Annotated in this window: 58 protein-coding genes (1 of these 58 running past the window's edge); 13 read left to right on the top strand and 45 right to left on the bottom strand. The window is 34.6% G+C overall.

Annotated elements, in window-relative coordinates:
- The 3 genes from pyc to B5V89_RS16405 all read right to left on the bottom strand — a co-directional run.
- Window positions 1-2,183, bottom strand: partial view of a pyruvate carboxylase gene (gene pyc / locus B5V89_RS16415; RefSeq protein ID WP_108073016.1) — the 5' portion only. Its footprint begins 1,258 nt before the window's first position; only the first 2,183 of its 3,441 coding nucleotides appear in the window; the start codon lies at window positions 2,181-2,183; the stop codon falls past the left edge of the window.
- Between the two features lie 54 nt (window positions 2,184-2,237).
- The gene (locus B5V89_RS16410) at window positions 2,238-3,449 is read right to left on the bottom strand and encodes an FtsW/RodA/SpoVE family cell cycle protein (protein WP_108073014.1); all 1,212 of its coding nucleotides are present in this window, start codon (window positions 3,447-3,449) and stop codon (window positions 2,238-2,240) included.
- A 160-nt stretch (window positions 3,450-3,609) separates the two neighbouring features.
- Window positions 3,610-3,894, bottom strand: a complete 285-nt coding sequence (locus tag B5V89_RS16405; RefSeq protein WP_066232108.1) for an Fpa/YlaN family protein — start codon at window positions 3,892-3,894, stop codon at window positions 3,610-3,612.
- Window positions 3,895-4,109: 215 nt separating this feature from the next.
- Between B5V89_RS16405 and B5V89_RS16400 the strand changes: the two genes are divergently transcribed.
- Window positions 4,110-4,601: a hypothetical protein gene (locus tag B5V89_RS16400; protein ID WP_066232111.1), complete on the top strand. Its 492-nt coding sequence runs from the start codon at window positions 4,110-4,112 to the stop codon at window positions 4,599-4,601.
- A gap of 91 nt (window positions 4,602-4,692) precedes the next feature.
- On the opposite strand, the gene B5V89_RS16395 is transcribed toward B5V89_RS16400, so the two are convergent.
- On the bottom strand, window positions 4,693-6,021 hold the full coding sequence (locus tag B5V89_RS16395) for a PhoH family protein (protein ID WP_066232114.1): 1,329 nt from the start codon (window positions 6,019-6,021) through the stop codon (window positions 4,693-4,695).
- A 229-nt stretch (window positions 6,022-6,250) separates the two neighbouring features.
- Between B5V89_RS16395 and B5V89_RS16390 the strand changes: the two genes are divergently transcribed.
- Together B5V89_RS16390 and B5V89_RS16385 are read left to right on the top strand one after the other, a co-directional pair.
- Window positions 6,251-6,850 (top strand): YhcN/YlaJ family sporulation lipoprotein, encoded by a 600-nt coding sequence (locus tag B5V89_RS16390; RefSeq protein WP_108073012.1) that lies wholly within the window; start codon window positions 6,251-6,253, stop codon window positions 6,848-6,850.
- 76 nt (window positions 6,851-6,926) lie between these two features.
- The gene (locus B5V89_RS16385) at window positions 6,927-7,109 is read left to right on the top strand and encodes a YlaI family protein (protein ID WP_066232121.1); all 183 of its coding nucleotides are present in this window, start codon (window positions 6,927-6,929) and stop codon (window positions 7,107-7,109) included.
- A gap of 37 nt (window positions 7,110-7,146) precedes the next feature.
- Here the strand turns inward: B5V89_RS16385 and B5V89_RS16380 are convergent, their stop codons facing one another.
- Both B5V89_RS16380 and typA read right to left on the bottom strand, forming a co-directional pair.
- Window positions 7,147-7,473: a YlaH-like family protein gene (locus B5V89_RS16380; RefSeq protein ID WP_066232124.1), complete on the bottom strand. Its 327-nt coding sequence runs from the start codon at window positions 7,471-7,473 to the stop codon at window positions 7,147-7,149.
- 32 nt (window positions 7,474-7,505) lie between these two features.
- Window positions 7,506-9,341 (bottom strand): translational GTPase TypA, encoded by a 1,836-nt coding sequence (typA, locus tag B5V89_RS16375; protein WP_066232128.1) that lies wholly within the window; start codon window positions 9,339-9,341, stop codon window positions 7,506-7,508.
- 185 nt (window positions 9,342-9,526) lie between these two features.
- On the opposite strand from typA, the gene B5V89_RS16370 reads away from it, so the two are divergent.
- Window positions 9,527-9,712, top strand: coding sequence for a YlaF family protein (locus B5V89_RS16370; RefSeq protein WP_066232131.1), 186 nt, complete (start codon window positions 9,527-9,529; stop codon window positions 9,710-9,712).
- Window positions 9,713-9,759: 47 nt separating this feature from the next.
- On the opposite strand, the gene B5V89_RS16365 is transcribed toward B5V89_RS16370, so the two are convergent.
- A complete protein-coding gene (locus tag B5V89_RS16365; protein WP_066232137.1) occupies window positions 9,760-10,557 on the bottom strand; it encodes an inositol monophosphatase family protein in 798 nt (265 codons plus the stop codon).
- Between the two features lie 160 nt (window positions 10,558-10,717).
- Entirely contained in the window at window positions 10,718-10,912 is a 195-nt protein-coding gene (locus tag B5V89_RS16360) for a hypothetical protein (protein WP_066232139.1), read from the bottom strand.
- 296 nt (window positions 10,913-11,208) lie between these two features.
- On the opposite strand from B5V89_RS16360, the gene B5V89_RS16355 reads away from it, so the two are divergent.
- On the top strand, window positions 11,209-11,826 hold the full coding sequence (locus B5V89_RS16355) for a YktB family protein (RefSeq protein ID WP_108073010.1): 618 nt from the start codon (window positions 11,209-11,211) through the stop codon (window positions 11,824-11,826).
- A 66-nt stretch (window positions 11,827-11,892) separates the two neighbouring features.
- Here B5V89_RS16355 and B5V89_RS16350 read toward each other — a convergent pair whose 3' ends face one another.
- Together B5V89_RS16350 and B5V89_RS16345 are read right to left on the bottom strand one after the other, a co-directional pair.
- Window positions 11,893-12,162 carry a UPF0223 family protein gene (locus tag B5V89_RS16350; RefSeq protein WP_066232144.1) on the bottom strand — a complete coding sequence of 90 codons (270 nt, stop codon included), beginning with the start codon at window positions 12,160-12,162 and terminating at the stop codon, window positions 11,893-11,895.
- A 32-nt stretch (window positions 12,163-12,194) separates the two neighbouring features.
- Entirely contained in the window at window positions 12,195-13,154 is a 960-nt protein-coding gene (locus B5V89_RS16345) for an NAD(P)H-dependent flavin oxidoreductase (protein WP_108073008.1), read from the bottom strand.
- A gap of 157 nt (window positions 13,155-13,311) precedes the next feature.
- Here B5V89_RS16345 and B5V89_RS16340 point away from each other — a divergent pair, with 157 nt between their 5' ends.
- A complete protein-coding gene (locus tag B5V89_RS16340; RefSeq protein WP_108073006.1) occupies window positions 13,312-14,781 on the top strand; it encodes an aminotransferase class I/II-fold pyridoxal phosphate-dependent enzyme in 1,470 nt (489 codons plus the stop codon).
- A 34-nt stretch (window positions 14,782-14,815) separates the two neighbouring features.
- Here the strand turns inward: B5V89_RS16340 and B5V89_RS16335 are convergent, their stop codons facing one another.
- The 7 genes from B5V89_RS16335 to B5V89_RS16300 form a co-directional block, all read right to left on the bottom strand.
- Window positions 14,816-14,941, bottom strand: a complete 126-nt coding sequence (locus B5V89_RS16335) for a GapA-binding peptide SR1P (protein ID WP_108073004.1) — start codon at window positions 14,939-14,941, stop codon at window positions 14,816-14,818.
- A 581-nt stretch (window positions 14,942-15,522) separates the two neighbouring features.
- Complete coding sequence (lpdA, locus tag B5V89_RS16325) at window positions 15,523-16,935, bottom strand: dihydrolipoyl dehydrogenase (protein WP_066232158.1); 1,413 nt, start codon at window positions 16,933-16,935, stop codon at window positions 15,523-15,525.
- A 4-nt stretch (window positions 16,936-16,939) separates the two neighbouring features.
- Window positions 16,940-18,253 (bottom strand): dihydrolipoamide acetyltransferase family protein, encoded by a 1,314-nt coding sequence (locus tag B5V89_RS16320; RefSeq protein ID WP_108073002.1) that lies wholly within the window; start codon window positions 18,251-18,253, stop codon window positions 16,940-16,942.
- 102 nt (window positions 18,254-18,355) lie between these two features.
- Window positions 18,356-19,333, bottom strand: coding sequence for an alpha-ketoacid dehydrogenase subunit beta (locus tag B5V89_RS16315; RefSeq protein WP_066232165.1), 978 nt, complete (start codon window positions 19,331-19,333; stop codon window positions 18,356-18,358).
- A 3-nt stretch (window positions 19,334-19,336) separates the two neighbouring features.
- Window positions 19,337-20,449 carry a pyruvate dehydrogenase (acetyl-transferring) E1 component subunit alpha gene (pdhA, locus tag B5V89_RS16310; protein ID WP_108073000.1) on the bottom strand — a complete coding sequence of 371 codons (1,113 nt, stop codon included), beginning with the start codon at window positions 20,447-20,449 and terminating at the stop codon, window positions 19,337-19,339.
- A gap of 485 nt (window positions 20,450-20,934) precedes the next feature.
- Window positions 20,935-21,579: a YkyA family protein gene (locus B5V89_RS16305; protein ID WP_108072998.1), complete on the bottom strand. Its 645-nt coding sequence runs from the start codon at window positions 21,577-21,579 to the stop codon at window positions 20,935-20,937.
- Between the two features lie 210 nt (window positions 21,580-21,789).
- On the bottom strand, window positions 21,790-22,563 hold the full coding sequence (locus B5V89_RS16300; protein WP_066232172.1) for a Cof-type HAD-IIB family hydrolase: 774 nt from the start codon (window positions 22,561-22,563) through the stop codon (window positions 21,790-21,792).
- 245 nt (window positions 22,564-22,808) lie between these two features.
- On the opposite strand from B5V89_RS16300, the gene B5V89_RS16295 reads away from it, so the two are divergent.
- Both B5V89_RS16295 and rnjA read left to right on the top strand, forming a co-directional pair.
- Window positions 22,809-23,021, top strand: coding sequence for a DNA-dependent RNA polymerase subunit epsilon (locus tag B5V89_RS16295; protein ID WP_108072996.1), 213 nt, complete (start codon window positions 22,809-22,811; stop codon window positions 23,019-23,021).
- A 5-nt stretch (window positions 23,022-23,026) separates the two neighbouring features.
- On the top strand, window positions 23,027-24,694 hold the full coding sequence (gene rnjA / locus B5V89_RS16290) for a ribonuclease J1 (RefSeq protein WP_066227771.1): 1,668 nt from the start codon (window positions 23,027-23,029) through the stop codon (window positions 24,692-24,694).
- Between the two features lie 76 nt (window positions 24,695-24,770).
- On the opposite strand, the gene B5V89_RS16285 is transcribed toward rnjA, so the two are convergent.
- The 7 genes from B5V89_RS16285 to B5V89_RS16255 all read right to left on the bottom strand — a co-directional run bounded on the left by B5V89_RS16285 (window position 24,771) and on the right by B5V89_RS16255 (window position 32,514).
- Window positions 24,771-25,430, bottom strand: coding sequence for a potassium channel family protein (locus B5V89_RS16285; RefSeq protein ID WP_066227773.1), 660 nt, complete (start codon window positions 25,428-25,430; stop codon window positions 24,771-24,773).
- 138 nt (window positions 25,431-25,568) lie between these two features.
- Window positions 25,569-26,207: a response regulator gene (locus B5V89_RS16280; RefSeq protein WP_066227775.1), complete on the bottom strand. Its 639-nt coding sequence runs from the start codon at window positions 26,205-26,207 to the stop codon at window positions 25,569-25,571.
- Window positions 26,204-27,250, bottom strand: coding sequence for a sensor histidine kinase (locus tag B5V89_RS16275; protein ID WP_066227777.1), 1,047 nt, complete (start codon window positions 27,248-27,250; stop codon window positions 26,204-26,206). Before B5V89_RS16275 ends, B5V89_RS16280 begins: the two co-directional genes overlap by 4 nt.
- Window positions 27,247-27,966: a cell wall-active antibiotics response protein LiaF gene (gene liaF / locus B5V89_RS16270; protein ID WP_066227779.1), complete on the bottom strand. Its 720-nt coding sequence runs from the start codon at window positions 27,964-27,966 to the stop codon at window positions 27,247-27,249. Before liaF ends, B5V89_RS16275 begins: the two co-directional genes overlap by 4 nt.
- A 166-nt stretch (window positions 27,967-28,132) precedes the next feature.
- Window positions 28,133-28,774, bottom strand: a complete 642-nt coding sequence (locus tag B5V89_RS16265; RefSeq protein WP_108072994.1) for a PspA/IM30 family protein — start codon at window positions 28,772-28,774, stop codon at window positions 28,133-28,135.
- Between the two features lie 156 nt (window positions 28,775-28,930).
- Complete coding sequence (locus B5V89_RS16260) at window positions 28,931-30,748, bottom strand: ABC transporter ATP-binding protein (RefSeq protein WP_244913523.1); 1,818 nt, start codon at window positions 30,746-30,748, stop codon at window positions 28,931-28,933.
- Between the two features lie 11 nt (window positions 30,749-30,759).
- Window positions 30,760-32,514, bottom strand: a complete 1,755-nt coding sequence (locus tag B5V89_RS16255) for an ABC transporter ATP-binding protein (RefSeq protein ID WP_108072992.1) — start codon at window positions 32,512-32,514, stop codon at window positions 30,760-30,762.
- A 272-nt stretch (window positions 32,515-32,786) separates the two neighbouring features.
- Between B5V89_RS16255 and B5V89_RS16250 the strand changes: the two genes are divergently transcribed.
- Entirely contained in the window at window positions 32,787-33,608 is an 822-nt protein-coding gene (locus tag B5V89_RS16250; RefSeq protein ID WP_108072990.1) for a mechanosensitive ion channel family protein, read from the top strand.
- Window positions 33,609-33,659: 51 nt separating this feature from the next.
- Here B5V89_RS16250 and B5V89_RS16245 read toward each other — a convergent pair whose 3' ends face one another.
- The 13 genes from B5V89_RS16245 to B5V89_RS16185 form a co-directional block, all read right to left on the bottom strand.
- Window positions 33,660-34,778, bottom strand: coding sequence for an N-acetyldiaminopimelate deacetylase (locus tag B5V89_RS16245; protein WP_108072988.1), 1,119 nt, complete (start codon window positions 34,776-34,778; stop codon window positions 33,660-33,662).
- 59 nt (window positions 34,779-34,837) lie between these two features.
- Complete coding sequence (dapD, locus tag B5V89_RS16240; RefSeq protein ID WP_066227793.1) at window positions 34,838-35,539, bottom strand: 2,3,4,5-tetrahydropyridine-2,6-dicarboxylate N-acetyltransferase; 702 nt, start codon at window positions 35,537-35,539, stop codon at window positions 34,838-34,840.
- Between the two features lie 73 nt (window positions 35,540-35,612).
- Window positions 35,613-36,500, bottom strand: coding sequence for a transcriptional regulator CcpC (locus tag B5V89_RS16235; protein WP_108072986.1), 888 nt, complete (start codon window positions 36,498-36,500; stop codon window positions 35,613-35,615).
- 219 nt (window positions 36,501-36,719) lie between these two features.
- A complete protein-coding gene (cbpB, locus tag B5V89_RS16230) occupies window positions 36,720-37,166 on the bottom strand; it encodes a cyclic-di-AMP-binding protein CbpB (protein ID WP_066227801.1) in 447 nt (148 codons plus the stop codon).
- Window positions 37,167-37,416: 250 nt separating this feature from the next.
- On the bottom strand, window positions 37,417-37,671 hold the full coding sequence (locus B5V89_RS16225) for a YkuJ family protein (protein WP_058002465.1): 255 nt from the start codon (window positions 37,669-37,671) through the stop codon (window positions 37,417-37,419).
- Window positions 37,672-37,929: 258 nt separating this feature from the next.
- The gene (locus B5V89_RS16220) at window positions 37,930-38,565 is read right to left on the bottom strand and encodes a DUF3993 domain-containing protein (protein WP_108072984.1); all 636 of its coding nucleotides are present in this window, start codon (window positions 38,563-38,565) and stop codon (window positions 37,930-37,932) included.
- A 221-nt stretch (window positions 38,566-38,786) separates the two neighbouring features.
- Window positions 38,787-39,671, bottom strand: coding sequence for an acetamidase/formamidase family protein (locus B5V89_RS16215; protein WP_066227806.1), 885 nt, complete (start codon window positions 39,669-39,671; stop codon window positions 38,787-38,789).
- Window positions 39,672-39,693: 22 nt separating this feature from the next.
- Window positions 39,694-40,416, bottom strand: a complete 723-nt coding sequence (locus B5V89_RS16210) for a DsbA family oxidoreductase (protein ID WP_066227809.1) — start codon at window positions 40,414-40,416, stop codon at window positions 39,694-39,696.
- Window positions 40,417-40,511: 95 nt separating this feature from the next.
- On the bottom strand, window positions 40,512-41,276 hold the full coding sequence (fadH, locus tag B5V89_RS16205) for a 2,4-dienoyl-CoA reductase (RefSeq protein WP_066227812.1): 765 nt from the start codon (window positions 41,274-41,276) through the stop codon (window positions 40,512-40,514).
- A 175-nt stretch (window positions 41,277-41,451) separates the two neighbouring features.
- Complete coding sequence (locus tag B5V89_RS16200) at window positions 41,452-41,673, bottom strand: hypothetical protein (protein ID WP_066227815.1); 222 nt, start codon at window positions 41,671-41,673, stop codon at window positions 41,452-41,454.
- 153 nt (window positions 41,674-41,826) lie between these two features.
- Complete coding sequence (locus B5V89_RS16195) at window positions 41,827-43,923, bottom strand: sensor domain-containing protein (protein WP_181294277.1); 2,097 nt, start codon at window positions 43,921-43,923, stop codon at window positions 41,827-41,829.
- A gap of 172 nt (window positions 43,924-44,095) precedes the next feature.
- The gene (locus B5V89_RS16190) at window positions 44,096-47,221 is read right to left on the bottom strand and encodes an MMPL family transporter (RefSeq protein ID WP_108072982.1); all 3,126 of its coding nucleotides are present in this window, start codon (window positions 47,219-47,221) and stop codon (window positions 44,096-44,098) included.
- Window positions 47,218-47,676 carry a MarR family winged helix-turn-helix transcriptional regulator gene (locus tag B5V89_RS16185; RefSeq protein ID WP_108072980.1) on the bottom strand — a complete coding sequence of 153 codons (459 nt, stop codon included), beginning with the start codon at window positions 47,674-47,676 and terminating at the stop codon, window positions 47,218-47,220. Before B5V89_RS16185 ends, B5V89_RS16190 begins: the two co-directional genes overlap by 4 nt.
- 206 nt (window positions 47,677-47,882) lie before the next feature.
- Between B5V89_RS16185 and B5V89_RS16180 the strand changes: the two genes are divergently transcribed.
- Window positions 47,883-48,335 (top strand): YkyB family protein, encoded by a 453-nt coding sequence (locus B5V89_RS16180; RefSeq protein ID WP_066227826.1) that lies wholly within the window; start codon window positions 47,883-47,885, stop codon window positions 48,333-48,335.
- 89 nt (window positions 48,336-48,424) lie between these two features.
- On the opposite strand, the gene B5V89_RS16175 is transcribed toward B5V89_RS16180, so the two are convergent.
- Window positions 48,425-49,330: a chemotaxis protein gene (locus tag B5V89_RS16175; protein ID WP_108072976.1), complete on the bottom strand. Its 906-nt coding sequence runs from the start codon at window positions 49,328-49,330 to the stop codon at window positions 48,425-48,427.
- Between the two features lie 171 nt (window positions 49,331-49,501).
- On the opposite strand from B5V89_RS16175, the gene B5V89_RS16170 reads away from it, so the two are divergent.
- Entirely contained in the window at window positions 49,502-50,656 is a 1,155-nt protein-coding gene (locus B5V89_RS16170) for an aminotransferase A (protein ID WP_108072974.1), read from the top strand.
- A gap of 51 nt (window positions 50,657-50,707) precedes the next feature.
- On the opposite strand, the gene B5V89_RS16165 is transcribed toward B5V89_RS16170, so the two are convergent.
- From B5V89_RS16165 to B5V89_RS16140, 6 genes are all read right to left on the bottom strand, one after another.
- Window positions 50,708-50,887, bottom strand: coding sequence for a hypothetical protein (locus tag B5V89_RS16165; RefSeq protein WP_066227834.1), 180 nt, complete (start codon window positions 50,885-50,887; stop codon window positions 50,708-50,710).
- A 60-nt stretch (window positions 50,888-50,947) separates the two neighbouring features.
- Complete coding sequence (locus B5V89_RS16160; protein WP_280523960.1) at window positions 50,948-51,820, bottom strand: NAD(P)-dependent oxidoreductase; 873 nt, start codon at window positions 51,818-51,820, stop codon at window positions 50,948-50,950.
- 151 nt (window positions 51,821-51,971) lie between these two features.
- Window positions 51,972-52,757, bottom strand: coding sequence for an SDR family oxidoreductase (locus tag B5V89_RS16155; RefSeq protein ID WP_108072972.1), 786 nt, complete (start codon window positions 52,755-52,757; stop codon window positions 51,972-51,974).
- Between the two features lie 224 nt (window positions 52,758-52,981).
- Window positions 52,982-54,700: a phosphoenolpyruvate--protein phosphotransferase gene (gene ptsP, locus B5V89_RS16150; protein WP_066227840.1), complete on the bottom strand. Its 1,719-nt coding sequence runs from the start codon at window positions 54,698-54,700 to the stop codon at window positions 52,982-52,984.
- A complete protein-coding gene (locus tag B5V89_RS16145) occupies window positions 54,700-54,966 on the bottom strand; it encodes a phosphocarrier protein HPr (RefSeq protein WP_066227842.1) in 267 nt (88 codons plus the stop codon). Before B5V89_RS16145 ends, ptsP begins: the two co-directional genes overlap by 1 nt.
- A gap of 254 nt (window positions 54,967-55,220) precedes the next feature.
- Window positions 55,221-55,415 (bottom strand): hypothetical protein, encoded by a 195-nt coding sequence (locus B5V89_RS16140; RefSeq protein ID WP_066227844.1) that lies wholly within the window; start codon window positions 55,413-55,415, stop codon window positions 55,221-55,223.
- Window positions 55,416-55,592: 177 nt separating this feature from the next.
- Here B5V89_RS16140 and B5V89_RS16135 point away from each other — a divergent pair, with 177 nt between their 5' ends.
- Window positions 55,593-55,784 (top strand): YkvS family protein, encoded by a 192-nt coding sequence (locus B5V89_RS16135; protein WP_066227846.1) that lies wholly within the window; start codon window positions 55,593-55,595, stop codon window positions 55,782-55,784.
- A 160-nt stretch (window positions 55,785-55,944) separates the two neighbouring features.
- Window positions 55,945-56,556, top strand: a complete 612-nt coding sequence (locus tag B5V89_RS16130) for a CPBP family intramembrane glutamic endopeptidase (protein WP_108072970.1) — start codon at window positions 55,945-55,947, stop codon at window positions 56,554-56,556.
- Window positions 56,557-56,582: 26 nt separating this feature from the next.
- On the opposite strand, the gene B5V89_RS16125 is transcribed toward B5V89_RS16130, so the two are convergent.
- Window positions 56,583-57,629, bottom strand: a complete 1,047-nt coding sequence (locus B5V89_RS16125; protein ID WP_108072968.1) for a YkvI family membrane protein — start codon at window positions 57,627-57,629, stop codon at window positions 56,583-56,585.
- Between the last annotated feature and the right edge of the window lie 42 nt (window positions 57,630-57,671).

The raw sequence follows: 57,671 nt of genomic DNA, 5'->3' as shown, positions 1-57,671 counted from the left end.
AATTCAAATATTAGTTGATAAGCTGCTTGCGGTTTTAATAACCCAGCCATATCTTTAATAGCCAGAATATGTGCCCCTTGGTTTTCTAATTCTTTTGCCAAGTCCTTATAATATTGAATATTATATTTAGTTCTAAACGGATCATTAATATCACCAGTATAACAAATTGAAGCTTCCGCAATCTTTCCAGTTTGTCTAACTGCATCAATGGCAACTTCCATTCCTTTTACCCAGTTCAAACTATCAAATATTCGAAAAATATCAATACCTGCATCTGCAGACAGTTTTGCAAATTCGCGGATAATATTATCCGGGTAATTTTTATACCCTACTGCATTAGAACCTCTAAATAGCATTTGGAAAAGGACATTTGGAACTCTTTCTCTTAATTCCTTCAAACGTTGCCAAGGATCTTCCTTTAAAAATCGATAAGCAACATCAAATGTAGCTCCTCCCCACATTTCTAACGAAAATAAATCCGGTAATAATTTAGATGTTGGTTCGGCTATTTTTTTAATGTCTTGTGATCTTACACGTGTTGCAAGTAATGATTGGTGTGCGTCACGGAATGTTGTATCAGTTAGTAACACTTCTTTTTGTGATTTAATCCATCTTACTAAACCTTCAGCCCCATCACGGTCAAGTATTTGCTTTGTACCGGAAGCGGATTCTTCTACAAGACTTACTTTTGGTACTCTATTTTTCGGATAGAACGGCTTTTCCTTCTGTTCAATTCCCGGGAAACCATTAATCGTAACATTGCTAATATAAGAAAGCATTTTCGTTCCACGGTCACGGCTTGCAGGAAAGTCAAATAGTTCCGGTGTAGAGTCAATGAATGATGTATCATACTTTCCGGTAATGAAATTTTTATGCTTCACTACATTTATTAGAAACGGGATATTTGTTTTAATCCCTCTAATTCTAAATTCTTGAAGATTTCGCACCATTTTTGCTGCAGCTTTTTCAAATGAAGTAGCTGATGTAGATAATTTTACTAAAAGAGAATCATAAAATGGCGTAATAACAGCTCCTTGGAAGCCATTTCCCGCATCAAGTCGAACACCAAAACCACCGCCGGATCGGTAGGCCATAATTTTCCCAGTATCAGGCATAAAATTATTTAATGGATCTTCCGTTGTCACCCTAGATTGGATGGCATAGCCATTGATTGTGATTTCATCCTGCTTAGGAATATTGACAATTTCACCATGTAATTGATGCCCCTCCGCAATTAAAATTTGCGACTGAACAATATCAATGCCAGTAATCATTTCTGTAATTGTATGCTCCACTTGTACACGCGGATTTACCTCAATAAAATAAAACTCATTGTCCGCTACTAAAAATTCAACCGTACCAGCGTTTACATAATTGACGTTTTTCATTAAATTAACTGCAGCTTGACAAATTTCCTTTCTCAACTCATCGGAAAGTGATACACATGGAGCTACCTCAACGACTTTTTGATGACGTCTTTGAACTGAGCAATCCCTTTCAAATAAGTGAACAATATTACCGTTCGCATCACCTAATATTTGTACTTCAATATGCTTCGGATTTTTAATAAACTTTTCTACATAAACCTCATCATTGCCAAATGCCGCTTTCGCTTCTGACTTAGCGCGAGTAAACGCTTCAGTCACTTCCTCCGCGTGATTAACAATCCTCATCCCACGGCCGCCACCACCTAGTGATGCTTTAATGATTATTGGATATCCATGTTGCTGACCGAAATCTTGAACTTCGCTAAGGGAAGACACTGGACCATTACTACCCGGAATGACCGGAATATTAGCAAGAATGGCTTGTTCCTTCGCTTTTACTTTATCCCCAAACATATCTAAGTGATTAGTATTTGGTCCGATAAATATAATCCCCTCTTCCACACATCTCTTTGCAAATTGAATGTTTTCGGAAAGAAATCCATATCCCGGATGGATGGCATCGACATTTGAACTTTTCGCAATTTCAATAATTCCTTCAATATCTAAATACGCATCTATAGGTTTTTTTCCTTCACCAACTAAGTATGCTTCATCAGCTTTGTAACGGTGATAAGATCCTGAGTCTTCTTTAGAATAAATGGCTACTGTACGGATATTTAGTTCCGTACACGCTCGAAAAACTCGAATCGCAATTTCTCCTCTATTTGCTACCAATACCTTTTCAATTTTTTTCATACAGTATGTCTCCCCTTTGCATGATCTTCGATGGATTAGTGATTATATTGTAAATTAATGTACCTTAAATCCACGATTATTAAAATTCGAATTCACAAAAGTAGTAGTTTCTTCTTTTTTCTTATACTTATCTTCATATTTTACAAACATTGATACATTGACTAACACACCTAATGAAGCGGATAAAAGAAGCAATGAGGATCCTCCATAACTAATCAATGGTAGTGGAACCCCTGTTATCGGTATTAATCCGGACACCCCTCCCAAATTAATAAAGCTTTGAATACCTATCATACTTGAGATACCTATTGATAATAAACTACCAAATGGATCCCGGCATTTTACCCCTATATATATACCTCGTAGAACGAGGTAGGATAAACCAATAATGACAAAACCGACACCAAAAATTCCGAGCTCTTCTGCAATAATAGCCATAATAAAATCTGTATGGGGCTCGGGAAGATAGCCAAGCTTTTGAACGCTTTGCCCAAGACCTAATCCCTTTACACCGCCGGATCCTAAGGCCAAGTAGGAATTGTATAATTGAAACCCCTCATCCGTATGGTTTTTAAAGGGATCCATATAACCCGTGATCCGTGCAATTTTATTTTTTGTAAATATTTCATCCTTTTTTAATAAAAAGACGGGAGAAAGGAGTAGGACAATAATTAATCCCAAACCCAATAGTTTCATCATCGTTTTCATTTTCATTCCGGAACAAAGCAGTATCGTAAGTCCAATCGCAAAAATTATGGACGCTGTACCAAAATCAGGCTCAATCGCAATCAAAAAACAAACGAAGATTAAAAATAATAAAGGTGGAATGACTCCTTTATTAAATTGATCAATATATGACTGCTTCTTCGCATATACTGCAGAGAGGTAGATGATGACACTTAATTTTACAAACTCTGATGGTTGAATCATGCTTGTCCCAATTTTAAACCAGCTTTGCGCATTATTTGAATTATGACCAAACAGACGGATCCCGATAAGGGCTACAACCGATATAAGCATAATCGTCCCAAGAAATTTATTGCTTTTATATATTTTATACGGAAAAAAAGCGGTAATGATAAAAGCAATTAGCGAAAATATAAAACTTTTTAATTGTTTCATATAAAAGAAATCACTGCTATAACCGTATTTTTGAACAGCAACCACCATGCTTGCACTATATATCATGACTAATCCGAATAAACAAAGAAGTATGTACACGACGACAAGTGAATAGTCATAAGACTTTAAGATTTTTTTTAACATAGTAACCTTCCAATCCTTTAGTCTATAAAAAGATATTCTTCAATAATTTTTTATTTCCTGCTTAGTGAAAGAAATTAATAAAAAGTTTACAAAAGATACTCTTCACTCCTATTTTACAAAAAAACTCAAACAATTTCTGTGAACTGTTTGAGTTTTTTAATTATGATTTTTTTGTGGATGCTTCATGTAAAGCGGTAAGCTCTCGTTCTAATGAATCGAGTAACTCCTTACCATCCTTCTCTTCCACCAAGCCTAGTCTGACTGCAAAATCTATTTCACGGGATAGGCCAAACATTTGAGTATCCAATACTTCTTCGTATAATGGACATTGGGGCATCGTTAAATTATCCATTTGGACTTTAATTAAGCGCAAAATTTTCTCTGCGTCCACCCTTAAAAGAGAATAGGCTTTTTCCCGGTGATCCATTTTAATTTCAGACGCCATATAGATCCCCCCAATTTACGAACAATTAGACAATCCTATCTAAAAATTTTACTCTGAAAAGAAGCAAAATGCAAGGATTAAGAGTATTAATTTTCGTACTTCTATTTTCTCATATAATTTTGGTTTAGGAAACTTTTTTCATTATGAAAAGTTTAGGTAAATGTGACAAGTTCATTTTTTCAGAGTATAATTTTAAAATGTAAGGAGGTTAAAAAATGATTATTCCAATAAAAGGTAATGTTAAGTTCCCAATTACTTTAGACGCCGGAACTTGGATATTTGACGATCGGAAACTAGATTTAACTACATATTTTGATAATAAGAATACCGGTATTGACGAGGATGAAGAATATACAAAAAGTGTTGGTAAATTTTTTGATCGCGAAATTAAAGAAGGTGCAATATCCCCCCCAACATTAAAATCGGAGAAGAAATTTTTGAAACAAAGACTTCTAACCGGTACATTCGGCATTAAGTTCGAACCGTTTTTAAAAAACGCTGAACCTCTTGAAAGTGCGACTACGCTTATTATTGAAACAAAAGATGAAGAAATACAAATTCCGATCAATGAAGCTTACGACCTTATCATCGCTTTTTCAAAAGAAGGGAAAGCGCTCAAAGAGGACGGGCCAGTACACATTTTATTCGAAGACGGCTCAAATAAAGATCAGCCAATAAAATATGTCAAAGGTTTTCGTGTGGAGTAATCTTTAATAAGTTATTGCAGCAACAGAATGGTATACACACCATTCTGTTGTGTTAATAACGACAAATTAAAGATTTTTCTTACTTTCATTTTTATAGAAGATCAGCTGCTAATTGTGCTAATCCCGATCTTTCACCTTTCATTAATTTAATATGCCCGGCCACTGATTGATCCTTAAACTTTTCGAGAACATACGTTAATCCGTTATTATATTCGTCTAAATATGGATGATCAATTTGTTCTGGATCACCCATTAACACAATTTTACTTCTTTCTCCCACTCTCGTTAAAATCGTTTTCACTTCATGCTTCGTTAAATTTTGAGCTTCATCAATAATAATAAATTGGTCCGGAATACTTCTTCCGCGTATATACGTTAATGCCTCCACTTCTATCGATCCCATTCCAGCGAGTATTGCCTCTAATTCACCTGGTTTTTTTGTATTAAACAGATATTCTAAATTATCATAAATCGGCTGCATCCAAGGTCTTAATTTCTCTTGTTTTTCACCTGGTAAATACCCCAAATCCTTTCCTACCGGCACGATTGGACGAGCAACAAGAAGTTTTTTATAGGAATGTAAATCTTCCGTTTGCATCAGCCCCGATGCTAATGCAAGAAGAGTCTTTCCAGTTCCTGCTTTTCCAATCATTGTTACAAGATTAATGTCTTGTCTAAATAATAATTCCATCGCCATTGTTTGCCCTACATTTCTAGGCTTAATTCCCCAAATCGGCTCATGGTTATAAACTAATTTTCGTACGACTTTACCTGTTTGATCTACAATCCCAATAGCGGAAGAAGAACTTCCTAATGCGTCTTTCATGATTAAAAATTGATTGGGGTAAAAAGGGTGATGGGTAATCTCCGATAAAGCTAATTCACCTTTCTCATAAAATAAATTTAATAAGTCGATATTTATATAAATTTCAAGTAAGCCTGTGTATATATGATCAATTTCTACTACTCGATCGTTTAAAAAATCTTCCGCCTGTAATCCGAGTGCATCTGCCTTAACCCTTACTAAAGCATCTTTACTAACTAGAATGACCGGTCTACCATTTTCCTTCGTTTCCTCCTCTAAGAATAAATTCTTAGCGACGGCTAATATTCGATTATCATTCGTTTTTTCAATAAATATATCTTGTAATTGTTGAAATGATCGGTGATTTAATTCAATTCTTAGTACTCCACCATTCTCAAGAGGAATCTTTTCATGGAGCTTCCCTGCTTTTCTAAAGCTGTCAATCAATTTGGATACTTGTCTGGCATTACGTCCAATTTCATCCATATACCTCTTTTTCGAATCAACCTCTTCTAGCACTACAGCTGGAATGACGATTTCATTATCTTCAAAAGAAAATATGGCATTCGGATCCTGTAATAAGACATTTGTATCTAATACATATATTTTCTTCAAATTGATGCCTCCTGCTCCTTATTGGATTATTGTATTATATGAACTTTTTCTACTTCCTGTTCATTTGAAGTGGACGGACATTGCTAAAATATATGAACAAATGAATAAAGATAGAAGAAAATTGCACACTAAATATAGAAATGCGATATCGCACCTTGATTATTGCGATGCAGCTAGACAATTAGAAAAGCGGAATGGATTAAGAATAGATTAAATGAGGTGAGTTTAGTTGAAAAAAATAGGATTACTTCTTTGTACTACTATCTTATTAAGTGCGTGCGCAAACAATGAAGCTGGACAGGGTAAAAACAACAATAATATCACACCAAAAACGATTTCTGTTAAAGATAGCAATATAAAAAATGTTGATAGAAAAACAGGACAGCAAATTTCACAACGTCTTGTAGACCTTGCCGTAAGCGTTCCCAATGTTAAAGATGCAACAGCGGTAGTATTCAGTAATTATGCTCTTGTTGGGATTGATGTTGATGATAATATTGATCGTTCCAGGGTGGGGTCCATTAAGTATTCGGTTGCTGAGAGCTTAAAACATGATCCATATGGAGCTAACGCTATAGTCGTTGCTGACCCTGATTTTACACAACGTCTTCGCGAAATTGGACAAGATATACGCAACGGCAAACCCGGACAAGGGATTATCAATGAACTCGCAGATATTGCAGGTAGGCTTATGCCGGAAATACCGAAAAATATCGTAGAACCAAAAAATCCGCAAAGTGGTACGGAAAAACCTAAACAAGAATTAAATCAATCAAAAGATAAGCAACTTGAAAGAGAACAAGAAAACCAATCAAATGATAAAAAATAAGAATTAAAAGTCCAAAATTTCCACACTTTCATTTCCATGTTATACTAAAAAAAACGGTAACTCGGGGTGTAACTGAATGAAAGTAAAATGTGTATTATGCGAAAAAATAAATGATATAGATGATGATTCCATCATGGCAAAACGACTTCGAAATCGTCCGATTCATACTTATATGTGTGATGAATGTTATGAAAGAATAACAGAAAAAACGACAGCAAGACTTGCATCAAGAGAAGAAAAAGATCTTAACGATATATAAAAAAAAACAAATCCGCCATTTTCGGCGGATTTGTTTTTTATGCATCATTTTGCGCTTGATCTTTTTTGTAATTGTACCTGCGTATTTTATAAATGATTAAAATAAGGGCAGCAACTACGAGTCCTTCTGTAATCGGAAGAAATATTGCTAAAAAGGTTAAAATCGTACATCCCAATGCTAAAAACAAATAGATCAAAATCGATTTTAGCATTGGAAGTTTTTGAGCAAAGCCCAATTTATAAACAAGAATACATAAAGCTACAATGGTTAAATAAAGCATCCACATTCCTAGTTTTGGAAATTCATCAACTCGATACAAGCCTGCGAAAAAGGAAAGATGTTCCTGCACATTTACCTCTGGCACAATAGACTCCCTTTCTAGAAATTAGTTTTTAATTAAATTTCTGCGTATTTCATTTTTTTAGCAGCTTTTTCACGTTCATTTTTGTTTAATATTTTTTTACGCAAACGAATCGATTCAGGTGTAACCTCACAATATTCATCATCGTTTAAGTATTCAAGTGCTTCCTCTAATGACATTATGCGTGGTTTTTTAATAACTGATGTTTGATCTTTCGTCGATGAACGGACATTTGTTGCATGTTTCACTTTCGTAATGTTAACGGTAATATCATTTTCGCGAGTATTTTCGCCAACGATCATACCTTCGTAAATTTCTGTACCTGGTTCAACAAATATTGTCCCTCTATCCTCTATTTGCATGATACCATATGTCGACGCTTTCCCTGTTTCCATGGAAACAAGCACACCTTGGTGGCGGCCGCCAACTCGACCCGGCTGCATCGGTTGATAACTATCGAAAGTATGATTAATAATTCCGTATCCACGGGTTAGTGTCATGAAATCAGTAGAATAACCGATTAGTCCACGGGCCGGCACATTAAAGATTAAACGCACTTGACCGTTTCCGTTATTAACCATATCAAGCATTTCGCCTTTACGAGAACCAAGTGATTCAATAATACTTCCTGTATACTCCTCAGGAATATCAATTTGTACCCTTTCAATCGGTTCACATTTAACACCATCAATTTCCTTTACAATAACAGATGGTTTTGACACTTGCAATTCAAAGCCTTCACGACGCATATTTTCAATTAAGATGGAAAGATGAAGTTCACCGCGGCCTGAAACAATCCAAGCATCAGGAGAATCTGTGTTTTCAACTCTTAAACTTACGTCTGTTTGTAATTGTGCGCGAAGACGTTCTTCAATCTTCCTTGATGTGATATATTTACCTTCACGGCCTGCAAATGGGCTATTATTAACAATAAACGTCATTTGCAATGTTGGCTCATCAATGCGTAATGGTTGTAGAGGTTCTTGATGGTCAATTGGACAAACTGTTTCTCCAACATTAATATCTTCCATACCAGACACTGCTATAAGGTCACCCGCATGTGCTTCTTGAATTTCTTGACGCTTCAATCCGAAGAACCCGAAAATTTTAGATACCCGGAATTGTTTTACCGTTCCATCTAATTTCATTAATGCAACTTGTTGTCCTACATGCATCGTACCACGGAAGACACGTCCAATTCCAATTCTACCTACATAATCATTATAGTCCAGTAAAGCAACTTGGAATTGTAAAGGCTCTTCTTTAGTATCAGCAGGTGCCGGAATATGGTCAATAATTGTATCAAATAATACTTGCATATTGTCATCTTGTTTCGTTGGATCATTGCTAGCAGTTCCGTTAATACCGGATGCATAGATAACCGGAAATTCTAATTGATCTTCATTTGCATCCAGCTCGATAAATAATTCGATCACTTCATCGACAACTTCCTCTGGTCGAGCAAAATCACGGTCAATTTTATTTACAACTACGATCGGAGTTAAATTTTGTTCTAATGCTTTTTTTAGGACGAAGCGTGTTTGGGGCATACATCCTTCATATGCATCAACGACAAGTAGAACCCCATCAACCATTTTCATAATACGTTCTACTTCACCGCCAAAGTCAGCGTGTCCTGGTGTATCCATAATATTAATTTTTATATCTTTATATTGAATAGCGGTATTCTTCGCTAAGATTGTAATGCCTCTCTCACGTTCAATATCATTAGAATCCATTGCTCGTTCAGCTACTTGTTCATTTGAACGAAATGTTCCGGATTGCTTTAATAGCTGATCGACAAGCGTTGTTTTCCCATGGTCAACGTGTGCTATAATCGCTATATTACGTAAATCTTCTCTTATTTTCAAAAGTGGTTCCTCCTGCCTTTATGACCGTCAATGTTAGTATAACTATAACTTACGTATTATATCATAGTTATTTATAAATCACCACTAATGCATTATTTCCATCTTCACTATGCAAAGTGGAGTTTTTCGAGTAAAATGATATTTATACTAGCCTTGATAAAGGAAACAAGTAGGGGGCAATTGATATGAAAGATATAAAATGGATTTTCATTCTGTTCGCTACAATTGCGGCTGCCTCAATGATTGGCATCGGAGTAGCAATCGGGGAAAAAAGTATCCTCGGTATAATTATTTGTATCCTTGTTCTCATTCTCGTGATGGGATATGGGTTCAAAACAAAAGCAAAAATGCGTCAAGAAGGACGATTATAAAAGATGTAAAAATAAATATAGCTACCTCTCATTTGAGGTAGCTATATTTATTCAATGGACAAAAAATAATTATCCAGTATTTCCTTATGGAGTCCACTGTTACTCACAAATACCGTGCCGCTCTCTAAAATGTGTAATGGTTCACCTTTAACCGTAGATAGTTTACCTCCTAACTCTTCTATCAATAGTTTTCCGGCAGCAAAATCCCATGGGGCTAAACGCATGGCAATATAAGCATCTAATCTGCCTGTTGCAACATAGGCTATTTCAAGCGAAGCTGCACCTAGCGATCTTGTTGCACGTGAATCATGGACTAAACGATGTAAGTTGGCGGTTGGGATATGTCGATTGGATATTATCCAAGAAGAATTAATCCCGATAATTGCATCTTCAACTTTCGTATCGGTCAATTTAGGAATCGGAACTTCATTAAAATAGGCTCCTTTACCTGCTTCAACAAAGTAAAGTTCATCTTGAACTACATCATAAATATAACCTAGCTTTCCTTTTCCATTTTCATAAATTCCAATGGAGATGGCAAAATTTCTTTGTTGGTGGACAAAGTTAACTGTGCCATCGATTGGATCGATTATCCATAACACTCCATTTGTTTGATCGATTTTCTGTCCATGCCCTTCCTCACCAATAATATGATGGTCCGGGAAATGTTCTTGAATATTATTGACAAAAAACGATTCTGTCTCCTTATCTATATTTGTAACTAAATCATTCCGATCCGACTTCGTTTCTATGTCTAATGTTTTTTTAAATGAATCAATGATATTAATTCTTGCTTCCTTTAGCCATATTCTTACATATGTATCAATTTGCTCCCAATTCGTCATCGCCCTGTCCTCCATCAAATCTTCGACTTAACTTATTGTATGATTAGCTTAAAGGAAAAAATTATGTAATTCAAGAAATTAACTTAATATTTAACTCCATAAAAACGAACCCCATCTGTGATGAGGAACAGGGAGTTCGTAAACCTACTTGGAAATACTCCTACATTGCTTTCATCCTTAATAATTCTTCTCGTATTTTTTCAAGTTTCTTTTTCGTTAAATCCTTTTTCTTATGGTCATTATTTTGAATTGCCTCATAAAGGACAGCTAGCTCATAGTCCATTTCTAATCTAAGTACTGCTATTCGTTGCTGATCAAATTTTTTCTTTTTCGAAGTGTTCATTACTTGTTTCATGAACTTCACATCCCTTCACTTTTTGCATTTTACAAATAACTAAATTTTCAGATATTACTTACTACATCATATGATGCTTCACTAATCGTGCAACTAAAATGTGTAATTGCCTAAGTAATTTCATTTTAGGAAATTTGTCGATTATGCTAAAATAAAGTCAATTGTAGGAAAGATGTTCAATAGAGGCTCATTTATGAAATTCCCAAGTTTTTCACATTCAGACTTAAAACGGCTTCCATTGCTTTCTTTTACCCAATCTAAAAAATGAATAAACGTTATGAAGGAGATTATCAACAATGCAATTCGAAGGTTTCACGAAGAACGATTTTGACACATTTAATATAGAAGGTCTTGACGCGAGAATGGAAGCTATCGAAGAACGAATTCGACCGAAATTCCGTGAAATCGGTCAATTATTAACGGACGAACTTTCCGTAAATTTAGGGGAAGAAATGTTTTTACATATAGCGAAACATGCCCGTCGCACTGTAAATGCCCCGAAAGATACTTGGTTGGCAATAGCGGGTAACAAACGCGGATATAAACAACACCCTCATTTCCAAGTTGGATTGTTTGACGACCATGTTTTCATTTGGTTAGCGTTTATTTACGAATTACCGAATAAAGCGGAAATGGCAAAGACGTTTTTGAAGAACTTAAAAACGATCAAGTCATCCATTCCTAATGATTTCGTTGTTTCTCAGGACCATATGAAAAAGAATGCAACTTCATTGAAGGAAATCGACTTAAAAAACGCACTTGAACGTTTCCGTGACGTCAAGAAAGCGGAATTCCTTATTGGACGACAAATTGCAGCCAATGACCCGATTTTAACGAATGGCACCGAATTTATCGACGTTGTAAGAAATACGTTTGAAACACTTATCCCATTATATAAATTAGCGTATAAATAGGAAATCAATTCTAAAAAGAGAAAATAGGAAGCGAGCAATGCTCCTTCCCCATTTTATCTTTTATTTTTACATTTTTATTATGTTACCGGGTTCAGATTCTTTTAATCTTTTTACAACTTGATAGGATGAATATCCACTTTCTTTTTCGAATTCATTACAATATTTTTTTTCATCAGCTTTTCCAGGAACGATTTCTTTAAATCGTCGATATTTCTCCATTAATTCTTCACGTTTTATTCCCTTTTCATAGGCCTTCTCAATTGCCTCAAAAAATTGGATTACTTCTATAACCTCAGTTGTTGACCAATCCATTGAGAAAGGATATTGATATTCCATTTCTACACCGTCTTTCTAGTTGTTGTTTACGATTACTTTCCCCATTTTTTACGAATTTCATTAGCATCTTGGATCATTCGTGTGATTAATTCCTCAACACTCGGAATATCATTAATTAACCCCATTACTTGTCCCGCCCACGCAAATCCACTATCTACTTCTCCATTATATATATAATTTTTATTTGCTTGTCCACTAATATAGTTTTTAAGTTTTTCGTATCCTCCATTATTTTTTTCAATCTCTAAAATTTGCTCTGTCCATTTATTCGTAATTGCTCGGCCGGGTGCACCTAAACTACGTTTTATGACGGTTGTATCTGTTTCTTTTCCTTTAATAATTGCTTGCTTATAAAGTTCGTTTGCGTGCACACATTCCTTTGTTGCAATAAAACGTGTCCCCATTTCAATTCCTTCAGCACCTAAGCATAAAGCAGCCATTAATCCTCTTCCATCACCGATTCCTCCTGAGGCGATGACTGGGATTGAAACAGCATCTACAACTTGTGGAATCAATACTAATGAACCTATATCGTCTTTCCCCAAGTGTCCACCACCTTCTTGACCTACTACCATAACTGCATCTGCACCTAGTTCTTCCGCTTTTTGAGCTTGGCGTTTAGCTGCCACAAGTACTAATTTTTTTACATTTGAACCTTCTAAGTACTGAAAAAACGGCGTGGGATTTCCTCCTGTTACAGATACTACCGCTACTTTTTCATCGAGGGCTACATCTAAATAGTCAGTATATGGTCTTCCGTGTTGTCCGATAGCAAAATTAACTCCAAACGGAAAGGTAGTTAATTGTTTAACCTTTTGAATTTCTTTACGGAGTGCCTCCGGGCTTTCTAAAGACATTGCAGTTATTTGGCCAAGCCCCCCTGCATTAGATACAGCCGCTGCCAATTCTGAGTAGGCTAAATAGGCTAATCCTCCTTGAATAATTGGATATTTAATATTAAGTAAGTCGGTAATTCTAGTGTTCCAATTCATATGTATTCACTCCTCAATATCATCAGCATTATATAATACTTCTCCTATTTACTTATATTTTCCTTTCGTTATGAAGAAACTATTTTCAATGGTAAGGTTAAATGATATAATTTCTTTTGTTTTAAAAGATGTAACATTAAAAGAGGTGTGAAGTTCATTGTCACAATTTGATACTCCGTTATTTACTGGATTAGTGGAACACGCGAAAAAGAATCCAGTTCAATTTCATATACCCGGACATAAAAAAGGCTCAGGAATCGATCCGGAATTTCGTCAATTTATCGGGGATAATGCATTATCGATAGATTTAATTAATATTGCACCTTTAGATGATCTCCATCAACCAAAAGGAATGATTCAAAAAGCACAGGAATTAGCTGCACAAGCCTTCGGAGCTGACCACACATTCTTTTCCGTCCAAGGTACGAGCGGTGCTATTATGGCCATGATTATGACGGTCTGCGGACCTAACGATAAAATTATCGTTCCTCGAAATGTTCATAAATCTGTTATGTCCGCCATTGTTTTCTCAGGGGCTATTCCTATATTTATTCATCCCGAAATCGATCCGATTTTAGGAATATCCCACGGAATCACGACTGAATCTGTTTCAAAAGCTTTGCAACAAAACCCTGATGCAAAGGGCGTATTAGTTATTAATCCAACCTATTTCGGGGTTGCCGCTGATTTGAAGAAAATTGTAGAAATCGCCCATTCCTATCAAGTTCCGGTTCTCGTTGATGAAGCGCACGGAGTTCATATCCATTTCCATGAGGAACTACCGATTTCAGCAATGGAAGCGGGAGCGGACATGGCAGCAACAAGTGTTCATAAATTAGGTGGATCAATGACGCAAAGTTCTGTATTAAACGTAAAAGATGGATTAGTGTCTTCAAATCGTGTGTCAACAATATTGAGTATGTTAACGACTACATCCACCTCATACTTATTATTAGCATCACTTGATGTCGCAAGAAGAAGACTTGCTACACATGGAAAGGAATTACTAAATAAAACGATTCAGCTAGCTCAATCCGTTCGTGCTAAAATTAATGAGATTGATCATTTATACTGTGTCGGTAAAGAAATATTGGGAACAAAAGCGACATTTGATTATGACCCAACAAAACTAATCATCTCTGTCAAAGATCTCGGAATAACAGGATATGATGCTGAAAAATGGCTGCGTGAAGTATATAATATCGAAGTAGAACTTTCCGATTTATACAATATTCTCTGCCTTATTACACCTGGCGATACAGAAGTGGAAACAAATCTGCTAGTAAAAGCACTTCAAGAGCTTTCTGATCAATTTTCACATCTGTCTAGCTCGGTAAGTATTCAAGTCATGCTACCGGATATTCCCGTTCTAGCTTTAACACCTCGTGATGCATTTTATGCGGACACAGAAGTCATCCCTTTCGAGGAATCTGCTGGAAGAATTATCGCTGAATTTATTATGGTTTATCCACCGGGAATCCCTATTTTTATACCGGGAGAAATAATAACTGAAGAAAATTTAAAATATGTTCGCAAAAATATTGAAGTTGGCTTACCAGTACAAGGTCCTGAAGATTTCGATCTTAAGTCACTACGTGTTATTAAGGAGCATAAAGCAATAAAATAAGCTTTCTCCCATAGGAGAAAGCTTTTCTTATTGTTTATTCATTTTCTTTTTCAATTTGTTCTTTATGACAATTCGCACAGCTCGAATATAAAACAGATACTTTTTCGTCTTCAAAATGATCAATAATTTTATTACATGCTTGGCAGATTAAAGTTCCCATATGAATGTTCCCTCCCAACGGAATTTGAAAACGTTTTCTATCTAAGATAATAATAATACATCTTAATTGAAATTTAAAGTCTATTTTGTATGACATATTTATGTAATTTTTATATTAAGTATGACAAATATAAAAAACGATAAGACGTTCTTATCGTTTTTTATTAAGAAAAAGGTAATGGTACTACTTGTTTTAGGATAACTTGTAATAAGAGATAAATTGATAAACTGGAAAATGTAATAATAATAGTCGATCGGTTCGATTTTACAATCATTTTTGTTAATAAAAATGATAAATAAAAGAAAACAATAAAAACGATTATCTTATATAGTAAATGATCTCGATGTGAAAGCCAAACCGCTAATGTAAAACAACTCCAAATCATTAATTGAAAAAGAAATGCAACATATTTTTTCATAGCATCACCAAGACTCATAATAATGTTGTTTCTACATGTACCATAATTCTCGTATGTTGATAATATTTATCATATGACCGTATTACCTCATTTTAAAACCTCATTTCAAAAAAAAAGCAAAAAAAATAAACCACAAAGCTGTGGTTTATTTCTTTTTTTGTAATTATTTAACAATGTGAATAGGTGTTCCAAGAGCAACTTCTGCTGCTTCCATTGTAATTTCACCTAATGTTGGATGTGCATGAATAGTCATTGCAATATCTTCAGCAGTCATCCCTGCTTCAATTGCTAAACCAATTTCCGCAATCATATCAGATGCACTTGTACCGGCAATTTGCCCACCGATTACTAAGCCATCCTCTTTACGAGTAACTAGTTTTAAGAAACCATCTGTACTATTTAATGCAAGTGCACGACCGTTTGCAGCAAATGGGAATTTCGCAGCTACAACTTCGATTCCTTCTTCTTTTGCTTGTTTTTCATTATAACCAACAGTTGCAAGTTCAGGTTCAGAGAATACAACTGCAGGAATTCCAAGATAATCAATTTCAGAAGGATGTCCAGAAATCGCCTCTGCAGCAATTTTACCTTCATAAGATGCTTTATGTGCGAGTTGAGGACCTGCAACGATATCACCAATCGCATAAATGTTTGATACATTTGTACGACATTGTTTATCGATATTAACAAGACCACGATCTGTCATTTCAATACCCACTTGTTCTAAACCAAGTTCATCTGTATTCGGACGACGACCAACAGTTACTAAAACATAATCAGCTTCTACGGATGTTTCTTCTCCTTTTACTTCATATGTTACAACAACACCGTCTTCTTTTTCTTCGACACCTTTTGCCATTGCGTTTGTTACAATTTCAGCACCTTTTTTCTTTAAGTTACGAGAAACAAGTGTTGACATTTGTTTTTCAAAGCTTCCGGCAAAAAGTTCGGCGCTTCCTTCAAGGATTGTTACTTCTGTTCCAAAGTTTGCGTAGGCCGTACCAAGTTCAACACCGATAACGCCTCCACCAATGATGACTAATTTCTTTGGAATTTCAGGTAGGCTTAATGCGCCAGTAGAATTAATTACTCGTTTTGAGTATTTAAATGTTGGAATTTCAACAGGGCGTGAACCAGTTGCAAGAATTGCATTTTTAAATGTATATGTTTGTGCGGAATTTTCATCCATTACACGTAAAGTGTTTGCATCAACAAAGTAAGCTTCGCCTTTCACAATATCCACTTTATTGCCTTTTAGAAGACCTTGAACACCGCCAGTTAACTGCTTAACCACTTTCCCTTTCCATTCCTGAACTTTAGAAAAGTCAACTGTAACATTTTCTGCAGAAATACCGATATCGTCAGAATGTTTAGCTGTTTCATAACGATGTGCAGCTGTAATTAATGCTTTTGAAGGGATACAGCCGACGTTTAAGCAAACACCGCCGAGCTCACCTTTCTCAACAATTGTTACTTTTTGTCCTAGTTGGGCAGCACGAATCGCTGCTACATACCCGCCAGGGCCTGCACCGATGACTATAGTATCTGTTTCAATTGGGAAATCTCCTACTACCATTTTATTACGCCTCCATTAATAATAATTCAGGATCGTTCAATAGACGCTTAATATGGTTGAGCGCATATTGAGCGGTAGCTCCATCGATAATACGATGATCAAAGCTCAATGATAATGCTAACACAGGTGCTGCTACAATTTCACCATTTTTTACTACTGGTTTTTCAGAAATTCTTCCGATACCCAAAATTGCTACTTCAGGGTGATTAATTACTGGAGTAAACCATTGACCACCGGCTGATCCAATATTCGTAATTGTACATGAAGCACCTTTCATTTCGTTTGGAGCTAATTTACCATCACGTGCTTTTCCTGCAAGCTCGTTAATTTCTTGAGAAACAGAGAAAACAGATTTGCGATCTGCGTTTTTCACTACAGGAACTAATAATCCTTTATCTGTATCTGCGGCAATCCCGATATTAAAGTAATGCTTATGAACGATTTCACCGGCAGCATCATCAATTGATGTATTAAGCGTCGGAAATTCGCGTAATGCACTTACTAGCGCTTTAACTACATAAGGTAAGAAAGTAAGCTTAATGCCTTTTTCAGCAGCAACTTCTTTGAATTTTTTACGATGTGCAACAAGTTTTGTTACGTCAATTTCGTCCATTAATGTAACGTGTGGAGCTGTGTGTTTAGAATTAACCATTGCTTTAGCAATCGCTTTACGAATTCCACTCATTTTTTCTCGAGTTTCTGGGAATTCTCCTTCAGGGATTGCTACTTTAGCTTGTGCAGCTGTTTCTGTAGTTTCCGCTGCAGTTGTTTGAGTAGAAGCTTCTTCGTTTACTGCTGCACCACCATTTGCATATGCATCAATATCTTCTTTTTGGACGCGGCCATTATTTCCACTACCTTGTACTAAACGAATATCCACGCCTTTTTCGCGAGCATATTTTCTAACTGATGGCATAGCGATTACACGTTTACTAGGATCTGCTTCTTTCGTTTCAGTTGCAGCTTGGGAAGAACTTTCAGTTTTATCTTCTTGTTGAGTGTTTTGCTCAGCTTTTTCTTCAGTCTTTTTCTCTTCTTCCCTTGGACCATGATCCCCTTTAAATTGAAGGTTTTCATATCCTGGCGCATCAAATTTGATTAAAACATCACCTACGATGGCAACTGTACCTTCTTCAACTAATATATCTTCAACAGTACCTGCAACTGGTGATGGAATCTCAACAACTGCCTTATCATTTTGTACTTCACACAGAACATCATCTTCTGCAACTTTATCGCCTGGCTTAACAAACCATTTTACGATTTCACCTTCATGAATTCCTTCACCAATATCTGGTAGTCTAAATTCGAATGACAAGATTGTTCACCATCCTAATTAAAATTTTATTTTGTGTATTGATTGTATCTAAAATTGCATAGCCCTTCGATAGGAAGGGCAAAAATTGAATTTGTTTAATTATTAAAAAGTAAGCACTTTTTTAGCTGTTTCGATAATATCTTTATAGTTTGGTAACCAAACTGATTCTGCTTGTGAGAATGGGTATACAGTGTCAGCAGCAGTTACGCGTAACACCGGTGCTTCCAAGCTCAAAATTGCTCTTTCATTAATTTCAGCAATAACATTTGCAGCAATTCCAGCTTGTTTTTGTGCTTCTTGAACAACAATTGCGCGATTTGTTTTTTCAACAGAAGCAACAATTGTATCGACATCAAGTGGACTGATCGTACGTAAATCTACAACTTCAACAGAGTATCCTTCTTTTTCAAGTTCATCAGCAGCTTTTAATGATTCATGAACCATCGCTCCATAAGTAATAATGGAAAGATCTTTACCTTCACGTTTCACATCTGCTTTCCCAAGAGGAATTGTATACTCTTCTTCAGGAACATCCTGACGGAATGAGCGATACAACTTCATATGCTCTAAAAAGATAACAGGATCATTATCACGAATTGAAGAAATTAATAATCCTTTTGCATCGTATGGCGTAGATGGAATAACGACTTTTAATCCTGGTTGTTGAGCAACAAGACCTTCTAAACTATCAGCATGAAGTTCCGGTGTGTGAACACCTCCACCAAATGGGGAACGAATCGTAATTGGGGCATTTAAGCTTCCGCCTGTACGATAGCGCCAACGTGCCATTTGTCCACTGACAGAGTCCATTACTTCAAATAAGAATCCAAAGAATTGAATTTCCGGTACCGGACGGTAGCCTTCTAATGTCAAACCGATTGCCAATCCACCAATTCCAGATTCTGCAAGTGGTGTATCAAATACGCGCTCTTCACCAAATTCTTTTTGAAGACCTTCAGTCGCACGGAATACGCCGCCGTTAACGCCAACGTCTTCACCGAATACTAAAACATTTTCATCATTACGTAATTCAGTACGTAACGCATCGGTGATTGCTTGAATCATTGTCATTTGCGCCATGGCTTACTTCGACTCCTTTGCTTGATAAATTTCATTTTGTTCTTTTAAGTTATGAGGTAGTTCCTCAAACATAACAGAAATTAAGTCAGTTACTTTTTGTTTTGGCGTATCGTCTGCCTTTTTAATAGCAACTTTAATATCTTCTTTTGCTTGTTCAATGACTTCAGTTTCTTTCTCTTCACTCCAAAGTCCTTTATTTTCTAAATATTTACGGAAGCGGACTAATGGATCTTTTCTTTCCCATTCATTATCTAAATCAGAAGTACGATATTTTGTTGGATCGTCACCTGACATTGTATGTGGTCCATAACGGTAACAAAGTGTTTCAATTAATGATGGACCTTCACCGTTAATAGCGCGTTCACGTGCTTCACGAACAGCGACATAAACAGCTAATGGATCCATTCCGTCAACAAGTTGCCCCGGAATTCCTGCTGCTACAGCTTTTTGTGCAATTGTTTTTGCTGCAGTTTGCTTTTCACGTGGAGTAGATATAGCAAATTGGTTATTTTGAACAACAAATACAGCAGGAGCTTTGTATGCACCAGCAAAGTTTATCCCTTCGTAGAAATCACCTTGAGATGAACCACCATCTCCTGTATATGTAATAGCTACAGCTTTTTTACCGCGTTTCTTTAATCCAAGTGCTACACCTGCAGTTTGTACATATTGTGCACCAATAATAATTTGTGGTGGAAGAATGTTAAGTCCTTCTGGGATTTTCATACCTTCAACATGTCCACGGGACCATAAAAATGCTTGGTGTAATGGTAGGCCATGCCAAATAATTTGTGGTACATCACGATAGCCAGGAAGGATATAATCCTCTTGTTCCAACGCGAAGTGCGAAGCAATTTGTGATGCCTCTTGTCCTGCTGTAGGAGCGACGAACCCTAAACGTCCTTGTCGATTTAATGAAATTGAACGTTGATCCAAAATACGTGAATAAACCATACGGCGCATTAATTCTTGAAGTTCCTCATCTGAAAGATCTGGAACAGCAGATTCATTAACGACTTCGCCTTGTTCATTTAAAATCTGGAACATTTCGAATTGCTCTTCTATTTTTTCGAGCGTTTTCTTTGCATCGAATTGTGCCTTCTTTGTAGAAGCCATAAAAAGTCACCAATCCTTTCTCATAATAAAAAAATAAATGATTTATTACATACAAATATAGGTTACCCAAAAACATACCGGAGAACCAATAAAAAATTCGCGATACCAGTGTTTTTACCATAACCATTTTTTCTAGCTACTAGATAACATTTCATAAATAGAATGTAATAGTTATCTAAAATGACCTGTATTAATTAAATACAAAAAGAAATTAATACAATATTTATTGAATACATTTAATAGATTACATCAATATAATCACCTCGTCAAATAATTAATTCTTGTACATTCATTATTTTCTCGCTATAGTTTTGCGCATCAATTTTGTGTGTTTATTTTCTTCTGTACTAATTCATCAACAGATCTGTATTAGTACAAATTGATCCTTATGTAAGCGTTAGCAAATTGCTGCTCATTGTTTTTTTATCCGCTGTTATATGACAATATGTTTCAGTTAACAACAAAAAAACTAGCCAATTTGTTAGCTAGTCAATTTTAATATGTGCATCTTGATAAAACTCCATCTTACTTTCATTAAACTCTTTAGTCCGGTCATTAAAAAGTTTATTCATTTTTAATACTTCAGAATAAGCTTGATTTGTCAGCGCTATTTGTTTTTCTAAATCGTCCATTGATAAATTTTCTGTTTTTAACATTTTATATAGCTTACTATTTGTATCAATTCCTTGATTATATGCCGTATAAAGTTGATCATGTGCTTTATAGCGTTCCTGCATTAAATGATAAAGTTTAATTGCTTCAGTTTTTACTTTTTTAGCTTCAATTTTATTTATTTGAGGTTTCATTTTAGAAAATTCTTTTTTAGATGAAAGAATTGATTCTTGTTCAACATCCATTCGTTCTTGTCGTTTTGCTAAATTTTCTAAAGCAGAATCGGATAATTTCTCAATTTTATCCATATCATTCATTCCAAGATTGATAATTTTATCAAAAATCTTCTTTTCTTGCGATTCTAATTCCTTCAGCGGTTTTTGCTGCTTATTAAATTCCTTTTCTTTGGATACCGTTTTTTCTAGTATTCGATAAATTTTTTCTTCTGGACTTTCTTGACATCCCGCTAGTATTGCAATAACTGTTACACAAATAAAAATAATGCGAAGTTTAGTCACAAATGCTCCTCCTTACACTGTAACATTTAAACTATATCGATTATTGCGAAATTTAACAATATGTAACGAATATATAATTGTTGGCTTGTCCAAAAGTTATTTTTTATAATTTATTCAAAAATAAGCGTTAATATGCCTTTTTCTCTTATTTCAAACAAAATAATTCTATTAAATAGAAAAGCCAAGAAAAAATTCTCGGCTTTTACTTTTTTACGATATAAAATTGAAATGTTTTAATCCTTGATAGATTCCCGCTTCTGATACATCTGAAGTAATATAATCCGCGTATTGTTTTACCGTTTCGCTAGCATTTCCCATCGCTATTCCGGTTCCAACTGTTTCTAGCATTTCTATATCATTCAACCCGTCTCCAAAAGCATATACATCATCAATTTCAAATCCGATTTTTTCTATCAATATCTTTATTCCTTCGGCTTTCGATCCTCCGCTGGGGATTACATCCATCGAAAATTCATGCCATCTAATGAAATTAAATGGTTGGTAGTTATTCAAATACAAACTTTCTTCTTTTTCCTCGCAAAATAATAGAGCTTGATAAATTTCTTTATCTTTATAAAAATTCGGATCAAATGCGGGTGATGCAACCTTTAAACTTTCTATACTTGTATTAACGAATGGATGATTTTGAGTATTCGTTGTCATTGTTTCCTCGTTTAAGAATACTATAGGATGTTTATGATTGTTGGAGTCATCAATTAACTTTTCTAATTCTTTTTGATTAAGAGGGTTTGTATAAATAACTTCATTTTCGAATACAACGTATTGCCCATTAAAACATACATAGGAATCTATCTCTAACTCTTCTCTTAAATCTTTAAACATAAACGGTGCACGTCCGGTAGCAATTGCTACATACACTCCGTTATTTTTTAATTGGGTAATGGCTTTCTTTGTTGATTCCGGCAACTTCTTCTCATGATCCAATAAAGTTCCATCAATATCAAAAAACACAATTTTCTTCATTTCTCTACTCCTTACATGTTGTAAACTTCCTGAGGTTAAATTAATTTATAATCAAATAATTGTAGCATACTTAACTTTGTTTATGAAATTTGATGGCATAATTCCAATTATACCCTTGAAGAAAAATTGTATTATTGAGTAGAATATTATTAAGTTTAATCTTGGCCGCCTTTACTTTACGAAAAATTACATTAAAATAGAATATAGAAAAGTTACATTTGATAACGGAGTTAGGAGAGAAAAAAATGATTTATAAAGTTTATTATCAAGAAAGTAAAGATGAAATAGCAGTTCGTGAAAATACGAAAACAATGTATATTGAAGCGGACTCAGAAAGAGAAGTACGTTTATCTTTAAAAAACCGTCAAATTAATATCGAATTCGTACAACTCTTAGAAGGTTCTTACCTTGAATACGAAAAAAACCATAAAAATTTCGAGCTATCGGAGACTAGATAACCTATATGAAATTTGTAAAAAATGATCAAGCAGCCGTATTTGCCCTTGGCGGTTTAGGGGAAATCGGAAAAAATACTTATGCTGTACAGTTTCAAGATGAAATTATTTTAATTGATGCCGGGATTAAGTTTCCGGAAGATGAATTATTAGGAATTGACTACGTAATACCGGATTACACTTATTTAGTAAAAAACGAAGAAAAGATTAAAGGCTTGTTTATTACCCATGGACATGAAGACCACATTGGCGGAATTCCCTACTTATTAAGACAAGTAAATATTCCGATTTATGGTGGAAAACTTGCCTTAGGGCTAATTAAAAACAAGTTAGAAGAACATGGTTTATTAAGACAAACTAAATTTCATGAGATTCAGGAAGAAGACGTAATCAAATTCAGAAAAACATCAGTCACGTTTTTCCGAACTACTCATAGTATTCCTGACTCTTACGGAATTGTTGTCAAAACACCACAAGGGAATATCGTTCACACAGGTGATTTTAAATTTGACTTCACACCGGTTGGTGAACCAGCCAACTTAACGAAAATGGCGGAGATAGGTAAAGAAGGTGTACTTTGTCTACTATCAGATAGTACAAATAGTGAAGTCCCTCATTTTACAATGTCTGAACGACGCGTCGGTGAAAGCATTCAGGACGTATTTAGAAAAGTTGATGGAAGGATTATTTTTGCAACATTTGCATCGAATATCCATCGCCTTCAACAAGTAGCGGAAGCGGCTGTAATGAACGGCAGAAAAATAGCTGTGTTCGGACGAAGTATGGAAGCAGCAATAAATATTGGACATGATCTTGGTTATATCCAGTGCCCAAAAGATACATTTATTGATGCACAGCAAATCAATCGATTACCAGCTAATAAAGTAACTATTTTATGTACTGGTAGCCAAGGTGAACCAATGGCTGCACTTTCTAGAATTGCTAATGGAACACATAGACAAATCCAAATTCAACCTGGGGATACGGTAGTCTTTTCTTCTTCACCTATTCCTGGTAATACGATCAGTGTAAATCGTACAATTAATCTACTTTTCCGTGCCGGCGCGGACGTTATTCATGGACCACTTAATGATATTCATACGTCTGGTCACGGTGGACAACAAGAACAAAAATTAATGTTACGATTAATTAAACCTAAATTTTTCATGCCTATACATGGTGAATACAGAATGCAGAAGACACATGCTCAGTTAGCAATTGATTGCGGTGTCCCTGAAGAAAACTGTTTCATTATGGATAACGGCGAGGTTCTTGCATTAAGCAGCGATTCAGCGCAAGTTGCCGGAAAAATCCCATCAGGATCCGTGTATATTGATGGAAATGGAATTGGAGATATCGGTAATATCGTCTTGCGTGATCGACGTATTTTATCGGAAGAAGGTTTAGTTATAGTCGTTGTTTCAATTAATATGAATGACTTTAAAATTGCTTCAGGTCCGGATATTATTTCAAGAGGATTTGTTTATATGCGGGAATCAGGAGATTTAATTAACGAGGCACAAAATCTGATTTCTAAACATCTAAACAAAGTAATGGAAAGAAAAACATCACAGTGGACTGAGATTAAAAATGAAATTACAGATACACTCGCTCCATTCCTTTATGAAAAAACAAAACGCAGACCGATGATAATGCCTATAATAATGGAAGTTTAAATAAGAAAAGCGAAAGGCTAGACGTCGGAACTGGACAATAATAAAAAAGGAACATTCCAATTGGAATGTTCCTTTTTTATTGGGATAGTTTTTTCTCAAATCGATGGATGTCTGTATCTGCTCCAATAATAATTAGAACATCATTTGGTTCAATCGTGTCATATGCTTGAGGTGAAATGATCATCGTTCCACCGCGTTTAATAGCAACAATATTCAAGCCATATTTTGCACGAATATTTAAATCAACAATTGTATTTCCAACTAACCATTCATTAGCCACGATCTCTGCTATACTGTATTCATTTGATAGTTCAATATAATCCAACACATTATTAGAAACGATATGATGGGCGATTCTTCTTCCCATATCCCGTTCAGGATGGACAACATGATCTGCTCCGATTTTATCCAGAACTTTCGCATGATAATCATTTTGTGCTTTAACGGTTACATTTTTCACTCCGATTTCCTTAAGCATTAATGTTGTCAGTATACTTGCCTGGATATCGGCACCAATCGCCACAATCACATGATCAAAATTTCTAATTCCGAGGTTTTTTAATACTGTTTCATCGGTTGTATCGGCAATAACCGCATGTGTGGCGATTGAAGCAAATTCGTTTACCCGATCCTCGTCTTGATCTATTGCCATTACTTCCATACCTTGATCCGCTAATTCTTTACATATACTTCCGCCAAAACGCCCTAAACCAATGACGACAAATTCTTTTTTCATTTTTATTCCTCCACCTAAAGATCACTAATATCTTTGATTTTAGCATATATAACATTAATAGAACAGAACATTTACTTCTTTCCTTCGTAAAGAACAAAAAAAGAGAGGATAAGGGCTTAAATAGTCCTCATCACACTCCTATTCTTTTTTTATTAATTGGTGTTGAAATGCATATATAACAGCTTGCGTACGGTCTTGCACTTCTAGCTTACTTAAAATATTACTAACATGTGTTTTAACCGTTTTTAATGCGATAAACAATTCATCAGCAATCTCTTGATTAGTCATCCCTTCGGCCATAAGTAATAAGATTTCTATCTCTCTATTCGTCAAATCATCATGTAAAGGTCGTTTATTCCCTTGCTTCATTCGCATCATCATTTTACCGGTAACTTGTGGTTCAAGAACAGATTGTCCTTCATATGTAGATCTCACAGCCTCGGCAATATCATTTGCTTTAGAAGTTTTTAACATATAACTTGTCGCACCAGCTTCTAAAGCGGGATATACTTTTTCATCATCTATAAAACTCGTTACGATAATAATTTTTGCTTCCGGCCATTCTTTAATGATCTCCCTCGTTGCTTCTATTCCGTCCATCTCACTCATTACTAGATCCATGAGAATAATATCCGGTCGCAATGATAGGGCAAGCTTCACTCCCTCTTTGCCATTTGCCGCTTCACCGACAATTTCGATATCTTGTTGAATTGAGAGAAAAGCAGAAACACCGATTCGAACCATTTCATGGTCATCTACTAACAAAACTTTTATCATACCACTTCATCCTTTTCTTTTATAATAGGAACCCTCACTTCAATGCTTGTTCCTTTTGTCGGGAGACTAATCATTTTTATCGTTCCACCTATTTCAGCAGCGCGTTCACGAATGTTTTGCAAGCCATAGGAACCGGCTTTTTCCTTCCCCATTTCAAATCCAATCCCGTCATCAATTATTTTTAATAAGACAAATTGTTCAAGCTTAATTAATAATAATTCCATCGTACTAGCCTTCGCATGACGGAGTGTATTTGAAATCGATTCTTGCATAATACGGAATAAATGATCTTCTACCCCTTTATCAAGCTTTACATTTTCAATTTTCCAAGTAACTTTTAGTGGGAGTTTTGCTGTTAATTCATGCAATAGCTCTTCTGCACCCTTTTTCAAACTTTTTCCTTCTAATTGTATAGGTCGTAAATGAAGCAGAAGGGCTCTCATTTCAGATTGTGATTCATTAATAATTTCTTCCACTAACTTCATTTGTTTTACAGTAATGTTAGCATCTGGATTAGGATTTTGATTAATCGCCGATAAAAGCATCGTTGCAGCAAAAAGCTGCTGGCTTACCGAATCGTGGAGCTCCCTTGCTAAACGATTTCGCTCTTGTGATAATACTTCTTGTTTCATGCTTTCATTCCAATCTGCACGTTCATTGGCAAGCTTTTGTGAGGCCTTTACTTGCTCATCAAACCGATTTTGGATACGCTGAAATCGCTCATATAATATGGATACTTCAGGTAATTTTTCTGCAGGAACTTTCGCTAAATCAAATTCACCCTTCTCAAGGTCAATTAAATGACTTTCTACTTCTTCCAGTTTCTTTTTCATCAAATATCCAATGACTAATCCACAAACGATTCCGATAATTATACTTGTAATAATAATAAATACAAAAACTGGGATAAGAAATATTTGCTTAAAGAACAGTGCATTATACCAATCGATTTTAACAGCTTGAATATAAATTGCGGAAACAAAAATCGCTATTACAAGAGAAAAGGAACTAAAATATATTAAAAATGTTTTCTGCATATTCATACGTGTTTCACCTCAAAATCACCAATCGGCAATGAGGTAATGATTTTTATTTTCCTTGAAGATTCTTCATAATTCTCCGAGTAATAGATAATGTTTTGATTAAATACATTCTCTTCCATATCATAAATTTTTACATTTCCAGTAAATGAAGAGTGGTTAACTGTTATCGCTACATCATATGGGATTAACAGCTGAATATTTCCGGCAATCCCTCTAATCATTACAGTTGATTCCCCTAATGGAAGCATTGTCATACTTAAATCAATAACTGTTTTCCCTAGCCCACATTGGATATTAATATCGTCCCATTCATATATATTGTTTTCGATCCGTTGGCTTCCAAAAAGTTTATTTTTAATATATGGTTGTTTTCGATTGATCTTAGCGTGTGTAGAAGGATCCACTGTTTCCACTTTAATAATTTTTGGTTCCTTCTTTTTCTTCCGATAGCGGAATAAAAGATAAATAAGAATTGAAAACATAAGAATTTTGAAGACAACTGTAGTAAGGATCGTTATGATACCTATTGAAATACCAATAATGATAAAAATAATACCGGAGGACCTATTGTTTTTTTTCCATCCAAAATAAATGAGGAGTGCGCTTATTCCAAGCATTATAAGGGACTCTGAATTAAATGAAATTTCAAATAAAATTCCGACAACGGCAACTAAGATTATCCATGTGGGCATGTTTTGATCTGATCTTGTTCTCATGTTGCCTCCTTCTGTCATTTATGACGAATTAAAGTTTTCACATACTTTTGTTAAACATGCGACGAGGGGGTGTCCAAAAGTGTTTGCAATCACTTTTCAGACATCCCCTTATCGCTAAAAACATTTTATTCTACTGTTCGCTTTTAATATTATCATGGATTACCATTTATTTAATAGATGTTTCTTTGTTTTTCAGCCCTTTTTCAAGTTCAGAAATACGAGAATCAAACATACTCATGTTAAAGCCTGAATTTAATTTAGCTTCAAGATGATCTATATACTTTTCAGTTTCCTCAAATCTTCTATTTGATTTTCCCATTACCGAGTCATCCAATATATGATTCATTTTCTTCGTTACCTTTATAACATTTTCCCTGCCCATTAATTCTAATCGTTTAATTTGCATATCCTTTAACTTCATTTTCATTTCACGGTGTTTCTTCTCTAACACTTCCAATTGATTCGATGCTTCGTTAAAAGCCTCTCTAAGGCTAAGTGCTTGCGTCTTATAAACTGCTTCTTCATCAATGGCTATTTGATGTAATTCTAGTTCATTCGCTTCTAATGCAATTTCTGCTTGCTTGCAGCGTTTGTCGGCCATAAATTCTGTTTGTTTTAATTCACGAGCAAATTCTTCCTTAAGTAAATATTGTCTTTCAATTAACTTCTCTATTTTTTTAGCCTCTTTCTCACTGTCCCGTAAATATTGGTTAAGCAAGCCGATAGGATTTTTCTTTTCTTTTGTTTCCATTGCATCATGCAGATCTGCCATTACCGAATGTTTAATCCGATCAAATAATGTTGACATGTTATCTCTCCTTTTTATCAATTCGATATATCTAATCATAAGAAAAAATTGAAAAATCGATAACGATCCCTAGCTTTATTTTTCTATACGACTTAAGGCGTAGATTATATTTGAAGCATATGAAAAAGGATGACTGGGTGTCATCCTCTCTCCTTGCTACATAGCTTCTAACATTTTAAATTGTGCTTTGACTAATCGGTAGTATTCACCTTGATATTTCATTAGTTGATCATGATTTCCTTCTTCAATGATCTTCCCATGATCAAGAACAAAGATTTTATCAGCCTCACGAATAGTTGATAGCCGATGGGCAATGATTACAGACGTTCTTCCCTTTAGCAATGTTCGTAACGCAGTTTGTATTTGTACTTCTGTTTCAGTATCAATACTTGCTGTTGCCTCATCTAAAATAATAATTCGTGGATCTGCAAGCAATGCTCGCGCAAAGGATAATAGTTGTCGTTCACCAACTGACAATATATTTCCTCTTTCTTCAACTTGCGTTTCATAACCGTTTGGTAGCATTTCAATAAACTTATGTGCACCAATCGCTTTAGCAGCAGTAATTGCTTCTATATCCGATGCATCCGGACGGCCGAATTTAATATTTTCCATTATTGTTCCGGAAAAAATAAATGTATCTTGCAAAACAACACTGATTTGGTTTCTTAAACTCTTTAAAGAGATATCTTTTAAATCATAACCATCAATCTTTACTACACCGCCAGTTGGATCGTAAAAACGACTGATCAAATTCGCAATAGTTGTTTTTCCGGAACCTGTATGACCCACTAGTGCAATCGTTTGACCTGCTTTCATTTCAAGATCAATCCCTTTAAGGGCTAAACGATTATCATCATATGAGAATTCTACATTTTCAAACCGTACATGCCCTTTCATTGCCTGCAATTGGATTGCCTTTTCACTTTCGTGTACAATTGGTTTTTCATCTAAATATTCAAATATTCTTTCCGAAGATGCCATTGCCATTAACAATTGATTATAAACCTGACCGATTCGAGAAATAGGCTCCCAGAACATTCCTAAATAAAAGGCGTATGAAACAAATTCGCCAAGATTCATCGCATCCGTACGTATTAGATGGGAGCCATACCAGATGAGGACTGCTGAACCAACGGCATTTGTTAGTTCAATCAACGGTCGAAAGAAAGCATTCTTCTTCGTAGCAATTCTCCAAGCTTCATAGTTTTCCGTATTTACACCATCAAAGAATTTCATATTTTCTTTTTCCTGTGTAAAAGCCTGTGTAACACGTATACCTTGAATACTTTCGTTCAAATGTGAATTTAATTTCGATTGTTTGATTCTCATAAACTGCCATGAGCGACGAATGTTTTGTCTAAGCTTTGTAGAAATGAAAAACATAATTGGCAATATAATAAGAACCGCTAACGTTAATTGAGGGCTTAATGTAAATAGAATGACAATGACCCCAACTAACATAATCATATCCATTAATAAGTTAACGACACCATTTGTAAACAAATCTTGAAGTGAATTTGTATCATTCATGATTCGAACAAGAATTGAACCTGCTGATCGCTGATCAAAAAAACGATGGGATAATTGCTGTACATGTATAAATAAGTTTTTCCGAATATCATATATTACCTTTTGTCCAAGCTCATTCATCCACCGTATTCTGAAAATATTAGCTCCATACGATATCAAATATAACGCAGCAATTAAGACAACGATAATCGTTAAAAAATCTCCATCCTTCTGTCTTATTCCTTTCTCAATCGCAAATACCCCGATTAAAGTAGGAATAATCAATCGGATTGCTGTATTCAAAAGCATTGCCGCAAATGATTTTGGCAGCAAATTTTTAGAATATGGTTTTAAGTAATTCAAAAGTCGAAGCATTTGTTTCCAGTTAAAAGGTTTATCAATAATCTGTTCAGTCGAATAATTAAACCTTTCAACTTGTTTGTCATTCTTTTCCTTAGCCAATGAATGTCACCTCATCCTGTCTGGGATTGCAGTATGGCCTGCTGATCTTTATATTGAATTTTGTATATCCGCTCATATGGTCCGCCATTTGCCAATAGATCGTCGTGTATTCCTCTTTCGACGATTTTTCCGTTTTCTAGCACGAGGATTTCATCAGCATGTTTTAGCGATGATATACGATGAGCGATAATAAATGTTGTTCTATCCTTCATCACTTGTCGTAATCCTTCTTGAATTTTAAATTCAGTATCCATATCAACTGCACTTGTTGCATCGTCTAAAATCAAGATACTAGGATTTAGACATATAGCACGCGCAATCGCGATTCTTTGTTTTTGACCACCGGATAAGCCAAGTCCTCTTTCCCCAAGCATTGTATTGTATCCATCGGGTAATTCCATAATAAAGTCATGTGCTTGTGCTCTCTTTGCTGCTTCAACAATCTCTTCCATCGTTGCATGTGGACGGCCATAAGCAATATTCGCTTTGATTGTTGATGAAAATAAGAAAGATTCCTGTAAAACAATCCCTATATTTGAACGCAATGATTGAATTGAATATTCATTAACCGGTTTTCCATCAATTAATACAGTTCCTGAGACTGGTTCATAAAATCGCGTCATTAATTGGGTAATGCTCGTTTTTCCGGAGCCAGTTGCACCAATTAACCCGATAACTTTTCCCGGTTCTGCTTTAAAATTGATATTTTTTATCGCGGCATTTTCATCTCCAAAATATTGAAGAGTTACATCTTGAAATTCAACTTCACCTTTAAAGCGTTCAGCTTCAAATGCATCCTGTATGTCAACGATTTCATTATCAGCTTCTAAAATTTCTAATAATCGCTCCCCGGATGCTTTTGACTGTGAAAATAAATTAATGGTGAAACCAAGATTGATAATTGGCATGAGGATATAGCCTAATAGACTATAAAAGGCAACAAGTTCACCTGGCTTTAAACTACCGTTTATAACAAGAAATCCACCATAGGCTAATAAAATAATAATTCCTAAGTTACCTATTAACTCCATCAAAGGAAAATACTTCGCCCAAATATTCGCTGTGCTTATTTGCTGGTCTCGATAATCATCATTAGAGAAATTAAACTTTGATGTTTGAAAATCTTCTCGCGATAATGATTTAACCGTATTGATCCCGCTAATATTTTCTTGCACATTCGTATTAAGCTTTCCAAATGATTTTCTAATTCCTCTAAAAGCAGGATGGACAACCTTATCAAACTTATAAACTGATATTGTTAGAAATGGCAGCATAATCATTGTCATCAACGTTAGTGATACAGAATAGTAAAACATGACACTGAAGCTAATCCCTAAAATCAAAATAAAGCGTAATGCCTCAGAGAATCCAAATGATAAGAAAAAGCGAAATCCTTCTACATCTGCTGTTAGGCGCGACATTAAGTCACCGGTTTTCGCATTATCGTAATACCGAAATGGTTGAAATTGAAGTTTTTTATAAAGTTCATTACGGAGACGATAAACAGAGGTTATTCCGAATAGGTCGCCAGTGTATTGTTGAATAAAGGTCGCAACCCCTTTAACGAGCATAAGTATAACAAACCCAATTGATAAGTATGGTATCATTTCATATTTCTTATCATATATGACTTCATCGATTGTTAATTGTAAAATAATTGGATAAATGATTGTTATTGCCGTAACAATAATTAAAAAAAACATGGACGTTATAAACAAGCGTTTATATGGCATATAAAAGTTTTTTAGCTTTTTAAACGTATCCATTTCATTCCCCCCACTTGAAAAAATTAATATAAACGTAATATTAAATATAACGGTTATCGAAATATTTATCCATCATTTTGTTCTAATTTTTACAATTTTTTTTTATTTCCCTATATTCAAAGATATAAAATAAATCAAATGATAATTTGTAAATAAAATGTAAAAGGATTTCAATTTGATTTTGCTTTAATAAGGGTTATCATTTTAAAATAGAGGGAATATATATAAGCGCCTCTTGAACAACAGAGATAAGTATTGAAAGGATGTATTAAATGGATTGGCTTACAAAGAAATTAGTAGATTTTGATTGGGCAGGTTTTCTGCTTGATGTCGGGATGTTTTTATTAAAATTAGTAATTATCTACATTGTTTATAAAATCGTTAAAGTGATTGGAAAGAAAATAATTCACTCTTCTTTTGAAAAGTATCAAAGCAAAATGTCGATTTCTAACGGAAGAACAAAGACCCTGCAAAATTTGGTAGACAATACGTTTTCATATGTTTTAGTTTTTATACTTTTTGTAACATTACTTCAAACGTTAGGGATTAGAACGACAGGAATACTTGCCGGGGCAGGGATTGTCGGCTTAGCTGTAGGTTTTGGGGCTCAAGGACTTGTCAGTGACGTTGTTACGGGATTTTTTCTTTTACTAGAAAAACAAGTAGATGTTGACGACTATGTAACGATCGGAAGTTTTTGCGGAGTTGTAGAACAAGTGGGTTTACGAACAACAAAAATTCGATCTACAGATGGAACAGTGCATTTTCTTCCAAATCGCCAAATTACCACATTAAGTAATCATTCACGCGGAAATATGCAAGCACTGGTTGATTTCTCAATTGGAGACCCTGCTTCAATCGACCATGCGATAAATGTGATTCAACAAGCGTGTGATCAAATAGCAATTGAAGATGATAATATTGTAGAAGGGCCCAATGTTTTAGGCGTTCAATCATTCGAAAGTTCGGATGTAGAGCTACGAGTTATAGCTAGAACAAAGAATGGGAAACAATCAGGTGTTGAGCGAAAGTTGAGAAAAGTGATTAAAGAAACCATTGATTCGCAAATAAAAGTAAAAGAAAATTCTAATTAAGTATAAAAAAGATAGGTGAAAACTTTTTACCTATCTTTTTTATTTACTAATTTATAATGATTGAATATATTCAACGATTGTGTTAATAGAGAAATCAATAGCACCCTCTTTTGGGTTTAATTTGGCATGGTGCAATCCGTACGGTGAATCGACGCCTAGCCAAAACATAAATCCCGGAATTTCCTTAAGCATGTATCCAAAGTCTTCCCCGGTCATTGCCTCCTTACAAATAAATAGATTCACATCATTTTTTTGCTTCAAAAACTCTATGAAATGCTTTGTTGGTCGTTCGTGATTGTAAACTTGATGATACATGCTGCCATAATCAATTTTGGCTTCACATTCGAACCCATTTTCTACTCCTTTAACAAGTGCTTCAATCCTTTTCTTGACCTTTTTCATCGCTTCAACTGAAAGGGTTCGAATGGTCCCTTCCAGCCTTGAATTTTCGGCAATGATGTTTTGAACTGTCCCACCTGTAATTTTACCTACTGTAATAACAGCACTATCAAGCGGATCAACATTTCTTGAAACAATGGATTGGAGCTGGGTAACTAAATAAGAAGCTGCTACAACCATATCGTTCGTTTGGTGAGGATAGGCAGCATGCCCACCTTTTCCTTTTAGATCAATAAACAGTTCGGATGTATTAGCAAATAACAGCCCTTCTTTAACGGCAATTGTGCCAACGGGATACTCTGGTGCAATATGTAAGGCAAAGATAAGATCCGGCTTCCATTCTTTAAATTCTTTACTTTGTAATAGTGGTTCCGCTCCACCAGGACCCTCTTCAGCAGGTTGAAAAATAAAAAGTAAATCGTCTTTAATCGGATGATTAACAAAATAAGTTAAAACACCTAAGGCAATACTCATATGAAAGTCATGACCACATGCATGCATCCTACCTTCGTGCTCTGATTTAAATGGTAAATTTGTTTGTTCTTCAATTGGCAGTCCATCTATATCTGTTCGATAACCAATTGTTTTAGATGGATTGGTTCCGAATATTTTAACTAGCAGACCAGTTCTCCATTTGCGGATTTCATACCGATTTCCGGGTAGTTGTTGAAGATAATTTAGAAGATATTCTTGTGTTTTAAACTCTTTAAACCCAAGTTCAGGGATTTTATGCAGTTCACGGCGAATATGCACAAATTGGCTTTGTTCCATTTTCTATTTCCCCTTTTATAAAAAGCCCGGCACGTTTGCCAGGCTCTAGAAATTGTTTCTTAAAGATTACGAAGTTCTTGTTTAATTTCAATTTTTGATTTTGTTTTTTCATCGATTTCTTTTAATTTTTTAGCTGGAACTCCGGCAACAAGCGTGTTCGGAGGAACATCGCTCACTACTATTGCTCCTGCAGCAACTACAGATCCTTTTCCAACGGTTACACCTTCTAGGATGACTGCATTTGCGCCGATAAGCACATCATCTTCAATAATAACAGGTTTCGCAGATGGCGGTTCAATCACTCCTGCTAACACAGCTCCTGCTCCGATATGGCAGTTCTTTCCAACTGTTGCACGTCCACCTAATACGGCATTCATATCAATCATTGTGCCATCACCAATAACAGCACCAATATTAATTACTGCCCCCATCATAATAACTACATTATTACCAATTTCAACTTGGTCGCGAATAAATGCACCCGGTTCAATACGAGCATTTATATTTTTCATGTCCAGCAATGGGATTGCAGAATTGCGTCGATCATTTTCAACTACATAATCTTCAATTTTATCCCGGTTTGCTTCCAACACTGCGGATATTTCAGACCATTCACCAAACACAACTCCGCTGTTTCCATTAATAAATGTTTTGGCATGATCGCCAAAATTTACACCAGTTAACATTCCTTTTACATAAACCTTTACTGGTGTTGTTTTCTTGCTATTAGATATAAAAGAAATAATTTCATTAGCATCCATTAGGATTAATCCCCCTTCTATTATGTATGAAAATTACTTTATCAAACTAAATGTTGATATACAAGATAAAAGATTAAAATATATGTGGTTGGTTTGCTATAAAATCATTTACCACTTCAACAAAAGCTTGTACTTGTTTCAATTCAAAGGCAGATTCATAGCCAAGTAACCATGTATCACGTTTTAATCTTTGATCATGGTCACCTTTCAATGGAATCTTATACATATCTTTTGCAGATTCATTTAAAGTAATCGCTGGTAATATCGCATATCCGATTCCATTGAAAGTCATTTGCTTACATGTTTCAATTTGATCAACGACAATCGTTCGTTTAGGGGTCGTCTGAAATTGACGATGCCACCAATCTTGAATTTCTTGATAATAATTGGAGTCACTTTTAAATTGGATGAAAGGCCGATCTGTTTTCAACACATCTTCCACATGTTGAATTTCTTTATCTACCAAATATAGAGTGTCTTCAAATAAATGCAATTTATGTCCTTTCCAATCTGTCGAGCCGCGAAGAATACCAATATGGACTTCATCATCATAAAGTGATTTTAATATTTCACTACTCCATCCGGTCATTAATGAAATTTTCGCATGTGGATATCGATTCACAAATGTTTTCAAAACTTTAGGGAGCCAGTTTTGTCCAACAATTGAAGCGCAGGCGATTTTTAATGTACCATGAACTTTAGACTCTAAAGTTTGGATTTGTTCTTTAACCTTCTCCTCTTGATCTAAAACATTATTTGCAAACCGAATCACTAACTCACCCGAAGGAGTTAAGATCAATCCTTTTTGGGTTCGCAGAAATAATTTAGTTCCCCATTGCTTTTCAATATTTTGCAATCTTTGTGATAATGCAGGCTGAGAAACGAAAAGACGTTCTGCAGCTTTTCGCATATTCATTTCTTCCGCAAGAATGGATAGCAGATAAAATTCATTCGTCGACATACACATACCCCAATAAGTTTTACTTATATTATATCAAAAAAGAAAAGNNATCGTAGGGAAAAGCCCTGAAGTTTTCTAGTCGATAGGCGCTGGAGCTAGACAAAGCAGATAATTTTTTTGGAACATTAATCCCAAAAAATTTATATCCTTCTTACTTTTTAAAAAAATAAGCTCCAAGTAATAGGAGCTTATTTTTTTACCAAATCATACTTTTGAAAATTATAAATGATTTAATTTTTGTACATGCTTCTTTAATTCTTTTAGTAATGATCTTCTTGTGAAAATTCCGGCAAAAAATCCTTCCTCATCTTCTACACATAAAAATGGATGATCGATAAGAAGACCTAAAGCTTTTTCAAAGTGATCATCAATTTTTAGCCGTGGAATTTTAGTTGTCATGACATCTTCAACTTTTTTTTCACTAAGTTTTTCAAATTCAATTCTTTCAAGCCCTAAAATAGATTCAGTAATTAAGGATGAACTAATAAGCCCATGTAATTTGTATTTTGGATCTAATACTGGGATCGCTGAATAGCCGCTTTTTGTAAGTACTAATAATGCATGTTCCAGACTATTGCCCACCTGAACATGGGCTACTTTTTCTGAAGCAATCATAAAATCATTGATTTTTGGTTCAAGAAATTCGTTACTCCGTAAGGAAATCATAATAAAACTCCCTTGTTATGTTTTAAGGTTTCCCTACATCATTTTATCATAAGACAAAGAATTAAGTATCGATAAAGCATATAATAAATTATTTCTTTTTTTGAAGTATCGTTTTAATCTCTTGCAATTCTTTTTTCGTACTAATCAACTCAGCTACAATTAGCAACATTAATAACAATTGAATCCCTACTAATAAATAAATCATATTATCCTCCCCTTCTCTATAAAAAAAGAGCCCTAATTGAAGGCTCTAAGATGGATTCTTTTCTTCTTGAACAAGATCGAAAATTTCTATGGCAGTAATATCAATATCATCGAATTGGTATTTATTCACTTTCTTATCTTCATCATATTCTTCAAGTTCAAAAGTATCTGTAGCAGGGAAGAATTTCACTTGACATAAGGTTTTTCCGTTCACTTCAAATCTCCGTTGTTGAATTTCACCGGTATCTTTTGCATCCTGCATTGCCTTTAGTCTTTGGATTATACCTAATAGTTGGGACATAATTAACTCCTTTCCTAATTACGCTTGTTTCACAATTTAAGTCACCGATTTATCATAACCTAAACGAGAAATGATTACCACTCTCAATGTACTTAAACAAACATGATTTAATATTGCCATTATTCATAAACGGAAATCTTGAATTTTAATCCTATTTATTTCTCTATTTTATCATTCCCGAAAGTTGAATTCTAATAACTACAATGGGATTAATTGCGGAGAAAAAAGAATAAAGAAAGCAGACATTCCTGCTTTCTTTCAAATGATTCGTAAAAAGGAGTGATAACTAAAAAAGCGATGATGGAATTCCTTTAAAGGATGGTTTAGGAGCATATTTTCATTTAATGTAGAAAATGAATGGACTATAGAACCATTCGTTCCTGTTGTACCCTTTTGTTTGCTTTCTATTTGTTTTACAATTTTAGGAGGTATTTTATCTAAAACCTCATCAACCTTCCACTTTCCATCTTCATGAATTAATCGTACACCTTTGTAATCTTTTTCATATTTCACAGGCCCTTCTTGATGATGATTAATAGATTCAACAACATAATAACAATTTCCGTCCTTTACCACTTTAGTATATTCATCATAAGAAAAGAAAGGAATATAGTATAATGGAAAATCAGTTCCGAAAGTTTGGTAACCATGGTCAGTTTTAACAAGGTTTTCTTTAAGAAATAAAGGAATAAACTTTTTCGTAAAATATGGTTCCATTAATTCATTAATTTCGTTTAGTGACCGTTCCTTTTCACTTAATTGTACTTGAGCATCGAAAGCTCTTTTTACGATTGGTTTAATCGAAGAATCATCTGTACTTGCATACACATTAATTGCTTGTCCACCACAAATAATGATTAAAATAAAAATACTTACTGCAGTAAAAACTCGCATTATTATTCCTCCTTCTATTGTGAAGCATAAAAACTGTTTCCACACATGTTACCTGCAAACTAATTGTAGCAATAGAAAATTGTCGATATACCCAAAATGTTTCGTAAAAATCAAACAAGAACTGACAAAGATTATATTACATTATATTCCCTCATAAAAAGTATTTTATCTAGTTCAATAGCACTAAAAAAACCATCCTAAACGGATGGATCTCACTAGATTTAGAAAATATTCGATAATACTGTTTTTGGTATAACTATTCTAACCGTAACTAACGGATTGACAATTTGACTTATTTGAAGATCACAAACCGCGCTGAGTAGCCTATAGGCATCATTAAATGATAATGCAAGCTTTTTTTCAAATAAATGGACGACTGCTTCCATTCCTTTGCTTGATGCTTGTTCCAAGTTTTCGGCAGAAGAAATATACATAAATGATTCTTCTGTTTCTACGATTGGCATAGGAATTGCTTCATGAATTTTTGACAAAGTCATTGTAACTTTCCCACCAATTTCTACACCAGAACCATTCAGTTCTCCATCGCCCATCGTTGCATGTAAATCTCCTAAAGCTAACATCCCCCCATCATGAAAGACCGGAAGATATACTTTGTTTCCGGTAGTAATATATTTAGTATCCATATTACCACCGTGATCACCGGGTGACTCACACAAAACATCCCCTTCAAGCGGAGCCGTACCAATCACACCAATCATCGGCTTAATAGGAAGTTCAATTGCATCATTAAATGAAATTTTCCCATTATTAACGTCGAAAATTCTCGTATCTGTCTCTTTCACCAATTCCCCAAGGGGCCCCATTCCAGGATATAAGACCATTACACCCTTTTTATCTAACTGAATATCTTCGATGTCAACAACAAGTGTTTCTCCCGATTTTAGATTATTTATAAAAATTGGACCTGTTGCCGGATTAATATAATCAATTTGCATATTTGGTCGCAACTGCTCAGCGCTTGTAATGGCCCCTCCATAGCAATCAAATGTTTCAACAGAAAAAGTTTCACCTAAATCAACTGTATATGCAGGTTGATGCCTAGAAGAAAAACTTAATATAGATTTCCCTTTTTGAAGTGTTTTCAAAAGTTCCCCCACCTTTTATCCTTTAGTCTTCTGAAACAAAACAACCTTCATCCGTACAGTATTCACTTTTTGCTTTATTAGGATTGATCATTTTCAAAGGTGTTTTCCCTTGTTCCTCTTCCCATACCATGTTTAATGCATTTACAAATGCTTCAACAGGTTGTGCACCGGAAATAGCGTATTTTTGATTTAATACAAAAAATGGGACGCCTGTAATTCCTATTTGTTTAGCCTCATCCTCATCATCTCGCACAGCATCTGAGTATTTTGACCCATTTAGCATTTCAATTGTTTCTTCACGATTTAAGCCGATTTCCTCTGCCAAATCTGCTAAAGTATTTAAATCACTTATTTTTTTTGAGTCTGTAAAATATGCTTTTAGTAATCGTTCAGTCATTGCCGCACCAAACGATTTTTCTGCAGCAAACTTCGCCAATCGATGGGCATCGAATGTATTTGTCGGGATCATCGAATCAAATTTATAAGTTAATCCTATTTCTGCCGCTTGTTCCCCTATATTTTCATTTGCTTCTTTCGCTTGCTCTATGCTCATACCATATTTCTTTGCCAATGCCTCATGTATATTCAATTTATTATTCTTACTCGCATTTGGATCTAATTCATAGCTTCGATAAGCGATTTCCACTTGATCCCTTTCCGGAAACTGTTCTAATGCCATTTCGAGTCTTCTTTTACCTATATAACAAAATGGGCAAACAAAATCAGACCATATTTCTATTTTCATCTATAACACATCTCCTTAGCTTAGACCTTTTCATATTATAATAACACTCTCGTATAGAGGTTATCACGAAAAGTGCTTCACTATAACAGTTTGTGTTAAAAAGGATATTGATTTAACCATTGACCTCCATCCATTGTGATACATTCACCATTTATATATGCTGCCTGTTCAGAAAAAAGATAATAAGCCAAGCCCGCAATTTCTTCAGGTGTTCCTAATCGTCCTAGTGGTACACTATGTAGTGTTCTTTTTGCAGCCTCCTCTGATTCCCAAAGTTTATCCGCTCCACCGGTTCTTTCAATTGGTCCAGGTGCAATGGCATTCACCCGTATTCCATATTTTCTTCCCCATTCAACCGCAAGTGTGCGGGTCAAAGACAATACTCCAGCTTTAGCTGCAGCGGAATGTACGACACCAGGACCAGCATCCCAAGCATATGTTGCTACCATATTGATTATGCTTCCTTTAATCTTATTCTCAATCCAATAGTTTCCTACTGCTCTTGAACAATAAAAAGTTCCATTTAAAACAATATTTATGACAGAATTCCAGCCATTTACCGATAACTTTTCCGCGTGAGTAATAAAGTTTCCTGCTGCATTATTTACCAGAAAATCAATTCTGCCAAACTTATCATTTACTTCCTGCACCATTCGTTCAACATCTTCCGGATTTCTTACATCCATCTGTACAGTCAAAATATTAGAATGAAATTGAAGTAACTCCTTTTTCACATTTTCGAGGCGTTCTTCATTTCTTCCAGTAACAACAACACTTGCTCCTTCTTTAGCAAATCGATACGCCATATGCATTCCCATTCCACTAGAACCACCAGTAATAATAACAACTTTATCTTTCAATTACGTCTCCTCCTTCATGAATGAATACTCACTCATATTGTAACATGAAGTGATTTGAAATATTACAAATTATTTTCATAAAAACAATGCAAAAATAAAAGGACCGAAAAACAGTACCTGTAGAGTAGATTTTTTCACTGTCTACTCTACAGGTACTGTTTATAAAAGGGCCATTCTATTTATCTTCCATCTTATTTAATAGAGACTCATTTAATTTCGTTAACGAGCGGATAATTGATTTTTTTCGATTATACCCTTTAACCGTCACCGTAATATCATTATATTCTGTATAAACCTGTCCCCAAGCACCGGAAGGGGAAAAACCATATGAAAATATTTTTAATACCCCTTTTTCAGAAGGAAAATATAGTATATCCAAATGCTCATGTGGTGTCATAATTGAAACCTCCCTTTTTAGAAACATCAAATGGAAACTTCATATTCTTTAAGTCTCTAAATTAATTATATTATAAAATAGTATGATTTTCGTTAACAACTTTAACAACAAATTTATCCATATTTCCTAAACAGCAATAGACGATTGAAATCACTATATATATAAAACTTTTTGCTCAATTTCTTTCGCGCTGACCGGGCGGCTAAAATAGTACCCTTGAGCCTTCTGACATTGAGCGGATACAAGAAATTGAACTTGATCTTCTTCTTCTACACCCTCTGCAATCACTTCCATCCCTAAATTATGGGCAAGATGTATGATTGTTTTTGTAATTGCTGCATCTTTTTCATTTACTTGAATTTCACGAACAAAAGACTGATCAATTTTCAAAATATCGATAGGAAATCTTTTTAAATAATTTAACGAAGAATACCCCGTACCGAAATCATCAACAGAAATGATAATTCCTATCTTCTTTAAACGATGCAACATTGAAAGTGCAGCGATTGTATCTTCCATCGCACCTTCAGTAATTTCAATTTCCAATGCAGATGCAGGTAATTGATTCATGAATAATGCTTTTTGAATGATTTCCGGTAAGTTCGTTTGCAGAAATTGCTTTGGAGATATATTAATTGCAACACGTATATCCTTATAACCTTTGTTACGCCAATCCGCTAATTGGGAACAAACACTATGAATTACCCACTCTCCAATCGGAATAATTAATCCTGTTTCTTCAGCCAATGGAATAAACTGTGATGGCGGAACATTTCCAAATTTCCTGTTTTGCCAACGTAATAATGCTTCAAATGTTTTTATTTTTCCTGTTTTTAAATTGACTTGGGGCTGATAATGCATTACAAATTCATTCATCTCAATCGCTTTACGTAAATGAGCCTCCATTAGAATATAGTTTGGAAAGGCATCTTTCATATCAGAACGATAAAATCGAAAATGACCTTTGCCCTTTTCTTTCACCTGAAGAAGTGCACCATCAGCATTTTTTATTAATGTTTCCGAATCTTGACCGTCTGCGGGAAACATACTTATTCCTATAGATGGTGTGACATAATAGTCCTGTCCATTAATATCAAAAGGGATATTAAATAAAGCTAATATATTTTGTGAAAATCGATTGACTTCTCTTTTTTCATGACCCGGTAACAAAATAACAAACTCATCTCCGCCTAAACGGTAAACACGATAATTAGCTAGTTTTAAAGTACCTAATCTTTCTGCTGTTTGTTTTAACAAAACATCTCCAGCTTGGTGGCCAAGTGTATCATTGAAATATTTAAAACGATCTATATCCATATATAATAAAGCAAATTCACGCTTTTTCTGCTTTGAATTAGCAATTTCCATTTGCAAATGTTCCATAAGCGCACGACGATTCCATAATCCAGTTAAATGATCGTGCATCGCCATAAAATTCATTTTTTCATGATTCTCCCATTGCTCTGTTAAATCACGAATAATAATATATATACCAATAATTTTTTCGTTCACTATTATCGGTACTGTTTTTAGTTGAACATTTATCTTCCTTTCTTCATTGCCGATAAAGATACAATCACTTGTTTGGGGTTCACCTAATAATGTATTAGTCATCACCCGAAAAATATCTGATACACTTTTTCTATCGACAAAATCGTAAATCGAACGATCAAGCATTTCATTTTCCGAATACCCAAACATTTCTTGACTTGCAGGATTTACATTTAATATTCGTCCCTTTTCATTTACAGAAAATATTGCATCTAAATTATGTATAATAAGAGATTGGTATATTTCTGTACTCTCCATTAATTGTTTTTTTTCAAATGCAGTATACGAAATATCTCTTGTAACCGAAACAATATAATTAATCGTATTATTTTTATCGGTAATCCCAGTAAGGCGAGATTCAAAAATTCTTTTTTCCCCATTTTCGATTTCTATTTCATCCAAAAAAACTACGGTATCGTTTGTTTCTATTACCTCTTTATAATAATGGATTAAATGTTTAGCATGCTCTTTCGGTAAAGCCTCTGTTAATAACTTCCCCATATCATTCTTATGAAGATTAGCATGTTCTAATCCTTTTTCATTTGCATAGACATAGCGAAATTTCCCACCTTGTTCCACTTTCAAAATTATAATTTTGTCCGAAAGCTGCGTAAAAAAAATGTCTTTAACCATTTTTTCTTCAAAAAGATTTTCAGGATGCTTCATATCATTTATTTGTCTATTATTTTTCTGATTCATAATCTCATCCTTTTTTTACCCTTGTTATCCAATTAACCCATAAAAAATCTGTTGTTTTTTCTCTATTATTGTCTATTTTACAAGGAATTAAGAAAAAAGAATAGGCATTTAAAAAATAATTAAAAATGTCTATTCTAAAGTTTGGCCAGGTTTTTAAACCCGGCCCGTTAAATTATTTGTTAGAAATGAAGGGCCACCAATTTCCTTTTCCAAGAGATCTTACCATAACGGGTACAAACAACGGTAAGATGATAAAGGCATAGAATAATAGACCTGACAACACGATTGTAGCAATTTGCAGCAATGACATCACGCCTGAAGGAAGCATCGCAGCAAAGGTACCCGCTAATATAATGGCAGCAGATATGATAACCGTACCCATGTTTTTCATTGCAAGTAACATACCTTCTTTAACATTTATGTGGCGATATTCTGAAAATCGATCCATTAAGAAAATAGAATAGTCTACACCTAATGCCATGATAATAACAAAACCGAAAAAAGGTACCGCCCAACTTATCCCGGAATGACCAAGTAGATTAACAAAGATCAGCTCAGTAATCGCCATTGAAGAGTAATAGGTTAGTAGTAACGATGCGATTAGATAAATTGGCATAATTAAGGATCGTAAGAGAATGACTAAAATTAGTGCGATCCCTGCGAGCATAAACATCACCGTTCGATTATAATCAGCATTTGACATATTTTGAAGATCATGATTCATACTCGTAATTCCTGAAATACCAATATGGGCATTTTCTAATTTTGTTCCTTTTATTGATGTTTTTACTGTATTTTCAATATCATTAATCGTTTTCATTGCTTGATTAGAATATGGATTTTCATCTAGTACTAAATCGAATGTTGTTACTTTCCCATCTTTAGATAAATAGACGTTAAATACTTGTTGAAACTCCTTATTACTTATTAATTCATCAGGAATATATATACCGGACTGTTGGATTGGTGTTTCTTTAGACATTTTATTTAAAAATGAATTGGCGTCGGAAAGTCCATTTTTAATTTCTCCAAGACCATCAGCACTTTGAGTCAATCCATCTGATAACTGATTCATCTGACCATTAAGCGGACTAAAACCTTTTTGAAGTTTAATTTGACCTTCAGCAATCTGATTCAGTCCATTCGAAAATTCGGGTAGCTTATTTACTACTTTATTTTGACCATTTGCAAGCAATGTAAGGCCATTTTCAATTTTCTCTAAACCTGAAATAATTTGATCGAATCCGGATGCAAAACTGTTTAACCCAAACGTAATTTTTGATAAACCTTGATTTGCTTGAGATAGTCCATTAGTTACTTTAGCTAAGTTTGCATTCAGCGCACTCATTCCTGGTGTTAATTCCGTTTTTAATTTTTGTGAGATTCCTTGAACTGTTAATTTTATTTCCATATAATTTTGATTTATTTGCAAACTAGGATTCTCTTTTTCTATAGCAGTGAAATTACCATTTAGATTTGCCAGCGCTTTTTGAACTTCTTTCAACCCGGCATTTACTTCAATATATTTCGGAGTAAGTTGATCCAATCCGGAATAAATGGTTTGGTAGCTTTTCAGCAATTCATTGGCACCATTTTTAAGCTTAATTGCTTCCTTTTTTGCTTCCTTCACTCCAGATTTAATCTCTTTTGTTCCTGTACCGCTTTTTCTAATATTCTCTTCAATTTTGGAAAGGGTATTTTGCAAATCACCAAATCCTGATTGGAGTTTAACCGTCCCATTTTGTAGGGCTCCAATCCCTTCTGTCGCCTCTTTTAATTTAGGGGTTGATTCTGAAAGTGATTTTGCAGCATCACTTAATCCATCTTTAATCGTTCCGATTCCTTTATTTCCTTTTTTGATGCCATCGCTTACCGTATCAACTTGATTTTTCACATACAATTCTTCCAATATTTTTCCGACAGGTCTTGTTGCACTGCGTACCTTTTCTATATCTTTTGTATGTGATAAATCATTACTAATTTTTTCGATTAACCCTAAATATTCTTTTGATTTCATTGATTCGTCATTTTCCATGACAATTTTAACTGGCATAATTTCACCCGGACCAAAGCTATCAGATACTAAATTAAATGCCTTTACAGATTCATATTCTTCACCTATTTCGTCTAATGAATTATATGATAAATCACCGTCATAGGAAATGAGTAAAGGGACTGTAAAAATTGCTACTATACATAGTGCAATGAGCGGACGAGTAATGGCTAAGTTTCCCATCCAGCCCCAAAGTTTGCTTTGTGAATGTGAAATGTCACCTTTAATCGGCCAGAATAGCTTATTTTTCAATGTCGCCATAAAAAATGGTACAATCGTCAGCAATGAAATTAGTAAAAAAATGACCCCAATAGCAACTGCAGAAGCGGATTGGTATAGTTTAAAACTGGCAAAGCCAATCGATGCAAAACCAATCATTACTGCTAAACCACTAAATACAACTGTCTTACCGGCACTTTTATATGTAGCTAAAATTGCACCGAAAGTGTCATTTCCTTTTGAAAGTTCTTCCTTATAACGGCTCAGAAGTAATATACAATAATCTGTTCCGATCCCAAAAAGGACAGCAACTAAAAAGATTTGTGTAAAATTCGATAAAGGAAAATTCAGTTTATCGACTAAAAAGGCAACAACCGATTGACTAACGAGATACGTTAAACCTACCGTAACAAGTGGAATAATCGGCGCTACGACTGAACGGAAAACTAAAATTAATACGATTAAAATAAATATGACTGTGATGATCTCTGTTTTTTTCAAACCGTTTTGTGAACTTATAACAACATCTTCATTAATTAGCCCATTACCCGTCATCATCGTTTCAACGTTTGGTGTTTGGATGGCTTTGTTAAGTGTTGCTCGAACGTCTTTTACTTCCTTGTTTTCCATATCTACATCCAACATAGCGAGGATAGTTTTACCGTCTTTCGCTACAAGCTGATCTTTTAAATCGCTTTGACCAAAATGGGTAGTAATTTCATTAATTCCTAGTTTATCCTTGTTATCTTTTAATTGATTAATCGTTTTTTCTATATTTTCCGTCTGTTCTTTAGTCAATTTCTTTTGATTATGGAATATAACAATAAATGGTTCTGAATGGGATTTATTAGTTGCGTGTTTATCAATTATTTCTTGTGCCAAGGTTGATGGGTATCCATCAGGAACGGTAATTTGGCCTTTTTCTCGGACTAGTTGTTCCATATTTGGTGCTTTCCATATTAATAAAGCAGCGGCTAAAATCCATAGCGCTAATACGATCCATCGGAAACGGACAATCGCCTTCATACATTAGTTTCCTCCTTATGATCTTGTATGATTGAAAGAATTTTCTCGTACAGATCGATGAATGCCTCAAAATCTTTAGGATCTAACTTCTCTAAATACTTAGAAACAAAGCTCTCGATCTTTGCTTCGCCTTGTTCATAAATTATCTGACCTTTTTCTGTTAGAGAAAGATAGATATTTCTACGGTCGTCTTTGTCTCTTTGACGTAAAATGAATCCTTTTGCCTCCAATTTCTCTATTTTCACTGTAATTGCGCTCTTATTCACACAAAGTTCTTCAGCTAATTCCGATGCTCTTATGTATTTTCGATTATATAACTTTCTTAAAATCGCAAATTGTTCAATAGAAAAACCGTCCAGTACTTGTTCAGACATTATTGACGATATTCTTTTTGTAGCGAATAGATAAACATCTTCATATCGTTTTATTAATAATTTTATTTTATCGTTTTCCAAATAGTTCACCCCTTAAACAGTTGATAACCTTAACTATATTCCGTGCTATATTTTTTGTCAATTAGGATAATAAGAGGTTTAATAAAATCGTTAATTTTCAGACAAGCTTTGCAATACGGGACATAAGTAGTATAATATGGTTAATATTTTATTTTGAATGGACAAACGAAAGAATTATTTCGAAAAATATGAAAGGAGATCTTTTTTTGAATTCGCACGAATCCACTCCATTAAAGCCTACAATTTTAAACCTTTCTCAAGCAATCTTTACAGTGAATCGTCATGCAAAGACGGCTACAAATCCAAAGTATTTGTATAAGCTAAAAAAAGCGACAATTGAAAAAATGATTATTGAAAAAAAGGCTAGTAAAGTAGGACTACACTTTTCAGAAAATCCAAAGTATAGTAAACAACAATCTGATGTCCTTGTAAAATGTGGAGATTATACTTTCCATATTCCACCTTCAAAACAAGACTTTCAAGAACTACCACATCTAGGAAAACTTGATCACTCTTCAAAAAACCCAAAATGTCGCGTATCGCTTAATCAAGCTAAACAATTGTTGGAACGATATACAGGTATCTGTGAGCTTCAACATACACAGCATCGGCCAAAAGCAACAAGACCCATTTTCAAAAAACTTGGTGAACGATATTAAAAATAATAAAATGGACTACTATGAAAATAGAGTCCATTTTATTATTATTTAGTGTTTAAAGAAAAGCAACAATCTTTTAGTATAGAGCCCTATTTTATATGTTCATCAATTTTTAATATTAATTGATTTATTTCAGGTTTGCTTACTTGATCATCTGCGCCTACGATTTCGCCTTTATGTCGTAAACTGTCAGTAATCAATGAGGAAAATATAATGACTGGTACTTGTGATAGCTGCTCATTGTTTTTCACTTTCTTAGTAAAATGATGGCCATCCATTTGTGGCATTTCAATATCAGTAATAATTAATTGCACTTCATCTAAAATATTTTTACCTGCCATGAGTATCGATTCTAAATATTGAAAGGCATCTTTACCATTTTCAAAAAATTCCACATTTTCATATCCCGCTTCATATAATGTGTCATGAATCAACTTTCTTAATAAAGAAGAGTCTTCAGCAACGACGATTCTTTTAGATGAGCGTTCCCTTTTACCAAGCTTTTTTATTTCATTTTTATTAATTCCTGTTTCCGGATTTATTTCAGTAACAATGCGTTCGAAATCTAACATGAGAATCATATTGTCATTTTTCTTTATTACTCCAACTATTTGTGCGCCATCTCCGGAATATAAATCGGAGGGTTTTTCAATTTGATCCCATGAGATTCGATGTATTTGAGTAACATTTTGTACTTGAAACACTACTTTTTGTTTATTAAATTCAGTAACAATGTATTTTTCATCGGCATTAGTTGTCGATTCCCCAAGTTGAAGAACTTTTCTTAAATCGACAACAGGCAATACCTCTCCCCTTAATTGAATGATCCCTTTAATAAACGGATGAGCGTGAGGAATAAATGTCACAGGAAGAGGTTGTATAATTTCTTTAACTTTGATGACGTTAATTCCAAAACTGTTGTTATGTATTTGAAATTCTATTATTTCTAATTCATTCGTTCCACTATCTAATAAGATTCCATTTGAACTTTCCATAAAAGACTTCCCTTCGCAATTATTCATTGTAAATATACCACGAAATAAACATATTGTCTGTTATCTAAAAAATGAAATCTATAATTCTTAATGTCATTTTGCAATAATTTTTCTCTTATTCCATCTTAGTCATGATAAAATATAAAAAAGCAGGATAAAAGGATGAAGATAATGGAACATTTACTTAATAAACAAGTATTAGACATTGAAATATCCGGAATTAGAAAGTTCTTTAATATGGTGAGTGATATCGATGATTTAATTTCTTTTACAATCGGACAACCTGATTTTCCTACGCCGGAGCATGTGAAACTGGCTGGAATAAAAGCGATTGAAGAAGACTTTACTTCTTATACACATAATGCCGGTTACTTCGATCTAAGAAAAGCAGCGAGTGAGTTTGTATTAAAAAAATATGGATTAACGTATCGTCCTGAAGATGAGGTAATTGTTACTGTCGGTGCCAGTGAAGCGATTGATATTGCCTTACGAACGATTTTAACGGAAGATGATGAGGTTATTTTACCCGGACCTATTTATCCTGGATATGAACCAATTATCCGGATATGCGGGGGAGTTCCCGTCCATATTGATACAAGGGATTCACAGTTCAAATTAACGGCTGAAAAAATTAAACCGTATATAACAGACAAAACAAAATGTATCATTTTACCTTACCCTTCTAATCCGACAGGTGTAAGTTTATCTGAACAAGAAATTAAAGAAATCGCATCCTTACTAAAGAAGAAGAATATTTTTGTCATTGCGGATGAAATATATAGCGAGCTTGTTTATGATAATGCCCACTATTCAATAGCATCAGACTTAAGGGAACAAACGATCGTCATAAACGGATTATCAAAATCTCATTCAATGACAGGTTGGCGAGTTGGATTTTTATTTGCAGATCAATCCGTTTGTAAGCATTTCCTAAAAGTACATCAATATAATGTATCGTGTATATCATCAATTTCACAAAAAGCTGCATTTGAAGCACTAACGACTGGCATAGATGATGCAAAATTAATGCGGGAAGAATACTTTAAGCGAAGAGAATATGTTGGTTTACGATTATCAGAAATGGGATTGGACTATGTTAAACCGGATGGTGCGTTTTACTTTTTTGTTAAAATACCGGAAAATTTCTCAACTAGCTCTTTTGATTTCGCTCTCGATTTGGCTAATAAGGCAAAATTGGCCGTAGTACCCGGAAGTGCCTTTTCTAAATACGGCGAAGGATATTTCCGTCTATCCTACGCCTGTTCAACAGAAGTTCTTCAAAAGGGATTGGATCGATTAGAAACGTATTTAAATAGCATGAAATAATTGCAAAAGCGTATCTCACGGCTTTGATGTGGATACGCTTTTGTTATTTTATTATTGACCTTTATACTTTCCGTTGTTTTTACTTGCTTTTTCTTTCTTGGCTTTGTCTTTATGGATTTTATTAGCTGCTGCACTTCCCATTTCATGTGCAAATTCTTCATTTAATACAGCTGAATCAAAGCCTTTTTTATTTTTTTGATCTGCATCATTTTTCTTCGTACGTTTCGCCATTTTTCTTCCTCCAAACATAAATAAGATCAGACATATTTAGTTTGAATAATTGGCTAAAAATTATTCCCAATACTTGATTAAAGCTTGTGTTCCACTATTCTCTTCACCTTTTTCTGCCAACTGATCATAAAGTTTTTTCGCAAGTGAGAGACCCGGCAGGTGTAAATTCATTTTTTCAGCCTCTTCTAATGCGATTCCCATATCCTTAATAAAATGTTTGATGAAAAATCCCGGGGAATAATCATTCACTAACATTTTTGGAGCTAGATTTGACAATGAAAAACTTCCAGCAGCTCCTGCACTAATGGATTTCAAAACATTTTCAGGATCTAAACCGGCTTTTTTCGCATATACGAGTGCTTCAGCCACGCCAATCATATTTGTAGCAATGGCGATTTGATTACACATTTTTGTATGTTGGCCCGCTCCTGCTGAACCTTGGTATATTATATTTTGTCCAAAACATGATAAAATTGGTGACACTTTTTCAAAGATGGCTTTATCGCCACCAACCATTATTGTAAGTGTTCCATTTTTTGCTCCAATGTCTCCTCCGGAAACCGGTGCATCCAATGAATATAAGTCATTTTCTTTCGCAGCATCATAAATCGATTTTGCGAGAGTTGGTGTAGATGTTGTCATATCAATTAGAGTTGCTCCTTTACGAGCATGAGCGATTAGCCCATTCGAACCAAAATAAACCTCTTCTACATCATATGGATAGCCAACCATCGTAATGATGACATCCGCTTTTTCAGCAACCTCTTTTGGAGTATCACACCATGTTGCGCCATTATTGATAAGCTCTATTGCTTTTTCTTTAGATCGATTATAAACAAAAAGCTCATAATTCGCCTTTGATAAATGAAGGACCATACTTTTCCCCATAATGCCTGTTCCAATGAAACCAACCGCTAATTGTTTTTTATCCACTGAAATTCTCCTTTGACAATTAAATATTTTAATATGTACAAAAAAAGAGCCCGTGAAACAGGGCTCTTAAGAAAAGAATAGGGGATGTGAGAAAAAATCTCCAATTTATGCTTAAGCTTATTTTACCCTTTTTAAATATAGATAAACCTATTTAAATTGACTTTATTTTTCCTCCATCTACTAGAAAACTGCTGCCAGTCACATAAGAATTAGCAGCGGAAGCTAAAAATACGACAATATTTGCAAATTCCTCCGGTTCCCCATATCTTTTTAGCGGAATTGTTTGTTTCTCCATTTCTTCCACTTCTTCAATTGATTTATTATTTTTCTCTGCATTAATTTCATCCAAATGTTTCACTCGATCAGTAGCAATCCGACCTGGGCCTAAAGTATTTACCAAAATATTATATTTTGCAAGTTCCATTGATAACGATTTAGACAATCCGACGATTCCCGTTCTAAAAGTATTAGAAAGGATTAGACCTGGTATCGGCTCTTTAATTGAAGAAGAGGCGATATTAATAATTTTCCCACCGTTTTTCTTTAACAATGGCAAACATTCTCTAATAATCCTTATGTAGGATAGCAAATTAAGTTCAAATGCATTCTGCCATTGCTCATCGGAAATTTCTTCAAATCCTCCGGCTGGTGGTCCACCTGCATTATTAATTAAAATGTCTAATGAACCGTATTCACGATCTAATTTGTCCACTACCGCACGTATTTGCCCGGGGTCAGTAATATCACAGCCAATAAAGTCAACTTTTCCAGTCCCAACTTTAGAAAGCTCCTCTTTTACCGACTTTAATTGTTCTTCATTTCTACTAGCCAACAATACGTTCGTTCCTTCTTGTACAAAAACTTTTGCAATAGCTTTTCCTAATCCTTGACTTGAAGCGATAACTAAGGCAGTTTTCCCTTTTAATCCAAGTTCCATTAAACATTCCTCCTTTCTATAAGTATAAACGATTCATGATACACGTTTCATTAATTTTTACAAAATAAAAAAAACAGACGAAATTTATCGTCTGTCAAAAGAAAATAGGGGGAAAAATGAGAAAGAAATTACTCACCTCAAGGATTACCTTCAATTCAATCTTGAGATAATTAACTTTACCACCTATTTCTGATCATTAAACCAATTTCATTTTAACAACTCAATTACAATGAAGTAACATTCTTTACAGCTTCAATTACTTCTTCATTTGTTTGAAGTTGTAAAACTTTTTCAGCTAGTTTTTCCATGTCTGATTTGTTCAGAGAACGAATTTGTGAACGTGCTTTTAAAATAGAAGATGCACTCATCGAAAATTCATCAAGACCAAGACCAAGAAGAATTGGTATTGCGATTTCGTCACCCGCCATCTCACCACACATGCCAGTCCATTTACCTTCTTTATGTGAGGCATCAATAACCATTTTTACTAAGCGTAAAATGGCCGGATTATATGGCTGATACAAATAAGAAACGCGTTCGTTCATGCGATCCGCTGCCATTGTATATTGAATCAAATCATTTGTTCCAATACTGAAGAAGTCAACTTCTTTCGCAAATTGATCAGCAAGGACAGCTGTTGAAGGAATTTCAACCATGATTCCTATCTCAATTTGATCCGATACTGGAATATTTTCAGATTGAAGTTTATCTTTTTCCTCCAATAAAATCGCTTTCGCTTTACGGAATTCATTTAATGTCGCAATCATTGGGAACATAATTTTTAAATTACCGTATACACTTGCACGTAAAAGAGCACGTAATTGTGTACGGAACATATCCTGTTCTTCTAAACATAAACGGATTGCTCTAAAGCCAAGGAAAGGATTCATTTCTTCCGGCAATTTTAAATACGGAAGGTTTTTGTCCCCGCCAATATCTAATGTGCGGACAACAACAGATTTGTTTTCCATACCTTCTAAAACAGCTCTATAGGCTTCAAACTGTTCTTCTTCTGTTGGGAATTGATCTCTTCCCATATACAAAAATTCTGTTCGGTAAAGTCCAACCGCTTCACCACCATTAGCTTGTACACCTTGCAAATCGTTAGGAGTACCAATGTTAGCCGCTAGTTCGACGTGATGGCCATCTTTGGAAACAGTCTTTTCATTTACAAGTTTTGCCCACTCAGCTTTTTGCTGTTCATATTTTTCTTTTTCTTGTTTATATTGATTAATTACTTCTTGTGTTGGATTAATGTGAACTTCCCCATTTAAACCATCTACTATAATAATATCGCCATTTGCAATATCTTCAATGGCAGTCTTCGTTCCAACGACAGCCGGAATTTCGAGTGATCTTGCCATGATTGCAGAATGTGAAGTACGTCCCCCAATATTTGTCGTAAATCCTTGAACGAAGTCACGATTAAGTTGGGCTGTATCAGACGGCGTTAAATCCTCGGCAACGACGATTACTTCCTCTGAAATTAAGCTTGGGTTCGGAATTTTCACATTTAATAAGTGTGAAAGAACTCTTTTTCTTACATCGCGAATGTCGGCTGCACGCTCTCTCATATATTCATTATCCATTTGTTCAAACATCATAATGAACATATCAGTCGTTTCTTTTAATGCACTTTCCGCATTTATTTTTTCATCGTTAATTTTTCCTTCAACAGATGAAATGACCTCCGGATCATTAAGTACGAGAAGATGTGCATCGAATATTGCTGCTTTATCCGCACCAAGTTTTTCATTCGCATGATTTCGTATTACTTCAAGCTCGGAAGTAGCCGAAGCAATCGCGTCTTTAAATCGTTGCACCTCATTTGAACTATCATCAATTTGTTTTTTTTCAAACGATAGATCAGGTTCAACTAAACGGTATGCTTTAGCGATAGCAATTCCATTAGAAGCTGCTATTCCTTTTAATATTGTTGACATTATTCAGCTAAACCTTCTTTTTTCAATAATTCGTCAAGACTTTCTAACGCAGCCGCTTCGTCGCTGCCTTCTGCACTAATTGTAATTTGAGCGTCTTTACCAATTCCAAGAGACATTACACCCATAATTGATTTTAAATTTACTTGTTTTCCGTTATATTCTAGTTGGATTTCAGAGTCAAATTTACTTGCTGTTTGTACAAGCAATGTTGCCGGACGTGCATGAATTCCAGTATCTGCGATAACTTTAAATTGTTTTTGTGCCATTTGTAATATTCTCCTTTATAAATAAATTATATTGTTCTTATAACAAAATAAGCCACCTATCCCATTTCGTCAATAAAAATTAATAGGAAATGAAATAAGACTCTCCAATTGTTAAGGGTACCACGCGTTTAAAAAGATGACAAATTTATTGCTCACTTTATAGTATTACATTATTTTAAAAGGTTATGAATTCCCTTCATTAAGGACCTTTACAGGATTTCTAATTTTGAGTTGTTTTTTATTATTGCACTAAATTAGCTTCTAGGTATTTCTAAATATTTATAAATTACATGGCCATTTCGTTGAGCGATTCCTTGAAAATGTTTAAAGTCCTCCTGTTCAACGAGAACCTTTCGTACATCATAGAAATCTGCATTATCAACATACAACTCCTGAATTTCTCCTGTTCGTAGCTGATTTAGCAACTCCATTATTTTTTCCTGTGTCAAAAGAACCACACTCCATATCGATGATACTAAACAAGCCTTTAATAAAATTAACACATTCCGCATTAATACAAAAGAGCAAAATATTGTTTAAAAACTTGAAAATTTCTATAGAATGGTGCAAACTTAATAGAAGATATTAGAAAATTATAATAAATAACACGAAATGGGGGACGTCAGATGAAAAAAGCCGATGTTGGAAATGTTATTGAATTTAAAAACGGTTTGCGTGGCGTTGTTGAAAAAGTGAATGAAAACTCAGTAATTGTTGACTTAACATATATGGAGAATTATCGAGAACTCGAACTAGAAGAAAAAACGGTTATTAATCATAAAAATTATACGATCATCCAAGAATCAATCCAAGCATAAAAGGACTAAAAAAATTGGCTTGAATAGTCAATTTTTTTAATCCTTTTATTTACATATTGTTCATACGCTCAAATATTTTATTTGCTTTTAATATTTGTTAAAATATACTTTATAAGTTGTTTTGTTTTCTATCGTATAGTCGAGGGGAGTTTACATACAAATGAAACGCAGCGCGGCAGATATTAAGCTGATTTTAGGTATATTGTTAGCGCATGTATTGTTGTATATTACATTTCATGATAAATCAATCTTTTGGTACATATATACTGCAGTATCATTATTACTTATAAGCTATTCTATCGTTAATGAAAAGACCGATGATGATGTATCGACTAAGAAATACTTGTTTAAAGGGATTATTTCCGGCATTGGTTTATATTTAGTCTTTTGGATTGGAGACTGGTTTTTCTCCATCGTTTCTCCATACTTAGAGAATAAAGTAATCAAAACTTATGATTTGCTTTCTCCAAAATGGGTTTGGCATTATTTTGTTTTAGTATTTATTATGGCACCCGGCGAAGAAATCTTTTGGCGTGGCTTTATTCAAAAAAGACTGATGAAACAGATTCAAGGTTGGATTCCTGTTTTAATAACTGCCATTTTAAACGCTTCTGTGTTTATCTATTCAAGTAATATTGTTTTAATGTTCGCCGCATTAGTTGGAGGCATTGTGTGGGGTACGCTTTATTATAAATTTAAAAGCATCCCGCTTGTCGTTATTTCCCATTTAATTTTTGATTTATTGCTAATCGTTGTTCTTCCACTTCATTAAACCTCAAAAAAAGGCTTTGAACCGGCCTATTTTTTGAGGTCTATTTTGTCTTTTTTTACCCATAATAAAATGATAAATAATAGACTTATATAACCGAATAATGGATATAAAAATGAGAGAAGTGTGCCATAATTAATCTTACTAATTAACGTTACAACGGCAATGATCATTATATATATCCAGAACATTTTCAAAGAGATATATCGACGCAGTTGTTTTCCTAGACCATAAATATTCCCAATAATCGATGTGAAAATTTCACCGTAAATTATTGCTACATAAATAAAATAAATACTGCTGAACATATTTTGGACAATAATCGCCATAGGAATATCATACTGGGTTACGTTCGGTAGCATAATGAGTGTAATATGACTGGATATTAAAATAAGGGTTAATAAAACGCCTCCGATAATACCCCCCCATTTGACGATTTCTTTATCATTCACTTCATAGGCAATTGGCACCAGCACAGCTTGGGCTAATGTTAAATTAAGGGCTGCATAGGAAAATGGTGAGAAAAAAAATTTCCATCCATTATCAATCTCCGGAATATGAAAAAATGTATCAGCAAAATTTGGGGCTACGAGTGATTGTGTCATAATGATAAAATTATATAGAACCATCATCGGTACGACGAAAGAATTAACTGCAAATACGCCCTTCGTTCCAATAATCATAATGAGTATCGTTAATCCAATGGTAAGAAATATTCCTATATTTTTATCGATTCCTAAATGATCTTCAAATACGGAACCTGCACCTGAAAACATAACTCCACAAACACCTAACAACATAAACAACATAAATATATTCATCAACTTTGCAATGCTTTTTCCAAATACATATTGATTAAAAATCTCATATGAATGTGCTTTAAGATCAATGGCCTTCACCATGATTTTTGAACCTAATACAATAAATAAATATCCCGCCATTAGAATAGATAAAATTCCGATAAATCCATACTTCGTAAAAAACACAACTATTTCTCTTCCAGTTGCAAAACCGGCTCCAATTACTGTTCCAACATAAACTGCAGCAATTTGACATGCCCCTACCCACTTTTTCATTAACATCCCCTCACATTTGTATCCGTTTTGTCAAAACTTTTA

It is taken from the genome of Heyndrickxia sporothermodurans, assembly GCF_003055045.1.
Classification (GTDB): domain Bacteria; phylum Bacillota; class Bacilli; order Bacillales; family Bacillaceae_C; genus Heyndrickxia; species Heyndrickxia sporothermodurans.
This window is presented reverse-complemented; position numbering and strand designations above follow the sequence as displayed.

Coding starts and splice junctions, on each gene's coding strand:
- B5V89_RS16235 (WP_108072986.1), bottom strand. CDS start 36,500: ATGTCGACGAATGAATTTTATCTGCTATCCATTCTTGCGGAAGAAATG.
- B5V89_RS16405 (WP_066232108.1), bottom strand. CDS start 3,894: ATGGCGTCTGAAATTAAAATGGATCACCGGGAAAAAGCCTATTCTCTT.
- B5V89_RS16285 (WP_066227773.1), bottom strand. CDS start 25,430: ATGAAAAAAGAATTTGTCGTCATTGGTTTAGGGCGTTTTGGCGGAAGT.
- B5V89_RS16365 (WP_066232137.1), bottom strand. CDS start 10,557: ATGACGAATTGGGAGCAAATTGATACATATGTAAGAATATGGCTAAAG.
- B5V89_RS16300 (WP_066232172.1), bottom strand. CDS start 22,563: ATGAAGAAAATTGTGTTTTTTGATATTGATGGAACTTTATTGGATCAT.
- B5V89_RS16130 (WP_108072970.1), top strand. CDS start 55,945: ATGAAACGCAGCGCGGCAGATATTAAGCTGATTTTAGGTATATTGTTA.
- B5V89_RS16135 (WP_066227846.1), top strand. CDS start 55,593: ATGAAAAAAGCCGATGTTGGAAATGTTATTGAATTTAAAAACGGTTTG.
- B5V89_RS16295 (WP_108072996.1), top strand. CDS start 22,809: ATGATTTATAAAGTTTATTATCAAGAAAGTAAAGATGAAATAGCAGTT.
- cbpB (WP_066227801.1), bottom strand. CDS start 37,166: ATGATTTCCTTACGGAGTAACGAATTTCTTGAACCAAAAATCAATGAT.
- B5V89_RS16280 (WP_066227775.1), bottom strand. CDS start 26,207: ATGATAAAAGTTTTGTTAGTAGATGACCATGAAATGGTTCGAATCGGT.
- B5V89_RS16345 (WP_108073008.1), bottom strand. CDS start 13,154: ATGAATTGGAACACTAGAATTACCGACTTACTTAATATTAAATATCCA.
- B5V89_RS16170 (WP_108072974.1), top strand. CDS start 49,502: ATGGAACATTTACTTAATAAACAAGTATTAGACATTGAAATATCCGGA.
- B5V89_RS16275 (WP_066227777.1), bottom strand. CDS start 27,250: ATGAATATGCAGAAAACATTTTTAATATATTTTAGTTCCTTTTCTCTT.
- B5V89_RS16355 (WP_108073010.1), top strand. CDS start 11,209: ATGCAATTCGAAGGTTTCACGAAGAACGATTTTGACACATTTAATATA.
- B5V89_RS16335 (WP_108073004.1), bottom strand. CDS start 14,941: ATGGGAACTTTAATCTGCCAAGCATGTAATAAAATTATTGATCATTTT.
- B5V89_RS16350 (WP_066232144.1), bottom strand. CDS start 12,162: ATGGAATATCAATATCCTTTCTCAATGGATTGGTCAACAACTGAGGTT.
- B5V89_RS16125 (WP_108072968.1), bottom strand. CDS start 57,629: ATGAAAAAGTGGGTAGGGGCATGTCAAATTGCTGCAGTTTATGTTGGA.
- B5V89_RS16410 (WP_108073014.1), bottom strand. CDS start 3,449: ATGTTAAAAAAAATCTTAAAGTCTTATGACTATTCACTTGTCGTCGTG.
- B5V89_RS16220 (WP_108072984.1), bottom strand. CDS start 38,565: ATGCGAGTTTTTACTGCAGTAAGTATTTTTATTTTAATCATTATTTGT.
- B5V89_RS16200 (WP_066227815.1), bottom strand. CDS start 41,673: ATGACACCACATGAGCATTTGGATATACTATATTTTCCTTCTGAAAAA.
- B5V89_RS16250 (WP_108072990.1), top strand. CDS start 32,787: ATGGATTGGCTTACAAAGAAATTAGTAGATTTTGATTGGGCAGGTTTT.
- B5V89_RS16155 (WP_108072972.1), bottom strand. CDS start 52,757: ATGGAACTTGGATTAAAAGGGAAAACTGCCTTAGTTATCGCTTCAAGT.
- B5V89_RS16145 (WP_066227842.1), bottom strand. CDS start 54,966: ATGGCACAAAAACAATTTAAAGTTATCGCAGATACTGGAATTCATGCA.
- B5V89_RS16195 (WP_181294277.1), bottom strand. CDS start 43,923: ATGAATCAGAAAAATAATAGACAAATAAATGATATGAAGCATCCTGAA.
- B5V89_RS16400 (WP_066232111.1), top strand. CDS start 4,110: ATGATTATTCCAATAAAAGGTAATGTTAAGTTCCCAATTACTTTAGAC.
- B5V89_RS16210 (WP_066227809.1), bottom strand. CDS start 40,416: ATGAAAATAGAAATATGGTCTGATTTTGTTTGCCCATTTTGTTATATA.
- B5V89_RS16360 (WP_066232139.1), bottom strand. CDS start 10,912: ATGAAACAAGTAATGAACACTTCGAAAAAGAAAAAATTTGATCAGCAA.
- B5V89_RS16165 (WP_066227834.1), bottom strand. CDS start 50,887: ATGGCGAAACGTACGAAGAAAAATGATGCAGATCAAAAAAATAAAAAA.
- B5V89_RS16245 (WP_108072988.1), bottom strand. CDS start 34,778: ATGGAACAAAGCCAATTTGTGCATATTCGCCGTGAACTGCATAAAATC.
- rnjA (WP_066227771.1), top strand. CDS start 23,027: ATGAAATTTGTAAAAAATGATCAAGCAGCCGTATTTGCCCTTGGCGGT.
- ptsP (WP_066227840.1), bottom strand. CDS start 54,700: ATGTCAACAATATTAAAAGGAATAGCAGCTTCTAATGGAATTGCTATC.
- pdhA (WP_108073000.1), bottom strand. CDS start 20,449: ATGGCTTCTACAAAGAAGGCACAATTCGATGCAAAGAAAACGCTCGAA.
- B5V89_RS16265 (WP_108072994.1), bottom strand. CDS start 28,774: ATGTCAACATTATTTGATCGGATTAAACATTCGGTAATGGCAGATCTG.
- B5V89_RS16190 (WP_108072982.1), bottom strand. CDS start 47,221: ATGAAGGCGATTGTCCGTTTCCGATGGATCGTATTAGCGCTATGGATT.
- B5V89_RS16315 (WP_066232165.1), bottom strand. CDS start 19,333: ATGGCGCAAATGACAATGATTCAAGCAATCACCGATGCGTTACGTACT.
- B5V89_RS16255 (WP_108072992.1), bottom strand. CDS start 32,514: ATGGATACGTTTAAAAAGCTAAAAAACTTTTATATGCCATATAAACGC.
- lpdA (WP_066232158.1), bottom strand. CDS start 16,935: ATGGTAGTAGGAGATTTCCCAATTGAAACAGATACTATAGTCATCGGT.
- B5V89_RS16225 (WP_058002465.1), bottom strand. CDS start 37,671: ATGTCCCAACTATTAGGTATAATCCAAAGACTAAAGGCAATGCAGGAT.
- liaF (WP_066227779.1), bottom strand. CDS start 27,966: ATGAGAACAAGATCAGATCAAAACATGCCCACATGGATAATCTTAGTT.
- B5V89_RS16385 (WP_066232121.1), top strand. CDS start 6,927: ATGAAAGTAAAATGTGTATTATGCGAAAAAATAAATGATATAGATGAT.
- B5V89_RS16175 (WP_108072976.1), bottom strand. CDS start 49,330: ATGGAAAGTTCAAATGGAATCTTATTAGATAGTGGAACGAATGAATTA.
- B5V89_RS16370 (WP_066232131.1), top strand. CDS start 9,527: ATGAAAGATATAAAATGGATTTTCATTCTGTTCGCTACAATTGCGGCT.
- dapD (WP_066227793.1), bottom strand. CDS start 35,539: ATGGATGCTAATGAAATTATTTCTTTTATATCTAATAGCAAGAAAACA.